The organism is Citrobacter sp. MNAZ 1397, from assembly GCF_023613995.1.
Lineage (GTDB): Bacteria > Pseudomonadota > Gammaproteobacteria > Enterobacterales > Enterobacteriaceae > Phytobacter > Phytobacter ursingii.
The window spans coordinates 1-57,671 of record NZ_JAKIVH010000009.1 but is presented as its reverse complement, the minus strand read 5'-3'; the positions used below and the strand labels follow the sequence as shown (position 1 = coordinate 57,671).

Genomic DNA, 57,671 nt, shown 5'->3' with positions numbered 1-57,671 from the left:
ATCAATTTCCAGCTCATGCTCTGTTTCGTAAATGCGCTCTCTTTTGGGATGTCCGGGAGGACACGCACAAACATATCCCAGATAAAACTGGCAGGAAGCGGAAAGTCGATATTGGCGGCAATGCCAAACTTTTGCGCCAGCGTCATTTGTAGCCATTGCGCCATACCCGTGCTCTGAACCAGCACCACTTCGGGTTCAAAAGGATCGCTGAGGTGATCGCGCTCAACGATAAACTCCATCAATGCTTCCAGCACATCCAAATGATTGGAGTGATAAACCCTTAGCATATGTGCTCCTGACTACAGGCTGTTCGGGCAAAATGTTCGCGTCATTTGCCCTTTTCTGCCCACTGGCGAAATGATAATTACCCTGATGCTGACACATCCCCGGTCGCTTGTCTGCTCCTTCTGTACCTGCCACCCTGCTGGCAGCGGCGGCGGATACATTTGTGCCTGTTGCCAGGCGTGGCGCCACAAAAGCCGGTACTGACTCCATGTGTGAAAACCGGCGGCGAGCGCACGATGATAGCCTCCCAGCGCCGTGACCACCATCACCAGTAAAACCATAGCCAGCAGCACTTCCGGCAGGCTCAATCCGCGTTGTTTTGTGGGATCTGACACAGCTCCGTTTCCTTATGTGGGCAAAAATCACTCCAGCCGTGCGCGGAAAACACGACATTGTTACGCGCAATGCGTCCGCCTCGCCATAAACGTTGTTTGCCACTTCCGACGGTTAATAACACAGTCTGGTCGCTGAGCACGCGCAGGCATGCCTGCCAGGGCTCACTGGGGTGTCGCAGACATTGCAACGCGGGTTCCCTGAGCCATGTGAGCCTTTGCGCCCACATCATCGCCGACTGCACTTGCGCATACTGGCGAAGGTGTTCGCTCTCGGTGCTCACCCGGCGAATATGCGTATTCAATTGCTGGCTTAGCCCATTAAGCATCAGGCTACCGAGTATCAGAATAAGCAGCACCAGCGCCAGTGACGAGATCCCTCGCTGACGGTTCATAAGTTAAAACCACTCACACTAAAGGCAGCAGAAACGTTCTGTGTTTCCCGGCCTTTAATTTGCCCCGCCAGACTTATGATAAAAACCGGGACAAAACCCGTGGTTTGCTGCCGGGTAAGAGAAAAATGGGAGATATTCACTGTATTGGGATCCGTCATTTTGTCCCAGCCTTTTCCCTCGCAGGACGTCGCGCCGCGCAGGGTTTCCAGTACGCCATTTTGCAGACGAAACCCCGTCTGGTCGGCATCACTGGCAGGCGATGTCTCCCATCGTCCATTGCTGTTAGCATCCCATTGCACCACCACGCAACTCCCATCACGCCCGATCGACAGGGGTTGTCCTGCACATTCACCATTGCAATACCCGGCACGCTGAATGTGTCTGGCAATCGTATACAGGCGCTGCCAGAGCTCATCCTCAAGCGTCTGATGAAGGGTCTGTTGCAACACGGCAAACTGTAACGCAGGAAGAAAGCGTGCCGCCGCCAGCAGGATGACGCTCCCTATCGCCATCGCCAGTAAGGTTTCAAGCAAGGAAAACCCCTGCTGTCGGGCTAACATGACTCATCCGCCATATACTGACACATCCGTATCCTCCCCCAGCCAGACACCACGATTCGCCACTCACCTGCGCTGCTTCCGACCCGGATATGCCCTCCCCATGCCGTATTACGCAGACCATAAAAACCTAATGAAGGTGTAATTTCCACGAGGTTAACCTCGGGCCACACCGGGCGCATAAGATACGGGGAATCGACAGAGCATCCTGTTTGTAGCCCCTGGGTATGCAGGCACCAGACATCTCCAGAACGGGATGCCAGAATCAGCCGCTCCTGGTTATGCCAGTTGGCATCATCACGCAGCATCTCCAGGAAATGCCTGACCTGCAGCGCGGTTTGCCATAAGCGCTGCTGGGCCTGCCAGTTACGCCAGCCGGTAAGCCCGATGCCGCTCAGAATCACAATCAGAGCCACCGCAACCATCGTCTCAATCAGGGTAAATCCATGTTCGTTTTTCATGACGGCAGTCTGGCGCGACGCAGCAGTCATGGCGAGCGGAAGGTGGCCGTTTTACGAGACGTCACGGAACAAACAGGCGGAGTTGCAGCGGGTTACAAGCGCTATGGAAGATATGCCGAAGAATGCGTATGAGGATAAAAAAACCGGCGCTCTGTGGCGCCGGTTATGCGATGCTGCAGGTCAGATAGCGACCGGGGCTTTAATCGCCGGATGCGGATCGTAACCTTCGATTTCAAAATCATCGAAGCAATAATCAAACAGCGATGCGGGCTTACGTTTGATTTTTAGCGTTGGCAGTGCGCGCGGTTCGCGGCTCAGTTGCAGGCGCGTTTGCTCCAGATGGTTGCTGTACAGATGGGTATCGCCACCGGTCCAGACAAAATCCCCCGGCGCCAGATCACACTGTTGCGCCATCATATGCACCAGTAATGCGTAGCTGGCGATATTGAAAGGCAGGCCAAGGAAGATATCGCACGAGCGCTGGTAGAGCTGGCAGGAGAGCTTGCCGTCCGCGACATAGAACTGGAAAAAAGCATGGCACGGCGCCAGAGCCATTTTATCCAGTTCGCCCACGTTCCAGGCTGACACGATGATACGGCGCGAGTCCGGATCCGTTTTCAGCTGGTTCACTACGGTCGAGATCTGGTCAATATGACGGCCATCCGGCGTTGGCCAGGCACGCCACTGTTTGCCATAAACCGGCCCGAGGTTGCCCTGCTCATCGGCCCATTCATCCCAGATAGAGACATTATTCTCTTTCAGGTATGCGATGTTGGTGTCGCCCTGCAGGAACCACAGCAGCTCATGAATAATTGAGCGCAGATGGCAACGCTTGGTGGTCACCAGCGGAAAACCGTCCTGCAGATTAAAGCGCATCTGATGGCCAAAAATAGAGAGCGTGCCTGTCCCTGTACGATCGTTTTTCGGGGTGCCCTCATTGAGCACCTTTTGCATCAGTTCTAAATACTGTTTCATGGTTCCTCAGGAAACGTGTTGCGGCGCACGACGACGATACGCCCAAACCATCATGATAATACCCGCAACAATCATCGGGATGGAGAGGATCTGCCCCATGCTGATGTATTGCACCCACGTACCGGTAAACTGTGCATCAGGCTGACGGAAGAACTCAACGATGATACGGAACGCACCATAGCCAATCAGGAACAGGCCGGACACCGCTCCCATCGGACGAGGTTTACGGATATAGAGATTCAGAATAATGAATAACACGATACCTTCCAGCACCAGTTCATACAGTTGGGAAGGATGACGCGGCAGCACGCCGTAGGTATCAAAAATGGATTGCCACTGCGGATGAGACGGCAGCAATGCGGCGTCTTCCGCGCGCGAACCCGGGAAAAGCATTGCCAGCGGGAAGCTCGGATCGACACGACCCCACAACTCGCCGTTAATAAAGTTGCCCAGACGCCCGGCCCCAAGGCCAAAAGGAATCAGCGGCGCAATAAAATCAGCAACCTGGAAGAAGTTACGTTTAGTACGTTTGGCAAAGACGATCATCACGACAATAACGCCGATCAAGCCACCGTGGAAAGACATGCCGCCGTCCCAGACGCGGAACAGATACAGCGGGTCATTGAGGAAGATCGGAAAGTTGTAAAACAGAACGTAGCCAATACGCCCGCCCAGGAACACCCCAAGAAACCCTGCGTAGAGCAGATTTTCAACTTCATTTTTCGTCCAGCCACTGCCGGGACGGCCGGCACGACGGGTTGCGAGCCACATAGCAAACACAAACCCGACGAGGTACATCAACCCGTACCAGTGGAGGGAAACCGGCCCAATTGAAAAAATTACCGGATCAAATTCAGGAAAACGCAGATAGCCACTATTCATCTGTCACCACAACAAGTTGTTATTCCGCCGAAAGTGGACAGCGGTATAGATGCGCGCCCGTTCTGGCGGGCGCTCCAAAGGCGCGAATAATAGCATAGTGCGGGCAGGCTTGATGCGGCGAAGTTGTAAAAGATATGTATACCCGTCATCCTTTGCGCCGCAGGTGCGTTGGCCTCTCCAGCGCGCCCCGGTCACAGAGTCATCTATGCTCCCGGGAGCTTGTGTCTATAACCCACCGCGAATCAGGCCACCCAGGCCACGACGCTCCATAAAAGCAGCGACCTGATGCCTTACTTCGGTAGCCAGTTGCGCATCAAGTGTACGGTTTGCCAGCGTTTGCGCCTCGGCGAAATCAATACGCCGCAGTAGATATTTAATACGCGCCACCGATTTACCATTCATTGACAGATGGCTAAAGCCAAGGCCAATAAGCACCGCCACACACATGGGATCTCCCGCCATTTCACCGCACAACCGCAGATCGATGCCCGCCCGCTCAGCTTCTCTGGCAATCATCGCCAGCGCGCGCAACACGGCAGGATGAAGGCTGTCATACATACTGGCCACGCGCGTATTGTTACGATCTACCGCCAGAATGTACTGGGTAAGGTCGTTGGTGCCAATAGAGATAAAATCGACCCGATTAGCCAGATGCGAGATCATAAACACCATTGATGGCACTTCAATCATCACGCCAATACGCGGTTTCGGTATGGCGTAACCAATCATCTCTTCGACTTCACGCCCGGCACGTTCAATCAGCCGTTTTGCTTCATCCACCTCATCAATACTGGTGATCATTGGCAACAGGATGCTGAGATTACCGGTGGCAGCATTTGCACGCAGCATTGCGCGCACCTGCACCAGGAAGATTTCTGGCTGATCGAGCGTAATACGGATGCCACGCCAGCCCAGGCATGGGTTCTCTTCGCTTATCGGCATATATGGCAACTGTTTATCCGCGCCGATATCCAGCGTACGCAGGGTCACGGATTTATCGTTAAACAATTGCAGCATGCCCTGATATTGCGCGACCTGCTCTTCCTCCGACGGGAAACCACTTTGCAGCATAAAGGGAATTTCGGTGCGATAAAGCCCGATGCCGTCGATTCGGCTGCCGAGCTTCTCTTCATGCTCTGGACTTAGCCCCGCATTGAGCATCACCCTAATGCGCTCGCCGCTTTTAAGCTGCGCGGCGAGGTTCACATCATCTTCCGCAAGGCGGGTTAATTCATTCTCTTCGGTGATAAGCCGCTGGTATTCCTGCAACAATACCGGCTCAGGATCAACCAGCACCTCACCACGATAGCCGTCCACCACCAGCGTGCGACGATGCAGCACTGAAGGCTGAATATCCGCCCCCATGACCGTTGGGATCCCGAGCGCACGTACCATGATCGCCGCATGGGAGTTGGATGCACCATCGCGCACCACGACGCCCGCGAGCCTGTCATGCGGCAGCTCAGCCAGCGTCGTCGCAGATAATTCATCGGCAACAAGAATAAAGCGTTCCGGCCAGGTATTGGGACCCTGAATATTATCATCCAGATGAAACAGTAAACGCTGGCCGAGCGTGCGCAAATCGCCAGAGCGCTCTTTCAGATAACCGTCACTCAATGCCGCAAACTGCTCGGCGAAACGCTCAATGACCGTTTTGACTGCCCATTCAGCGACCAGACCTTTATCCACCTCGGCAAACAGCTCACGGCGCAGACGCGCATCCGAAAGCAGGTGTGAGTAAAGATCAAAAATCGCCGCCGTCTCTTTTTGCGCCCCCGCAGAAAAGCGCTTGCTGTAACGGCGAAACTCTCCGGCCGCCGCTTCCAGCGCGCTGGTCAGCCTTTCACGTTCGAGGGTTGTGTTAAGGGTCGAGGCTTCATAGACCTGTTCCATCAACGGCAGGGTTTCATCCATCCAGCCTTCGGCGATCGCCACGCCGGATGATGCCGGGAGCGCGCGAATACGCGTCTGGCGATACTGACCAAACAACGCGGTTAATTGCGACTGGGAGAGAATAGCCGCCATTTGGGTGGCCAGCGTTACCAGAAAGGACTCTTCACTTTCATCGTACTGGCGCAGTTCGCGTTGCTGAACAACCAGAACACCAAGAAGCTGACGACGCTGAATAATCGGCACACCAAGGAAAGCGCGGAAACGCTCTTCTTTTACGGCAGGGATGTATTTAAAACTGGGGTGTTTTTGCGCATCAGCAAGGTTAATAGGTTCCGCCAGCCTGCCTACCAGGCCGACGATACCTTGATCAAATGCGAGAGTGACCGTACGCCCGCGCGGCTTTTTTAAACCGCGAGTCGCCATTAAGTAATAACAACGCCGGTCATGGTCTGCGAGGTAGACGGAGCAAACTTCCGTCTCCATCGCCTCGCAAATATCTGTGACCAGTATTTCCAGCGCTTCGTTCAGTCGCGGCGCGCTGGCAACTTTTTCAACGATTTCTCGCAAGCGGGTGAGCATAATGTGCGTGGCTTAACCTCTTTTACGTCGCCAGGCAGGTGCGCTTTGCGGCTTAGGCGGAATCTCCTGAAGCGCCATCACGGCCCCTGCAAACTCTTTCATCACCCGTCGATAGACGTCGCGTTTGAACGACACTACCTGACGAACAGGATACCAGTAGCTCACCCAGCGCCAGCCATCAAACTCGGGGGTACTACTGGTTTGCATATTGACATCAGCATCACTGCTGACCAATTGCAGAAGAAACCATTTTTGTTTCTGGCCGATACAGACCGGCTTTGTATCCCAACGCACCAAACGTTTCGGTAACTTGTAACGCAACCAGTTACGGGTAGAAGCAAGGATTCGAACATCTTTACGATTTAAGCCTACTTCTTCGAACAGTTCCCTGTACATCGCCTGCTCCGGAGACTCGCCTGGGTTGATTCCCCCCTGGGGAAACTGCCAGGAGTGCTGCCCGAAGCGTCTGGCCCACATGACCTGGCCCTGTCGATTACAGATTACGATACCCACATTTGGGCGGTAGCCATCGTCATCAATCACCGGACTACCTCAAAATAAACCTGAATTAATCGATTGTTTCACACTCGTGGAAAACGGTAAACCACTCAATTGCGACGGAACAAACGGATAACATTTGAATAACTCACAATTATCGGCAAAGTTATAAACAGACATCCCCTCGCATGTCGGGTTTTATTCACCTTTTCTGTGGATAGACTTGTGAAGAACCGGAGATTTAACATTGGAAAACCCGGAGTAGTCTGAATATACTAGCAATCAGCTCAATGAATAAATATCTTAAATTCATTTAGTTAAGATGTTTATTTCTCTGTTTACATCCCATAATGTGATGATCGTCACTATAGCGATCCTTGTACTGATGAAAGATCGAACAACGTCGTTTTTATCCACAGATTATGCCAATAAGTTAGGCACATTTTGTGCAGAAATTCGATTTTCGTCGCACGTCAAGGCTGTAAATCGAAACAGTAGTGCCACTTTTACCCAGTTATCCCATTTTTCTGTGGATAACATGGTGTAAGATCCTGTTTATTGTCAGTGACCAGATTTGAACAACCGCGTATTGTGTTGCGCAACGCCGCCTTTTTTACGGAAAATTATCTTAAGAATCAGTGCATTCATCAGGACGGGTGGAAAAAAATCGCAGTCATCGATAGTGTGCATAATTGCAGTTCATTTTTTAATCAAGGCTTTAGCATGTCCGCCATACAACCTTTAACATCGTCTCCCGAGTCCGAAATCCAGTTGCTTACCCAGGCACAATCGCTCGCAGGCTATACCCTGGGCGAGCTCGCTCTGCTTGCCGGGCTGCCCATTCCCCGCGATCTCAAACGCGATAAAGGCTGGACGGGGATCCTGCTGGAACAGTGGCTCGGTGCCAGCGCCGGCAGTAAACCGGAGCAGGATTTCGCGGCGCTGGGCGTAGAGCTAAAAACGATCCCCATCGACAGCGCGGGTCGCCCGCTGGAAACGACTTTTGTCTGCGTCGCCCCGCTAACGGGTAATACAGGGGTGGTCTGGGAAACCAGCCATGTACGTCATAAATTGCGCCGTGTGTTATGGATTCCCATAGAAGGTTCGCGCGACATTCCCCTTGCCGAACGACGCGTGGGCTCACCGCTGCTGTGGAGCCCAAATGAAGAGGAAGAGAACCAGTTGCGTATGGACTGGGAGGAGTTAATGGATCTGATTGTACTGGGCCAGGTTGAGCGTATTACAGCGCGGCACGGTGAGGTATTGCAGTTGCGTCCGAAAGCGGCAAACAGCAAAGCGTTGACTGAGGCCGTCGGCACGCATGGCGAGCCTATTCTGACGCTGCCGCGCGGTTTCTATCTGAAAAAGAACTTCACCGGAGCCTTGCTCGCCAGACATTTCCTGGTGCCCGGGGATTAATTTTTACCTCCGCGCGGCTGGCGCTTATAATCAGCCTTTCTTTTTTGGCAGGACTTTATAGATGTTATTTGCATGGATTACCGATCCCAACGCCTGGCTTGCCCTTGGCACGCTAACGCTGTTGGAAATTGTGCTTGGAATCGACAACATTATTTTCCTCTCACTGGTGGTAGCGAAGTTGCCCACCGCACAGCGTAACCACGCCAGAAGGCTCGGTCTGGCTGCCGCGATGGTGATGCGATTACTGCTGCTGGCCTCAATCGCCTGGGTAACAAAACTGACCACGCCGCTCTTTACCGCATTCGAACATGCGGTATCTGCGCGCGATCTGATCCTGTTTTGTGGTGGTGTGTTCCTTATATGGAAGGCGAGTAAAGAAATTCACGAGACGATCGAAGGTGGTGAAGAGGATCTGAAAACCAATGTCCACTCCTTCTTTGGCGCAATCGTACAGATTATGCTGCTGGACATTATTTTCAGTCTCGATTCCGTCATTACCGCGGTTGGCCTGTCCGATCATCTGTTTATTATGATGGCGGCGGTAGTGATTTCAGTGGGCGTAATGATGTTTGCCGCACGCCCTATCGGCGAGTTTGTAAACCGTCACCCCTCGGTCAAAATGCTGGCGCTCTCCTTCCTGATTCTGGTGGGATTCACCCTGATTCTGGAAAGCGTCTCGATTCATGTACCGAAAGGGTATATCTACTTTGCGATGTTTTTCTCTATCGCAGTGGAGACTCTCAACTTAATGCGCGGCAAGAAAAACCCCCTGTAATACAACGCTTCCCCGTAAGGGGAAGCCGTTCTTCCCCTCCCTTTCCGTCCGCCGCCACACTTTAAGATTTTCTCCCTTTTTTCTCCCGGTACATCACGTTATTACTAGAATGATGTGAGACACGGGCCAAATGAGGACAGAACGATGAAAAAATGGGCAGTGATTATCTCTGCAGTTGGATTGGCATTTGCGGTTTCAGGTTGCAGTAGTGATTACGTCATGGCAACGAAAGATGGCAGGATGATCCTGACTGACGGCAAGCCAGAAATTGACGATGAAACCGGCCTGGTCAGTTATCACGACCAGCAAGGCAATAAAATGCAGATCAATCGTGATGACGTTTCCCAGATCCTCGAGCGCTAACAATCTTTAAAAAGGTCAGTGACCTGCTGACCTTTTTTGGCCTCCCCTCTTTCCCTTTGTTCTGCCCTCTGCCATGTTTATATTCCTTTGTCAGGACAACTGACGCAGTACAGTAAGTAAAGGAAGCCGGCTATGCATTATCACCGTATCCCCCACAGTTCACTTGAAATAAGCACCCTGGGGCTGGGCACAATGACGTTTGGTGAACAGAACAGCGAAGCCGACGCCCATGCACAGCTTGATTACGCCATCAGCCAGGGGATCAACCTGATTGATGTCGCAGAAATGTATCCCGTCCCCCCGCGCCCAGAAACGCAAGGACTGACCGAGACCTACGTCGGTAACTGGCTGGCGAAGCGCGGCAATCGTGAGAAACTCGTCCTGGCCTCGAAGGTCAGCGGCCCCTCGCGCAATAATGACAGCGGTATTCGACCAAACCAGGCGCTGGATCGGAAAAATATCCGCCTCGCGCTTGAAGCCAGCCTCAAGCGCCTGCAAACCGATCATCTTGATCTTTACCAGGTGCACTGGCCACAGCGCCCAACCAACTGTTTTGGTACGCTGGGCTATAAATGGACGGAATCCTCCCCTGTCGTCACGCTGCTGGAAACGCTGGAGGCGCTAACTGAGTTTCAGCGTGCGGGTAAAATCCGCTATATCGGCGTCTCGAATGAAACGGCCTTTGGCGTGATGCGCTATCTGCAACTGGCGGAAAAACATGAATTACCGCGTATCGTCACTATTCAGAACCCCTACAGCCTGCTCAATCGTAGCTACGAAGTCGGTCTGGCTGAGGTGACGCAATATGAAGGGGTTGAGCTGCTGGCCTACTCCTGCCTGGCGTTCGGCACCTTAACCGGTAAGTACATGAACGGGGCGAAACCTGCCGGTGCGCGCAATACGCTGTTCAGCCGTTTTACCCGCTACAGCGGCGAACAGGCGCAAAAAGCGGTTGCCGCCTACGTGGATATCGCTAAACGCCACAATCTGGACCCGGCGCAGATGGCGCTGGCCTTTGTGCGTCGTCAGCCGTTCGTTGCCAGCACCCTGCTGGGCGCAACGACCTTAGAACAGCTGAAAACGAATGTGGAAAGTCTGCATCTGACCCTCAGCGAAGAGGTGCTGGCAGAAATTGAAGCGGTGCATCAGGTCTATACCTACCCGGCACCGTAATCTGAATCAGGCCGGGTTACCCGGCCTGCATCTTAGCGGCGGCGTTGCCAGATCCACAGTGCCGCGATTGCCAGCGCAAACAGTACGCCGAACCCGACACCTACGCCGACCACCGGTATCCCCACTTTGACCGCCAGGGAGTAGAGGCCCAGCATCAGCAGCATGGCGGTGTTCTCACCGAGATTTTGAACCGCAATGGCGTTACCGGCGCCCACAGAACGCTTGCCGCGCTCCTGCAACAGCGCATTAAGCGGCACCACGAAAAAGCCGCCCAGCATGCCAATAAGCAGCAGAATACCGTATGCCGGTAACACAGCATGTTGTAACGAAAAGAAGGTCACCGCCACACCAATCAGGATCCCGGCAGGCATACAACGCGCCACCGTCTCAAGCGTGACCAGTCGGGCAGCAAGCCCGGCCCCCGCCACAATCCCCACCGCCACCATGGCATTGAGATAGGTCGGCGTGGCGTTATCCGTAATGCCCAGAGCCACCGGTACCCACAACACCAGCAGGAAACGCAGCGTCACGCCCGCCCCCCAAAACAAGCTGGTGCCGACCAGTGAAAAACGCGTCTCGCCATTGCGCCACAGCACAGAACAGGCAGAGAAAAAACTGCGTGTCATCGGGGTGAAACGCCAGGATTGCCCCGGACGCGCGGCTGCCAGTTTTGGGATCATCAGGTTTGCTGCCACCGCGCCCGCATAGACCAGCGCACAAACGCCCAGCGAGGCCAGCACGTGCCAGTCAGCCAGAATACCGCCCGCCACTGAGCCCAACAGGATCGCGGCAATCGTCGAGGATTCCATCAATCCGTTTGCTTTAACCAGTTTGTCGCCGGTTGTCAGTTCGCCGAGGATGCCATACTTCGCCGGCGAATAAGCCGCCGCGCCGATGCCCACCAGCGTATAGCCGATGAAAGGATTAATCCCGACGCAAATACTGGCCGCCCCCAGCAGCTTAAGGCCGTTGGCAACCATCATCACGCGCCCTTTAGGAAAGCTGTCGGCGATCTGCCCGACAAACGGGGCGAAGACGATGTAAGCGCCCACAAACACCATCTGCAGGATCGGTTGACTCCAGTCGGGGTAAAACTCCGCTTTCAACAGCGCCAGGGTGGCGAAGAGCAGCGCATTATCGCCAAAAGCCGACAGGAACTGGGCGGCAATGACCGCTTTCATCCCCTTCGACCACAGTGAAGTGTTAGTGGGTACTGACTCATGCATTTTGGGTTTCCGCCTCTTCAACCATGCCTTTTAACGTCACAAAGTCAGGCTTCCCGCTGCCCAGTAACGGCAACTGTTTGAGGAAGCGAATATCACGCGGAACCGCCAGTTCCGGCACGCCTTGCGCACGCGCCTGCTGCTGGAGTTTCTCGCGCGTCAGTTGCTCATCGGTCGTGAACAGGACCAGCGCCTCGCCTTTACTGGCATCAGATTTGATCGCCGTGGCGTGCATCTTCTCGGGCGATACCGCCAGCGCCAGTTGCTCGACCATCTCCAGAGAAATCATCTCACCCGCAATCTTGGCGAAACGTTTGGCGCGCCCCTGAATTTGCACATAGCCTTGTTCATCAAAGCGCACGATGTCGCCTGTGTCGTACCAGCCGTTTTCCAGCTCACCCTGGGCATTTTCCGCCGCAGGGGCTTCCAGCACACCGGGTTTCTCCACGCGCAGATAGCCATTCATGATGTTCGGCCCTTTCAACTGCAGGCGCCCACCGTCATCAATCCCCGGCACTTCGAGCAAGCGCGCGTCCATTCCGGGCAGAATACGCCCAACCGTACCGGGCTTCGCCGCCATCGGCACGTTGATCGACACCACCGGCGCGCACTCGGTTACCCCGTAACCCTCCAGAATGCGCAGACCAAATTTGTCCTGCCAAAGTTGACGCGTGCTGTCCTGCAACTTCTCTGCCCCTGCCACCACATAACGCAGGCGGAAAAAGTCATACGGATTGGCGAAGCGGGCGTAGTTACCAAGGAACGTCGAAGTACCGAACAGCACGGTGCAGTTCCGGTCGTACACCAGCTCCGGCACAATGCGGTAGTGCAGCGGGCTTGGGTAGAGGAAGACTTCTGCCCCGGTCAGCAACGGCGTAAACAGCCCCACCGTCAGACCAAAAGAGTGGAACAGCGGCAGCGCCGACATAAAGCGGTCATTGGCGGTGAAATCCGCAATGGTGCGGATTTGCTCGACGTTTGCCAGAATACTTTTATGGCTGTGGACCACCCCTTTCGGGTTCCCCTCAGAGCCGGAAGTAAAGAGAATGATCGCCGCATCTTCGGGTTTTTGCGGCACCTGCGCCAGATGCGGCATCAGCACGCGGCTAAAGATCCACAGTTTATCTTCCAGCGTGATGCTGCCTTTTAAATCCTCCAGATAGACCCAGCGCACCTGGGTTAACTGTTCCGGCAGATGCCAGAGCTTCCCTTTGTCCATAAAGGTCCGCGACGTGAATACCGTTTTAATTTCCGCGGCGGTGATGGCGCTGGTCAGCCCTTTCACCCCGGCTGTGTAATTCATCATCGCCGGAATACGCCCGCGGGCGATGGCACCAAAAATTACCGCAGCGCTGATACCGGCATTCGGCAACATCAGGCCGATTTTCTCGCCCTGAGCAGTGTATTTATCGAGAATACGGGCGACAAACAGCGTTTTGGTCAGCAGCTTACGGTAGCTGTCAGGGGTGAAATTGATATCTTCAACACAGTGCTTTCCCGCGCCATAACGATATTGTGCGGCGAGGAAGGCGTCGAATAAGGTTTCACGCGGACGCACCGCCATGCGGGCTTCCATCATAATCTGATGCAGCATCTCACCGGCAATTTTACGGCGATCGCGGGCACGCGGCGCTTCCGGCATCGGCAGTTGCGTTGGTGGCAGAACATGCAGATGAATACGCGGGAAAAAGCGCTGTTTAACCAGTCCTTTCAGGCGGCTGAAAAAGGTCAATTCCGCCCCTTCAATACGGACCGGCACGACCGTTGCCGCCGACTTAGCCGCCACAAATCCCGCACCGTCGTAAATTTTCATCAGCGATCCAGAGACTGAAATGCGCCCTTCCGGGAAAATCACTACCGGCCGCCCTTCGCCAATCAAACGAACCAGATGTTTGATGGACATTGGCTTCGTCGGATCCAGCGGCACAAAGTCGATGATCGGCTTAAGCCAGCGCATGTACCACTGCTGGCTGATGGAGGTATAAACCGCAAAGACCGGACGAACAGGAAGAAAGAGCGCCAGCAAAATTCCATCAATAAAGGAGACATGGTTGGGGACAATCAGCACGCGCTCGCCATGCAGCGCCTGTGTATTACCCGTGAGCTGCACGCGGAACAGGACGCGAAAGAGGCCACGAAAAAAGCCAAATAACATTTCAACTCCTTTTGTTAGTCAATTCGACAGGTTATGCATAAATTGTGGCAGATTACACGAGAAGTGGGGGGTGGCAAAACGCGGGCGAAAAAAAACCTGCGCATCCGCGCAGGTTGGTGCAAGAAATTAAGTACGAAATGCGTACCGAAATAATCACCAATCAATACCTCTGGGATCTTGATTGTGGCTGGCAGCGCGTTAGCTCGCCAGTGGTAAAAAGCAAGCGAATGAGCCTAAGTGCAACGAGGTGTTTCTAATCATTCTGCTTGTTACACATTGACTTAATGGCAAAAAAAAACCTGCACATCTGCGCAGGTTGGTGTAATTCAAGTGTTCAACCCTCAGGTTGACTTCACCTATCAATACCTCTGGGAGAACTACTGTAGCAATCTGGCCAATTACTTCTCCAGCAGACAATAGAAACAGCCTTTCGCAAAGTGTAACTAAAGGTTCGAACTGTATATTTGCGGATATATTTTCCATGTAACGTTTTCACGTCATTTCGCCGCGCCAGCTCACGTTTGTGGAAAGTGCGCTGGCGACAACCTTGATTAGCCAGCGCATTCCCGTAACATAAGTGGGTGTGTAAACGCTTACCCCTAAATGAAGGTGCTCAATGGCGACAATAAAAGATGTAGCCCGGCTTGCAGGTGTCTCTGTCGCTACGGTCTCGCGCGTAATTAACGACTCACCTAAAGCCAGCGAAGCGTCAAGACTGGCGGTCCAGACCGCAATGGAGAGTCTGAACTATCACCCCAACGCTAACGCCCGCGCGCTGGCGCAACAATCGACGGAAACGGTCGGTCTGGTGGTGGGTGATGTTTCTGACCCTTTTTTTGGCGCGATGGTTAAGGCCGTTGAGCAGGTCGCCTCCAGCACCGGTAATTTTCTGCTTATTGGTAATGGTTACCATAATGAGCAAAAAGAACGTAACGCGATTGAGCAACTGATTCGCCACCGCTGCGCGGCACTGGTTGTCCACGCCAAAATGGTGCCGGATGCCGAACTCATCGCGTTAATGAAACAGATCCCCGGAATGGTATTGATTAACCGCATTCTGCCGGGATTCGAACAGCGCTGTGTGTCGCTTGATGACCGCTACGGCGCCTGGCTGGCGACGCGCCACCTCATACAACAGGGCCATACCCGGATAGGCTATTTGTGTTCCAACCACGCGATTTCTGACGCGGAAGACCGTCTGCAGGGCTATTACGACGCCCTCAAAGAAAACGGCCTGCCATGTAATGAGCGTCTGGTCACCTTCGGTGAACCGGACGAGAGCGGCGGGGAACAGGCGATGACCGAACTGCTCGGGCGCGGCAAGAATTTTACGGCTATCGCCTGTTATAACGATTCGATGGCGGCGGGAGCAATGGGAGTACTCAACGATAATGGCATTACTGTGCCAGACGAGATCTCTCTGATTGGCTTTGACGATGTGCTGGTGTCACGCTATGTCCGCCCGCGTCTGACCACGGTGCGCTATCCCATCGTGACGATGGCGACACAGGCGGCGGAACTGGCGCTGGCGCTGGCAGAAAACCGTCCGGTTCCGGATGTCACACATGTCTTTAACCCGACGCTGGTAAGGCGCCACTCGGTCGTGACGCCACAGGAAAACTAAAGGGTAAAGCGATAGAGGTGGACGGTCGTGTCCGGGTAATCAAGGCCGTCGCCGATATACTGCCAGCCAAAGCGCTCATAAAAATCACGGCAGGCCGAGTAAAGATGAAGCTCGCTAAACCCCATCTCCCGCGCAGACGCAATCACATGCTGCTGTAATGTGCGCGCCAGCCCCTGCCCGCGCGCAGATTCAGCCACATAGAGCGCCGCCAGCCACGGGAACAGATCCTGGCGGCTTATCAAATCGCAACGCCACAGCCCGACGGTGCCAAGCAGCGTTTCGCCATCCACCAGCACAAAGGTCAGCGGCAGGCTACCCGGCGTCTGGCTGTGTTGAATGATGCTTTCGAAGAACGCGCGCGGCAGTGAGTCGCCAAACTCGCGCCAGAGCCACTCGATCACCTGTTCGGCATGCTGCGGCGCGTCGTATAACGGAATCACTTTCACATTAATTTCCCCTGAAAAATCGGAACTGATTCAAACAGATAGCCGTCAAAATCCGGGGCATCTTCGTCCGAGAGCTCCAGCAAACTCTTTTTTACGTTTTCAAGATGCTGCCACATAGCCTGCCAGGCGCCCATCACATCGCGACGGCGCAGCGCCGCGAGCAACGTCTGCCTGTCGCCCAGCCATTTCAGGCGATAAGGTCGACTGGTAATGTGCACATTGAACTGCTGCCATAGCGGGCTGCTATCCATGTGGTGCCAGACGCTTTCTACCGTTGCCAGCAGCATCTGATTTTGCGAGGCACCTGCCAGCACCAAATGAAACATTTTGCTGTTGTCCTGGCTGGTGTCATTCAGGGCAATCGCACGCTGTTCCTGTTCCAGTATGCGGCGCAGGTTATCGATATCCGCCCGCGTCGCCATTTTGGCGGCAAAGGCGGCGATGTTGCTTTCGAGCAACTGACGCGCCTGTAATATTTCAAACGGGCCGACATCACTGCTAAGAAAGCGCTCTTCTTCGTTTTCATGCTCCTGAGGAATACGCATCACATAGACGCCAGACCCCTGACGAATGTCGACGGTTCCCTGCAGTTCAAGCATTAAGAGCGCTTCGCGGACTATCGTGCGGCTGACACCATACTTTTCGGCAATATTGCGCTCAGGCGGAAGGCGGGATCCCACGGGGTAATGCCCCTGGATTATTTGCGCGCGTAAATCTTCGCCAATCTCCTGGTACTGTTTTTTTTCCGGCGGGATAACAGCTTTTTCCACAATATCACCTGTTGCTTATACCCATCATATTGCGCGTTGAAGGTGCGTTGGCTTCCTGCAACCCAAACTATTCAGGGTATATAAATATGGATTAACGCTCAGGCCGGAGATCCCCCGGCCTTTCGGCGCGCTATCTTACCAAATTTAGTGCCTGATCGAGAACTTTCGCGCCATTTAAGGTGCCATAGGCAACCGGATCGATCACATCGATAGGGATAGCGTATTGGTCGGTAAGTTTCTTATTTTCCGCAAGCTTAAAGCGCACCTGCGGTCCCAACAGAACAGCGATGATCTCGCCGCTGTGGCTGTCTAATTCATCGCGCAGCGCCTGCTCAGCAATGGCATATATTTTCAGATCCAGACCGCGCTCGGCGGCGTTTTTTTCCATTTTGGTGACTACCAGTGATGTAGACATCCCGGCAGAACAACACAGGACAATACGTTTCATCACAGCTCCTTATTTCCATTCATCATCAAAAGAGACCGTAAGCTGGCGTTCGTCGCTTAACCGGCGATACCAGGAGAGCGATTTTTTCGCCCGTCTGTCGCGGTTGTGTTGCAAATCGATCTCCACCAGCCCGTAGCGATTTTTAAAAGCGTTCATTGGCGATACGTTGTCAGTAAATGCCCAGAGCATATAACCGTGGCAGTTGGCGCCATCCTCCCGCGCGCGTAGCGTCTGGTACAGGTGCTCAGCAATAAACGCAATACGGTAATCGTCTTCAATCACCCCGTCGGCATTGCGGAACTGCCCTTCGTTCTCCACCCCCATCCCGCTTTCCGCCACAAACCACGGGATGTTGCCGTATTCGTTTTTAATCCGCATGGCCATGTCATAAATGATAAACGGCCCGATTTCCCAGCCGCGCGACTTATTCATGCGCCTGCCCGGCAGCTCAAAAGGTTCGTAGTAATAAGCAGGATGGAAAGGCGTCTCCGGATGCCAGGCGCGGGAAGGCGCTTTGACCCGGTGCGGGTAATAGAGGTTGATCCCGAGCTCATCGACAGTGTTGTCGCGAATGATCGCCAGTTCTTCTTCGGTGTAGTCCCAGCTCACCTGATGCTTCTCCAGCACCGCAAACAGTTCCGGCGGATACGCGCCTTTCACCATCGGGTCGAGGAACACGCGGTTATAGAACAGATCGTACATCTCGGCCGCATGCAGGTCGTGCGGCGCACGGGAGCGGGGATAGGTGACTTCCGGGTTCAGAATGCAGCCCACGGTTCCCACGTAACCCTTCTCGCGAAATAGCTTCACCACTTTCGCTGTGGCAAGATTTTTATGGTGATTCCACTGCATCCAGGTGCTGGTGTTCTGCTCATATGGCCAGCGCAACGCATCCAGATAGACCCTGGTTTGCACCACAATGGGCTCGTTAAAGGTGAACCAGCGTGTCACCTTCTGGTGAAAGCGTTCAAAAACCTTTTCGACGTAGAGCAGATACAGTTCAACGACTTTTTTCGACGCCCAGCCGCCGTAGGTTTCCAGCAGATAACCGGGCAATTCGTAATGTTCAAGGCAAATCATCGGCACAATGCGGTTACGCGCCATCTCGTCAAAGAGCTGGTCGTAATACGCCGCATACTCTTCATCCACGACACCTTTTTCATAGTCGGTCAGAAAGCGTGACCAGTTGATAGAGGTGCGATAGTGCGTCAGCCCGGCCTGCTTCATCAGCTGCACATCTTCACGAAAACGGTGGTAAAAGTCAGTCGCCACCGCCGGGCCGTAGCCCTCATGCCAGACCTGTCTGTCGTTTTTGTACCAAAGATCGGGCCATGAATCCTGCCCGTCTTTTTTGCCGCTCCAGCCCTCGGTTTGCCAGGCTGACGCCGCCGCACCAAGGATAAACGTCGGCGGGATGGTGAGTGTTTTCGTGCTCACGTCAGGCTCCTTTACGCATTTTTCGCCATTTCAGTGGATTCGGCCTGCAACTGCGCTTGCTCCGCACGGCGGGAGGCAATCTTCACAAAAGGCAGATAAATAAGGATCGAAGCCAGGATGCAGACCAGTTGCGTCACCACCGCGCCCATCGAACCGGCGGTGGACAGCCAGGCGTTAATCAGCGGCGGCGTGGTCCAGGGCACCATCACCACGGCTTTGCCGGCGAAACCGGTAACCGTGGCAAAGTAGCCGATTGAGCCGGTCACCAGCGGCGTGATGATAAAGGGGATCGCGAGGATCGGATTGAGCATGATCGGCATGCCGAATATTACCGGCTCGTTGATATTGAAAATGCCTGGGCCGATGGAGAGCTTGGCGATCTCTTTCATCTCTTTGCGTTTGGTAGCAATCATCACTGCGATCAGCAGGCCAATGGTCAGACCGGAACCGCCAATACTCATATACACATCCCAGAAAGGCATGGTGATGATATTGGGTACTTCTTTGCCCTGCTCAAATGCACTCATGTTGACCGTGATCGCGCCAAGCAGCAGGGGTTCGCGGATCGGCTTGATCATCTGGTTGCCATGAATGCCGATCACCCAAAACAGCTGGGCGACAAACATCAATAGCAGGATGCCGGGCAGGCTTTGCACCACGCGTTCCAGCGGCTGTTGCACCACCTGATAAACCGCATCATAGAGGTACATGCCAGTGAGCTGATGAAAGACAAAACCCAATGTCGCGATAACCGTGGTAGTAATAATGGCCGGGATCAACGCAGAGAACGACGCCGAGACGTTAGGCGGTACCGTATCCGGCATTTTGATTTTCAGCCCTTCACGGTTTTCCAGCCAGCAGTAAATCTCAACGGAGAGAATCGCGATAAACATGCCGAGGAACAGGCTACGGGTATCCGAGAACTGGCGCAGCAGCACATCTTTCACCACATGCATTTGGCCATCCACCAGCATTTCCACCGTCGTCGGCGTCACGCAGATAAAGCAGATAACCGCCAGCAAACCGGGGAACAGGGTTTTGATCCCGTTAATACGCCCAAGCTCAATACCAATCAGGAATACCGCACCGATATTCAAAAAGTTGAGCGTGGCGTAGTTGATGGCGCTGGTAATCGGCTTAAGCGCTGCCAGAAACGACAGCGCATCAAAGCTGGCGAGGCCGTTTTTCGGATCCAGCACCATATTGGAGATAAGCACGGAGAAGGCGCCGACGATAATGACCGGCATCAGGGTAATAAACGAAGCCTTGATCGCCATGATATAGCGATAGCTGTTGAATTTGGTCGCGAAGCTACCCAGAGAATCGATTAACTTTTCCTGTAGAGCCATCAGAGGTACCTCAGTAAAAGGGCTTTTATCGTGTCAGGTATACAGCTCAATACCTTTTGGCATACCAAAAATAGCTATCGATAGAAAATAGTTCTGTGATTGAGGTCGCAACACGGCATCTGGCATTCCAGATTTGCCATTTTCAGCAAATTTGGCATACCACCATAGAGAAATCAGGGATTTCTTCGGGTTGCATGAAAAGCGTGATCGATCCGGTTATTGTCTCTCCCCCGTCCCGCTGCGCTTTGATGAATGTGATAAAATAGCGACCTTCATGTGATACAGGATCAGGTCATGGCGACAATGCTGGATGTCTCACTGCGCGCGGGTGTCTCCAAGGCTACGGTATCGCGCGTGTTGAACGATACAGGTCAGGTAAAAGAGAGCACCCGTAAACGGGTTTATCAGGCGATGGAAGAACTGGGTTATCGGCCTAATTTTCTGGCCCAGTCGCTGGCAACACGCACCAGTAATAACATTGGCCTGGTGGTTTCCACTTTTAACGGTTTCTATTTTGGTCGCCTTTTACAACAGGCATCACGCCAGGCGGAAGCCTATGGTAAACAGCTGATTGTGACCGACGGGCACGATGCCCCGGAACGTGAAGAACTGGCCGTACAGATGCTGGCCGACAGACGCTGCGACGCCATCATTCTTTACACCCGCTTTATGAGCGAGAAGGAGATTATTCGTCTAATTGATACGACCCCGATGCCGCTTATCGTGATCAACCGCGAGGTGTTTCAGGCTCACGATAAATGCGTTTTTTTTGAACAGCAGGACGCGGCGTTTCAGGCGGTGGATTATCTGGTGAACCAGGGTCATCACGATATTGCTTGTATCACCGCCCCCATCCACACGCCAACCGGCAAAGCCCGTCTGATGGGATATCGCAAAGCGCTGGAAAAACACGGTATTTGTTGGGATCCGGCCAAAGTGAAATACGGCGACTCATCCATGTCACGCGGTTATGAACTGTGCCAGGAGATCTTACACGAGGGCATTAAGGTCAGCGCGCTGTTTGCCTGTAACGACGATATGGCACTGGGGGCTTCAAAGGCGCTGCATCAGGCGGGGCTACGTATTCCGCAGGACATTTCTCTGTTTGGTTTCGATGACGCACCCAGCGCCCGTTGGCTGGAGCCGGGGCTGTCGACGGTTTATCTACCGATTGAGAGCATGATCACCACGGCCATCGATCAAGCTGTCCGGCTGGTCAACAAAGAGGCGATCGAAGCGATCCCTCCTTTTACCGGCACCCTGGTACTGCGTGATTCCGTCGCCCCCGGGCCATTTTTCCCGGATAAAGCTGACGCCTGATCCGGGCTAGCGAACATATCAACCGTAGCCCCGGTAAGCGTTAGTGCCACCGGGGAATTAACGGATGCGGCTGCACCTTCTTTTGAGAATCACTGATATCCTCGCTCCTCAGGAGAGAGTACCAGGCCTTATACCTGTTCCAGCGCCAGCAGCTCTTCAATTGTCTGACGGCGGCGAATGAGACGCGCCACGCCGTTATCAAACAGCACTTCCGGCAGCAGCGGGCGGCTGTTGTAATTAGATGACATGGACGCACCATAAGCGCCTGTATCGTGCAGCACAAGATAATCCCCCGGCCTCACGGCAGGCAGCGCGCGGGTTTCCACTTTGCCGCCTTCCTGCTGGGTAAACACATCGCCAGACTCACACAGCGGTCCGGCCACCACGGTATCGATACGCGGCGCGGTGGTTAAATCGCGCCCGTCAGCCGCCAGCGCGGTGATGTGGTGATAGCTACCGTACATGGACGGGCGCATCAGATCGTTAAATCCTGCATCGATCAGCACAAAGTGGCGGCTTCCCATCTCTTTCACGCTGCGTACCTGAGCGACCAGTACGCCGGATTCCGCCACCAGGAAGCGTCCCGGTTCGATCTCCAGTTTTACCGGGTGGCCCAGATGTTTCGCCACCTGTTCACGCGCGGCATTCCACAGGCTGTAATAGTGATCCGTGTCCACGCCCTCTTCCCCTTCATGATAAGGAATAGAGAGACCGCCACCGGCGGAAATAGCCTGTAAATCCTGACCGAATTCAATCACCTGGCGCACCATCGCGCCGCATACCTGCTCAAGGTGGCCATAATCGACCCCGGAACCGATATGCATATGGATGCCCACCAGTTGCAGGTTGTAACGCTGCATCACTTCCAGCGCGGCCGGCAGGTCGCTATACCAGATGCCGTGTTTGCTGTTTTCGCCGCCGGTGTTGGTTTTCTGGCTGTGACCGTGACCGAAACCGGGGTTAACGCGCAGCCAGACCGGGTGACCGGGCGAAACCTGCCCCAGTTGTTCCAGCATATCCACTGACCCGGCGTTAACCGGGATACCCAGCTCGCTCACGCGGGCGAGCGTCGCCTCATCAATCACATCCGCCGTAAAGACAATATCGTCCGGATGGTTTTTCGGGTCGTACCCTGCCGCCAGCGCACGCTCAATTTCCCCTAAAGACACCGAGTCCACCTTCACGCCCTGCTCACGCATCAGGCGCAGGATATGAATGTTCGAGCAGGCTTTCTGCGCGAAACGAATCACATCAAACTGCGCCAGGCGGGCAATCTGGTCGCGAATAATTTGCGCATCGTAAACCCACACCGGGCAGCCAAATTCAGCAGGCATCCGCAGCAGGTTAGCGGCATTAAGGTCAGTGGTGGTTTGTGTCAGTGGGCGTGGCATAAGAGACTCCGGAACGGTGTTTTTTATGATTACGCCACAGGCAAAGAGGAATAAAAAATATCGTTTTATCGTGAGTCTATGCAAAAATGATATGGATTCGCTTACCAGGATGCCGCCATGCCCGCCGTAAACCTGCGCCACATAGAAATTTTTCATGCCGTGATGACTACCGGTAACCTGACGGAAGCCGCTCAGTTACTGCATACCTCGCAGCCTACCGTTAGCCGTGAGCTGGCGCGCTTTGAAAAAGTGCTGGGGTTGAAATTGTTTGAACGCGCGCGCGGGCGCCTGCATCCCACGGTGCAGGGGTTGCGTCTGTTTGAAGAGGTACAGCGATCCTGGTACGGACTGGACAGAATTGTCAGCGCCGCCGAAAGCCTGCGTGAATTTCGTCAGGGCGAGCTGTCGGTCGCCTGCCTGCCGGTCTTTTCCCAGTCATTTTTACCGCTGCTGTTGCAGCCTTTTCTTGCCCGCTACCCGGACGTAAGCCTGAATATCGTGCCGCAAGAGTCGCCGCTACTGGAGGAGTGGCTCTCCGCCCAGCGTCATGATTTGGGCCTGACGGAAACCGTCAGCACGCCTGCCGGTACCGAGCGTACGCCGCTGCTGACCTTTAACGAAGTGTGTGTCCTGCCGCAAAACCACCGACTGGCCCATAAAACGCAGCTTACCCCTGCGGATTTTCAGGGTGAGAATTACATCAGCCTGTCGCGTACCGACAGCTATCGGCAATTACTGGATGCTTTGTTCAGTGAACATCAGGTAAAACGCCGTATGGTACTCGAAACGCACAGCGCGGCATCGGTCTGCGCGATGGTCCGCGCTGGCGTCGGCATTTCAGTAGTCAACCCACTGACCGCGCTCGATTACGCCGCCAGTGGCGTGGTGGTGCGTCGTTTCAGTATCGATGTGCCTTTCACGGTAAGCCTGATTCGCCCGCTGCATCGCCCTTCTTCCGCGCTGGTCGACGCATTTAGTCGCCATTTGCAGGAGGCGATGCCGCTGATTACCGGCCCACTGAACGCGGTACTCAATGCCGTTTAGGAGAGCATAAAGGTCACGGCATCGGCAGCGTGCAACGCGGCAGTATCAAAGACAGGGATTGGCGACTGATCTTGTGAAACCAGCAGGCCAATTTCGGTACAACCGAAAATCACCCCCTGCGCCCCCTGCTCTGCCAGTTGGGTAATCAGACTCACATAATAGGTGCGCGACGCATCGCTAAACGTCCCCAGGCACAGCTCGTCAAAAATAATCTGATTGACCCGCGCGCGATCTGACTCCCCCGGGATCAGCGTTTCGATGCCAAACGCTTCGGTCAGACGGCCACGGTAAAAATCCTGCTCCATGGTGTAGCGTGTGCCCAGCAGCGCCACTTTGGACTGTTTCTGCGCCACAATTGCTCGCCCGGTGGCATCGGCAATATGCAAAAACGGCACATCGATGCGCGCTTCAATCTGCCCGGCGATTTTATGCATGGTGTTCGTACAGAGCATGATGCCCTGCGCACCGGCGTTTTGCAGGCCAATAGCCGCATCCGCCAGAATATCCCCGGCCTTTTCCCATTCGCCGCTGCGCTGGCACTCTTCAATCTCGTGGAAATCCACACTGTGGAGCAACAGGCTGGCGGAGTGCAGGCCACCCAATTTCTCCTTCACCCTTTCATTAATCAGGCGGTAATACGGAATGGTGGATTCCCAGCTCATGCCGCCCAGCAGTCCAATCGTTTTCATTATGCCTCTCCCTCTGAGTAAGCACTCAGTCAAGCAAACTCAGGGGCGAGTTTCAAGGTATCTTGAGGGACGGATGCAAACCGTATATAGAGGTTAATTCACTTTATGAATTCTGATTTTTCAGCTTCTACCCTTATCCGCACTTAAGCTGGCACGATTATCGGTTAGCTTATTCACTGGCTGCAGCCGATCACCGGACAGTTATCATCATTAAGGAATAATGAAATGCCTGAAATTGACAACATTAGCCATGCCAATACTCGCCCGATGGATCCGAACGGGGCAGTGCATGTGCATCAGGTAAAAATCACTCAAACCAAAAGATATGATGTGATGATTGCGTACGGCGGACACGGCGGCGCGGAAATGCTGAAAGCCGCAGAGTTTAAAAGAAAACGACTTCTGGAGAAAGCCCCTGAGAGTGTGATTCCGACACCTAAAATATTCAGAAGCCAACAGGAATTTAAAGATATCTGGACAAGTATCTTTAATGACCTGCAATTACGTAACAAATCGGGAATGTACACCTATGAGCTGCATGAAATCCATATTTTTGCGCATAGCGACCCTGATCAAATAAGAATCCGGGATGGGGAGCATATTAATAAAACCGTTATCCAGTCTCTCGAAAAGCTGAGATGGAGCCCAGAACTAGGACACCTGGTCCTGCACAGCTGCCGCTCAGGGCGTTTTGAAAATGATAGATTAACAGAGAGGAACAGTGAAGAGTGCATTGCCCGTGACTTTTCCAGGTGCCAATCAGCTTATGTTATTGGTCAGATGGTTTATGCTTCCTTCAATTATGGTCCGCAGCCACAAGACTGGAAATACCGGGCCACAGTCAATGATAAAATCGCGATAGACGTGTTGGGAATGAACGAACTTGTGTTATGGGGATATAAATCAGGGGATGCCATAAAAGACCGTTTTTCTAATGACGTTGAATATAAAACACTATTTGGTGGTCAACTCTGGCCCTGCAGAAAATACAGAAATGGAGAGAAAATTGACAGAAAAGTGGCACAGGATCAGTTTAATGATGATGATCTTAATTTTATCTGAAAGGAGGCTCAGATAACACGATGAGTCATTGCCGGAAACGTTTTTTTTCCCTGCGGACAATTGTGTGGCTAACGGTTATTTTACTGCTCGCATTTTATTGCTATAAAAACCGCCCCAGGGATTATTCCGTTAAGACCGCCATGTTACCGCAAGAGGCTTTGTGGACGGTTAAACACTCTCAAAAGATAACAGCCAAAGCCATTACGCAAGAGCATCCCAGTATTGATGACGACGATGCAATGCTGGCATTAATCCGCCAGGCCTGGCAGTGGGATAAAAACGCCCTGATCAACTATGCGATGATTCAGTTTGAGCTCTTTGGTGACCCCATTGTGGAGGATTTTATCTGGGAAAACAGGCATAAAATCGTTGACCAGCATGGCAGGCCTCTCAGACGGCCGGATATACTGGATTTACACTACCGAGATCTTATTCTCAAACTGGCAGATATGGAGTATCCCCTGGCAGCAGTGTTTATTTTGGGACGATTCCTGTGGAGTGCCGGAGAAACAGGAGCAATTCATAATCCATTGACACCAGAAAACCGTGAAAAGTTAATACACTACACCCGCTATGCCATTAAAGGCGGATTCCGTTATCATTTATCACTTGCCAGTGCGATACTTTTTGCCAGCGGCTTTGACTATAAAGACAGTAATCACACACAGATTCATACCCTACAGGACAGGATCCCCAATTTATCGCCAAATGAGCTGGAGGACAGTTACCTTGCATATAAAAAGTGCGCCCTGCAAGGCTCACTTTATGCCCAGATTAAAATGGCCGAGTTCCACTACTATGGAATTAGCGTATCCCAGGACATTACGCAGGCCTGGGCCTGGTCATTAATCGCGAGAGACAACTTTCTGAATTTCATCAAAATAAGAAACGAAGATTATTATAAATATAACAGTGGACAAGCTCACCTGAATAACTATAACAAAACCGTTCTGCAACCGTTAATATTGTCCACTGCAACTGATGAGAAAATTAAGCTGGGTGAATCTCTCGCCGGGAGAATTAACCCTGGATTTTCCGACGTGGATTATCGCATCTGGGAAGAAGAAATGGAGGATGTGCCGCCGATGCCCTGAATTAAGGCTATTCTCGTTATATATAATGAAAAATCAACAACAGGCCGCAATCCATGACATCAACACGCTCATTATTCCTGGTGGTTATAACTCTACTTATTAACTCTGCACATGATGGTGCAATTGATATAGCTTGTTCTATAACACCATCACTCCTTCCCAGGTCTGAATTATGGACAGTGAAACATTCATGGATAATGCAACGAAACGCCATAACGCCAGAAACACATATAATTGAAAGTGATGAAAATTTGATAAACCTTATTATACATGCCTGGCAGGGTGATAAAAATGCGATGATTCAATATGCACGTATTCAGTTTCTCGTTAACGACAACGCTTTTCTGGAAGACTTCTACAAACAAAATGCACACCGTATCGTTAATCGCTATGGGCATCGTCTTAAACGCCCTGATATATTTAATATGGATTACAGCGAATTTATTACCACACTGGCTGAAAGGCGTTATCCCCTGGCTGCCAGACTAGCTACCGGAAGACTTAAATGGACAGCAGGTACAACCTACACAAAATTTAATCCATTAACGCATGAAAACCGCAATAAGCTTATCCGGTATATGCGATATGCTATTGAGGGAGGTTACCATGAACATTCATCATTAGCGGATAACATACTTTTTCCATCCGGATTCGCATTCAAAAACAGCTACTTTAGCGAACTAAATTCACTGCAAGACAGAGTTACTAACTTATCCCAGGAAGAACTGATGGAAAGTTTTTCTGCCTATAAAATGAGCGCGCTCCATGGCTCACAATATGCTCAGATAAGAATCAGTGAATTTTATCTTTATGGTGCTGGTATAGAACAGAATCTGGAACAGGCATATGCATGGTCTTTAATCGCTCAAATGAGCTATCGGAATTATCAACAAAAATACGCTGACTAATACCGTTCTGAATCAGAAAACGAAGAAATCTTCGACCATTTTAATAAAACTATACGTGTCAAACTCAAAGAAAAAGGGCTTAGCCCTGCACAAAAAGAAAAAGGTTTGAAGATTGCGCTACAGATTAAAGATAATATATCAGAAGGGGATTATTATACGTGGCGATCCGAGCATGATCCTATACTGCCGGAACCTTGAATTACTGATATCTGAGTGATAAGCAAAAAAAACAATGCTGAATATAATACATTATTTGGCGGTCAGCTCTGATCCAACAGAAAATACAGAAATGGTGGATGTGCCGCCGATGCCCTGAGCCGTATTTATGACACGGGAAACAAAATAAAAAGCCAGTCAGATTATCACTGACTGGTTTTTTTATTACCGTTCAAATAAGAACGGTATCGGGCAAATTAACGTGCCAGCCAGCCGCCGTCGACAGCAACGGTATAACCATTGATGTAGTCAGATGCGCTGGAGGACAGGAACACAATCGGCCCCATCAGGTCGCTCGGCAGCCCCCAGCGGCCCGCCGGGATACGCTCGAGGATAGCCGCGCTACGCTCTTCGTCAGCACGCAGCTGCTGGGTGTTGTTGGTGGCCATATAGCCCGGTGCGATGGCGTTGACGTTGATGTTGTGTTTCGCCCATTCGTTCGCCAGCAGACGGGTCACGCCCATTACGCCGCTTTTGGACGCGGTGTAAGACGGTACGCGGATGCCGCCCTGGAAGGAGAGCATGGAGGCGATGTTAATGATCTTGCCGCCATTGCCCTGAGCGATAAAGTGTTTCGCCGCCGCCTGGGACATAAAGAAGACGCTTTTGATGTTCAGGTTCATCACGTCATCCCAGTCCTGCTCGCTAAAATTGATCGCGTCTTCGCGACGAATCAGGCCTGCGTTGTTGACCAGAATGTCAATTTTGCCGAACTCGGCCACCGCGCGATCCAGCAGCGCCGGGATGCCGTCGATTTTACGCAGATCAGCCGTCAGGCTCAGGAAACGACGACCCAGCGCGGTGACGCGCTCAATAGTTTCGGTCGGTTCAACAATGTTGATGCCCACGATATCGCAGCCCGCTTCCGCCAGACCCAGCGCCATGCCCTGGCCCAGACCGGTATCACACCCGGAAACGACAGCCACTTTACCTTGAAGAGAGAATGCATCCAGAATCATGTTTGTTCCTTAATCTTTCAGCGCCTGCAGCCGCAGGCATATTTTCGTTATGCCTTCGGTGCTTAGCGCAGATCTTTAACCGCGACGTGGTCCATGTCATCAAAGACCTGGTTTTCACCGACCATACCCCAGATAAAGGTATACGCCTTCGTCCCCACGCCTGAGTGGATTGACCAGCTCGGCGAAATAACCGCTTGTTCGTTGTGCATCACGATATGGCGAGTCTCCTGCGGCTGCCCCATCATGTGGAACACGCACGCGTCTTCATCCATATTGAAATAGAAGTAAACTTCCATACGGCGTTCATGGGTATGGCACGGCATGGTGTTCCACAGATTACCCGGCGCCAGTTCAGTCAACCCCATGCTCAACTGGCAGGTTTCCAGTACGTCCGGTACGAAGTATTTGTTGATGGTGCGACGGTTGCTGGTGAGGTTGTCACCCAGCGTGACCGGAGACACATCCGCAGGCGTCACTTTTTTGGTCGGGTAAGTCGTATGTGCCGGGGCGCAGTTATAGTAGAACTTTGCGGGGGTTGCGGTATCGACGCTGGCGAAAACCACCTCTTTCGCCCCTTTGCCGATATACAGCGCATCGCGATGGCCGATTTCATAGCACTGCCCATCAACGGTGATGGTACCGGGGCCACCGATATTGATAACGCCCAGCTCACGGCGTTCAAGAAAATAGCTGACACCCAGTTGCTTGCCTACTTCGCCGCCGACAGAGACGGTTTTGGCTACCGGCTTAATGCCTCCGACGATGATACGGTCGATGTGGCTGTACACCATGGTGTATTCGTCATTAACAAATACCTTCTCAACCAGAAATTCATTGCGCAGTCCCTGGGTATCCAGCGTTTTCGCATGCGCACTGTGGATGCTTTGTCTTACGTCCACCTTTACCTCCGCAGTCAATATTTCATTCAAATCGCAGGTAACGGAGCGGATAAAAAACGTTCCGTTTTGCAGTATGCGCACATCTTATCCCGGCTAAAACACGTTTTCAATCTTATATAAAACAACGTTTCATTTTTTCCGTAATATATTTCTAAAACTGTAGTTGCGATCACGAACGCCTGACATTGGTGCGAATGAGGTGGGCGACTTCTGGGGTGAGCGAAAAGAATTTAATTATATCAAACAAACAGTTAATACCATCTTGACGTTTTAACAGCCTGTCGGCATTTTTACTGCGTGAAATCTAAGATCTTTTTTCATATCGCTACGCCATCATTTTTTTAGGGTGCTATGTGCTGCATTTTCTTTTAAACTGCGCAGGCTGTCACACAAAGTAAAACGATGTTTTGATAAATTAACACCGAATTTTTGAAATGTTGATGGCGTGTATAACAGCGTGAAAATGAATGCGTATACACCAGGGAAGTATCGACAAAGAAACAACAGGGTAGCGCAGCGCGTTGCCCGGGGACGTTTGAGTTAGTGTTTCTGTAACTGGCCTTGCCCTCCTTGACGGAGGGCTTTTTTTTAGGAGGAAAGGGACGTTATCGGCAAGAAAGACTCAGTCACGTTCTATCGCCAGCGCCACCCCCTGACCGCCACCGATACATAACGTCGCCAGCCCTTTACGGGCATTGCGTTTTTTCATTTCATGCACCAGAGAGACCAGAATACGGCAGCCGGATGCGCCGATAGGATGGCCGAGCGCAATCGCACCGCCGTTCACATTGACCCGCTTTTCATCCCACTCCAGCACTTTACCGACAGACAGCGCCTGTGCGGCGTAGGCTTCATTAGCCTCAATCAGGTCGACGTCATCCAGGTGCCAGCCCACGCGCTCAAGGCAACGTCGGGTGGCATACACCGGCGCAATACCCATCAGGGCGGGATCGACGCCCACGCTGGCAAAGGCACGGATACGCGCCATCACCGGCAAATTCAATTCCTGCGCTTTGGCTTCGCTCATCATCATCACGGCGGCGGCGCCGTCATTAATGGACGAGGCATTCCCCGCCGTGACAGACCCCGTCAATTCGAAAGCCGGGGAGAGTCTGGCCAGCCCTTCTGCGCTGGCGTCGGTACGCGGCTGCTCATCGGTATCGACCAAAAGTGGCCGCCCGTCGCTGGACACAGCTTTCACCGGCACGATTTCATCGCGAAAACGCCCGGAATCGATAGCAGCGCGCGCCTTTTGCTGGGAGCGGAGCGCCCAGTCGTCCTGGTGGGCACGGCTGATGCCATACTCCCGCGCCAGATTTTCTGCAGTTACGCCCATATGGTAATCGTTGAAGGCATCCCATAATCCATCGTGGACCAGGCTGTCGATAAGTTGGCTATTGCCCAGACGCGCCCCGGTTCGGCTGTCGGTCAGCACATGGGGAGCCCGGCTCATGTTCTCTTGTCCGCCTGCAATCACCACATCGGCTTCACCGCATTGAATCGCCTGCGACGCCAGATGCAGCGCTTTAAGCCCGGACCCACACACATCATTAATAGTGATAGCCGAGACAGTCATCGGCAGCCCGCCTTTAATCGCCGACTGGCGGGCAGGGTTTTGCCCGGCACCGGCGGTAAGCACCTGGCCTAAAATAACTTCATCAACGGTCTGGGGGTGAATCCCGCTGCGATCAAGAAGCGCCTGAACGACATAACTTCCCAGTTCAACGGCAGAATGGTGCGATAGCGCCCCCTGAAAACAGCCGATAGGCGTGCGAACCGCAGCCACGATAACGACATCTTTCATTTCTACCTCAGCGCAAATTGACCCAGGCAATAGTAGTACGTTGTTATCAAGTATTATCGCAATTGTTTAAAATTGGTGAGATTCATCACACAGGGGGGCAGGAACAGAGTCGAGGGAAGGCGGTGCGACGGGCAAGCCCGCCGCACCGAAACAGCAAGAATCAGTTGTTTACCGGAATAACAGCACCTTTGTATTTGGTGCGGATCCAGTCCTGAATCTCTTTAGAATGCAGAACGTTAACCAGCGCTACGATGTCTTTTTTCTTCTCATCGCCACGGTGTACGGTAATGATGTTGGCATACGGGTTGTTTTCACCGCTCTCTACGGCAATCGGGTCATGTACCGGATCCAGGCCAGCATCAATGGCGTAGTTGGCGTTGATAACGACCGCGTCACCTTCATCGTTGTTATACATCTGCGGCAGCAGCGCAGCTTCGACATTCGGCTGGAATTGCAGTTTTTTCGGGTTCTCAACGATATCGCTGATACGTGCAGACACTTTATCCACGCCCGGTTTCAGCTTGATAACGCCCTCTTTTTCGAAGATAGAGAGAATACGACCTTCCTCAGACACCGCATCACGCATGATGATTTTGCCGCCCTGCGGCAGATCTTTCAGCGATTTGTATTTTTTGGAGTAGATACCAATCGGCTCAATATGAATCGCACCTGCGCTGACGAAATCATACGTTTTATCACCCGCGTGGTCTTTCAGTACGCTGTTCAGGTACGGAATGTGCTGGAAATAGTTAGCGTCGATTTCACGGCCAGCCAGCGCGGTGTTCGGCAGAATGTAGTCCTGGAACGGTTTGATCTCCAGATCGATGCCTTGCTTCGCCAGGATCGGTTTCGCCTGCTCCAGAATTTCAGCGTGCGGCACGTTGGACGCGCCAACGGTCAGTTTGTCAGCCCAGGAGGAGAAGCTCATCGCACCCAAAGTCATGGCGGCAATCAGTGTCAGTGTTTTTTTCATGATGTTGGTTTCCATTATTGTTTTAACCTAAGTAATTCTGGTTGCAGGAAGTGGGCAAGAGCGTGCCCCCCTGGAGCTTACTGAGGTAAGTGACAGGGGTGAACAAACTTTGCCAGCGCACATGCAACCTGAAGTACGACGGGTAAATTAGCGTTTATCTAACAGAGAAGTTATTGCGTCGCCGCAGAACTGGATGATGAAGACAATGATCAAGATGGTCACTGTCGCCACCAGCGTGACGTCGCCGTGGTTGCGCTGGAATCCTTCCAGATAAGCCAGATTTCCTAAGCCACCCGCACCGATAACCCCGGCCATGGCGCTGTAGCTCACCAGAGCAATCAGCGTCACCGTGATACCGGAAACCAGTGCAGGCGATGATTCAGGCAGTAAAACCCGAAAAATCAGTGTACTAAGGCGTGCCCCCATCGAACGGGTCGCCTCGATAACCCCTTTATCCACCTCACGCAGGGCAATCTCCACCAGGCGAGCGTAAAACGGCGCGGCTCCGACAATCAGCGCGGGCAGCGCGGCGTTCGCCCCGAGAATGGTGCCGACAATCGTTTTGGTGAACGGAATCAACAGAACGATGAGGATGATGAACGGAATAGAGCGGAACACGTTCACCACAATCGAAATCACGCTATAGAGCGCGCGGTTTTGAAATAACCCGCCGCGGGCGGTTAAAAACAGCGCCAGCCCCAGAATGATCCCTAATACAAAGGTTGCCGCGCCAGAGAGTGCCGTCATGTACAGCGTCTCTTGCGTTGCCGCCCAAAGCTGGGCCAGTTTCAGATGCGGAAATACTGTCTCAAGCATGCGTGATCACCTCGCCTTCAATATCGCTATGGCGTAAATCCGCGAGGATATTGTTTACCTGTTCCTCTGTGGCGACGACATGCACCCACAGTTGCCCAAACACGCCATGCGCGGTTTGGGTCATTTTTCCATGCAAAATATTGAACGGCAGGCCGTAGCGCAGCGTCAGTTCACCCACCACCGGTTGATGCGTGTTGTGCCCGGTGAAAGTCAGCTTGATCACGGTACCGTCGAGATCCGCGTTCAGATCAGGATTAAACTCAGCTTCCTCATACTGGCTAATCTGGCGGACAAACTGACGGGTGATCGGCTGCTGCGGATGCGTGAAAACGCTAATCACATCCCCCTCTTCCACCACGCTACCGTTTTCCATCACCGCCACGCGGTCACAGATTTTGCGCACCACATGCATTTCATGGGTGATAAGCACAATCGTCAGCCTGAAACGACGGTTAATATCCAGAAGCAGATCGAGAATTTGATCGGTCGTCTGCGGATCCAGCGCTGAAGTCGCCTCATCGCAAAGCAGCACATCCGGATTGTTTGCCAGCGCACGGGCAATCCCCACACGCTGCTTTTGCCCACCGCTCAGTTGCGACGGGTAAGCATTTTCGCGTCCAGTCAGCCCCACCAGCTCGATCAGTTCCGCCACACGCGCCTTAATTTTCGCTTTTGGCGCACCGGCAATCTGCATAGAAAAGGCGATGTTTTCCGCCACCGTACGCGACCACAACAGGTTGAAATGCTGGAAGACCATACTGATTTTCAGCCGGGCCTGGCGCAACTGCTCACCTTTTGCCGCCGAGATGTCCTGGCCGTTTATCACTACGCTGCCGGAAGTCGGTTTTTCCAGACCATTCAGCAAACGAATCAGCGTACTTTTTCCGGCGCCGCTGTAGCCGATAATCCCGTAAATTTGCCCCTGCTCAACCGACAGATTGACGCTGTCCACGGCGGTAATCGACGCCTTTCCCTGGTCGAAAATCTTAGAAATATTCCTGAGAACGATCATTGCGTTACTTTTCCGTTTGGCGGTTTAGCAGTATGGAAGTCCAAACGATAATAATCAGTCATGAATATAATTCAAATAACTAAATGGACATTAGATATAACTTTTCACGCTAAGCGGCGGTGATTCTCACTCTTCTGTCTAATGATTAAATTCAGCAATGTTTATCTGCTAAACGCATAATCCACAGGAAGAACCGTGAAAAAGTGGCTAAAAACACAGCAAAAATGGCTGGTTATGGCAATCGACACATCCGGACGGCTAACCACCTTTCCCTCCTGATGTCTAAATAGCACTTCATATTTCTTTTCGTTCTAATCGCCGGATAAACGTTCTTTAAACAGGCAAAATGACAGACCTATCATCCGCTCATCGCGTTTATCTGTGGGTGATTAACCATGCCAGTATTGCATTCGATTAGTGAACTTATCGGCCAGACCCCGCTTCTCCAGCTCCATAAGCTGGAGACTGGCCCCTGCAGCCTGTTTCTGAAACTGGAAAATCAGAACCCAGGCGGCTCGATCAAAGACCGCGTTGCGCTGTCGATGATTAACGAAGCCGAACGGCTGGGCCATTTACAGCCCGGCGGAACGATCATAGAGGCAACGGCGGGTAATACTGGCCTTGGGCTGGCGCTGATTGCCGCGCAAAAAGGGTATTCATTGATTCTGGTGGTGCCGGACAAAATGAGCCGGGAGAAGATCTTCCACCTGCGGGCGCTGGGGGCGAAAGTGGTATTAACGCGCTCTGACGTCAACAAAGGTCACCCGGCCTATTATCAGGATTATGCCCGCCGCCTGGCGCAGGAGACGCCGGGGGCGTTTTACATCGACCAGTTCAATAACGAAGCCAATCCGCTGGCGCACTTTAGTACCACCGCGCCGGAAATTTATGCCCAGCTTGACGGTGATATCGATGCCATTGTCGTTGGCGTCGGTTCTGGCGGGACGCTGGGAGGATTGCAGGCATGGTTTGCCGAACACTCGCCAAAAACCGAATTTGTCCTCGCCGACCCGGCCGGTTCGATCCTCGCCGATCAGGTCGAAACCGGACAGTACGGTGAGCCGGGCTCCTGGCTGGTCGAAGGGATCGGTGAGGATTTTATCCCACCGTTGGCCCATATCGAGGGTGTCCATACGGCTTACCGTGTGACCGATGCCGAAGCGTTCGCCGCCGCGCGCGCCCTGCTACAAACCGAAGGGGTGCTGGCCGGCTCCTCCACCGGCACACTGCTCAGTGCCGCACTGCGTTATTGCCGGGCGCAGACTACCGCCAAACGCGTGGTGACGCTCGCCTGTGACAGCGGCAACAAATACCTCTCAAAAATGTTTAACGATGACTGGATGCGCCAGCAGGGATTATTAAGCCGCCCAACGCGCGGTGATTTAACCGATTTCATTGCCCTGCGCCATGACGAAGGCGCCACCGTCACCGCCGCGCCGGATGACACCCTGGCCGCCGTACTGGCACGGATGCGGCTGTATGACTTCTCGCAACTGCCTGTACTGGAAAACGGCCGTGTCGTTGGCATCGTCGATGAATGGGACCTGATAAGCCACGTCCAGGGTGACAGCGCGCGTTTTTCATCACCGGTGAAAGAGGCAATGACCCGCAACGTAGAAACCCTCGACAAGCACGCGCCGGAAAGTGCGCTGAAAGCCATTTTTGACCGGGGCCTGGTGGCAGTGATTGCCGACAATGACCGCTTTCTCGGCCTGATTACCCGCAGCGATGTCCTGACCACCTGGCGTAACCGCCTGGAACAATAAAGGAGTACAGATGAAAACGTTGAATACTTTGAGCGTGCACAGCGGCACATTCACCGACCAGCATGGCGCGGTGATGCCGCCGATTTATGCCACGTCAACTTTTGCGCAGCCTGCGCCTGGTCAGCATACCGGCTATGAATATTCCCGCAGCGGCAACCCGACTCGTCACGCGCTGGAAACTGCGATCGCAGAACTCGAAGGCGGTACGCGAGGTTATGCCTTTGCTTCCGGGCTGGCGGCCATCTCCACGGTACTGGAGTTACTGGATAAAGATAGCCATATTGTCGCGGTGGATGATGTTTACGGCGGAACGTACCGCCTGATTGAAAATGTACGCAAGCGCAGCACCGGCCTGCGAGTGAGCTGGGTGAAGCCCGACGATCTGGCGGGGCTGGAAGCCGCCATCCGCCCGGACACGCGGATGATCTGGGTTGAAACCCCGACCAACCCGCTGCTTAAACTGGCAGATCTGGAAGCGATCGCAACGATCGCGCAACGGCATAAGATCCTCAGCGTGGCGGACAACACCTTTGCCTCGCCGGTTATCCACCGCCCGATAGAGCTCGGTTTCGACATTGTGGTTCACTCCGCCACCAAATACCTGAACGGGCACTCTGACGTGGTGGCCGGACTGGCGGTCGTAGGCGATAACCCGGCGCTGGCAGAAAAACTGGGCTATTTGCAAAACGCCACAGGCAGCGTGCTTGACCCGTTCAGCAGTTTCCTGACGCTACGCGGTATCCGCACGCTGTCACTGCGTATTGAGCGCCACAGCAGCAACGCACTGGCGCTGGCGCAGTGGCTGGAGCAGCAGCCGCAGGTCGAAAAAGTGTGGTTCCCGTGGCTACCGTCACACCCACATCATGCACTGGCGCGTAAGCAGATGGCGCTGCCCGGTGGCATGATTTCGGTAGTGGTAAAAGGCGATGACCACTATGCCACTCAGATAATCAGTAAACTAAAACTGTTTACCCTCGCCGAAAGTCTGGGGGGCGTAGAAAGCCTGGTGAGCCAGCCTTACAGCATGACGCACGCCTCGATTCCGCTGGAGCAACGGCTGGCTAACGGCATTACGCCGCAGTTGATTCGTTTATCCGTGGGAATCGAAGGGGTAGACGATTTGATTGCCGACTGGCAGCAGGCGCTGGCGTAACGGCATTGACCTTCCCCGGTGGCGCTGCGCTTTCCGGGGCTACTGACAGTCATAACCGTAAGCACGCTGCGGTCTGCCCCTCTCCCTCAGGCAGAGGGAGAAAAACTGGCTCGATCGGTCCCCTCTCCCTGGAGGGAGAGGGTTAGGGTGAGGGGGAAATGCGGCTTAACGCTTATCGATGCCGTTGAGGATCTCCAGCACATCGGCGGGCAGGGTCAGCTGCGCGCTGGCCAGGTTTTCCTGTAGATGCGCCGGCGACGAGGTGCCCGGGATCAGCAGAATATTGGGCGAACGTTGCAGCAGCCATGCCAGCGCAACCTGCATCGGCGTGGCATTTAAACGTTGCGCTACTGCGTTCAGTTCTCCGGATTGCAGCGGCGTAAATCCACCCAACGGGAAGAACGGCACATAGGCAATGCCCTGTGCGTTCAGCACATCAATCAGCGCATCATCTTCACGGTTAGCCACGTTATACATATTCTGTACGCAGGCAATCGGCGTCATCGACTGCGCATCAGCAACCTGCTTCGCCGTCACATTACTCAGCCCGATATGACGGATCAGCCCGCGCTCTTTTAAGGCGATCAACGTTTCCAGTTCAGCTTCCAGCGCCCCTTCCGCTGGTCCGTGCAAACCGTGCATGCTGCGCAAGTTGACCACTTCTATAGTGTCGAGGCCAAGATTACGCAGGTTATCTTCTACCGCGCGCGTCAGTTCTTCGGCGCTAAACGCAGGCAGCCAGTTGGCTTTGTCATCACGACGTGCTCCCACTTTAGTCACGATGCACAGATCTGCCGGATACGGGTGCAGCGCTTTTTTGATTATCTGGTTAGTGATATGCGGACCATAGAAGTCGCTGGTGTCGATATGGTTAACACCGGCCGACACGGCGTCACGAAGCACCTGAATCGCCTTCGCTTCGTCAGCTGGCGGCCCAAAAACGCCCGGACCGGCCAGTTGCATTGCGCCATAGCCAAGACGACCGACTTCGCGGTCGCCAAGACGATAAGTAAGCGTGGGTTGAGACATGGGATACCTCCTGGGTGATAAGTGAACACATTGTAGGACGGCACAGGCAGAGGCAACAGCGTAATCTGTGCCGTCCTGCATGAGGAGGAGATTTCTCATACAACGTAAAGGTGAGCGATGAGTCGCTACCTAAATAAAAAACCTCTGATATAGTAAATCTATAGCTAATGAGGCCTCACTATGAAATTTCCTGAAATACCAGAAAACGAAACCGAGCGTCTTAAATCCCTTTATATGATGGACCTGCTCGATAAAAAGGATGACGAGCGCTTAGATCGCCTGACTCGTCTGGCAAAAACGGCTTTTGACGTTCCAATAGGCATAATCAGCCTGTTAGATCGTGACCGACAATGGCTGGTTTCGTGCAGCGGAGAAGTAAAAGTCCGCGAGACATCTCGCAATATATCTTTCTGTGCGCATGCGATCCTGGCACAGGGAATTTTTATTGTGAAAGATACCAGCGTGGATGAGCGTTTTCACGATAACCCGTTCGTTATTGGCGAACCATATATACGTTTTTATGCAGGGTGCCCGGTGCGCCTCCCTGATGGCTCGATCGCCGGAACGATATGTATTATTGATGACAAACCGCGCGATTTCACCCCGGAAAATATCAACGCATTGCTCGATCTGGGTGCCATTGTTGAGGACGAATTTCATATCATCAGCATGGCGATGACGGATACACTGACCGAGTTGCCCAATAAGCGTGGTTTTTACAAACTGGGCGAGAAACGCTTCTCATGGTTAACTGATAATAAACGATCGTTTAGCCTCATTTACTTAGATGTGGAAAACATCACCGCTATTAATGAATTCTTTGGTCATAATGAAGGTGACAACACGCTCAAAAAATTTGCCTCAGCGCTCCTGCGTTGCATGAAAAAGAATGATGTTGCCGCACGCCTGGAAGGGGGCAAGTTCGTCCTTCTGCTTGGCCATGACGACGACCGCGATGTGGATACGTTCCTGTTCAGCCTGCAGTCAAAAATTGATGATCTCAATGAAAAATCAATGAAAAAATTCCGCCTGCACTATTCTTACGGCATCGTGGAGTATGACCCGGACAGGCACAGCAACCTGCTGGAGATGATGAACAACAGCGAGCATGTGATGTATCTGGAAAGAAAAAAACCACCGCTAAACCCGACGCAGGCACATAAATCCAGCGAAAACTCATAGCTCCTGAGTTATGGCTCGCACCCCGAGGGTAAATGAATATTTACCCTCGCATTTTTTTAAAATAATAACACCGCAGATTCAGCTATTACTTTACTGTCCCTCGTGTTCAGCCCTTCATTTATTTATACAATGCCACCTATCATTTAATTAACCATAGATACTGTCTATTTATATAAATAAATTTAAAGCAACTCGTTTTTTCTCATGAATTACCCAGACTTATCGGTTATCATCCAGTTTAGGTTTAGTCAACAATCTGTATTTTTCCAATGAATATTTAAACGGAAATTTTTTATTGATTAACCCACCCTGTATCAACGGCGGATTTACATGCCGCTGCGTCCTTTTGGCGCACCGCAAGCCCTTGCGGTGATTACGATTAATTAGCGATAACCTGAAAGTAAGGCTCTAATGCGTATCGAGAATAGTCAAAGTAAAACCACCAGCACGAATCCTGTATATCGTTCGGGGCGTCATATGTCCTGGGGAGTACTGGGGTTTTGCTTGCTATTACTGATACTGAAATATATCAGCTGACATACTGTTTAGTAACGGCACAAAAATATAAACCACCGGATGATATATCCTGGTGGCTTATATTCACAGGCAAAACTGGCTGAGCGCAAATGCTAAGCTTTTACTCAAGCACAATTTCGCTACGCGGACGATTTTTCACCCATCCTGCTAACGCCGAGGCATTTAACGCCCGCGAATAGAGATACCCCTGGGCAATATCACACTGCAATTCCCGCAATTCATTACGCTGCTGTTCCGTTTCGACGCCTTCAGCCACAACAGTTTGATGCAGGCTCTGGCCAATCCTCACCACCGTTGTGGCAATGGCTTTCATCTTGCTACCTTCACGCAGGTCGCGCATAAAGCTTTGATCGATTTTCAACTCGGTCATTGGCAAATGCGCCAGCCGGGACAAGCAGGAGAACCCGGTACCAAAATCATCCATCGACAGCCCCACACCCAACTCACGCACCGCACAAATAACGTCCATGGTTTCCGGGCGCTTATCCATCATGACGCCTTCGGTAATCTCAATGGTCAGGCAGTGTGCGGGGATGCGGTATTGCCGTAGCAAATAAGAAATATATTGCGGCAAACTGCTGTTATAAAAGTTAATCGGTGAGAGATTTACCGATACCACGGGCACATGAATGTCGTTACTACGCCATTCAGCCATCTGGCGGCAAGCTTCATGTAGCGTCCAGCGACCAATGCCTTCGATTTCACCGGTCTCCTCAGCAAGTGCGATAAATTTACCTGGGGGAATATCGCCCAATACCGGGTCGGACCAGCGCGCCAGTGCCTCAACCCCATAAAGCTCGCCATTTTTGAGCCAAATCTGCGGCTGGTAGTGCAGGTGTAAATGGTTACTGGCAATAGCGAGTTTCAGCGCCGCCGCCAGCTTTAACCGTTCCTGATCCACCTGATTCATTTCACGACTAAAAAAAAGATAGCCACCCGACGCCGCCCCTTTTGCCAGATGCGAGGCGTGGTTTGCCTGTTTCAGCAATACATCGCGCGACCTCCCATGATCGGGATAGAGGCTGATCCCCGTGCTTACCGTTACGTTGAGTGCGAGATCTGCCACATTAAACGGCAGACGGAATAACGCCTGAATACGCTGCGCAATTGTGGTTGCCTTCGCGGCATCGCAATCCGGGAAGACCATAACAAAGGTGTCGCTGTCAGGATGGCTGACAAACGCCTGGCGGGAAAACTCCGCCGTCAGCCGCTGGGCAATGGCGGCCAGCACGCTGTCTCCGGCGGCATAGCCCAGAGCATCGTTAACATCTTTAAAATGGTCGAGGTCAAGGAAAAAGAGCGCGGCACACGCATGGACGCCATGCTGAAAAAGCGCATCAATGTGGCGATGCAGGGCGCTACGCTTTGGCAGACCGGTCAGCAGATTAAAGGTCGACAGTTGCGTAATCTTTTGCTGATCGATATGCACGACCACCATGCAGGGGGCCCCCGCACGCGCTACCCCGTCATAGCGCACTGTTGCAGAAAGCGTGGTTTCTTCCCCGGTTGCCGACACAATGGAGAGCGACGTTTCTTCGCCAGGCGCCTCCGGGGAGGTGAACAGGGGAATCTCCGCCGCTTTTCTGCCCAGCACCTGACTTCGCGAATAACGCCATAGCGTCTCCGCCGCTTTATTAAAGAAAAAAACATTTTCCGCGCCGTCGATAAGGACAACAGCATCATGAACATATTCCAGCGCGGCAAGCATTGACTGCGAGCCGAAAATATCATTGTCAAAAGGCATGATAATTTTTCTATACCAGGGAGGTCGGGGCAATAGTAATAGAAAGCGGTCACCGGTTCAATATCACCCAATAATGATATTGGCAGCAAACGGCATTTATAGAGAAATTAAATAAGTTGGCAATTATTTATTGATAAAGTTTTAGCGCTAAATGCCGATGTGGTGAATAATAAAAAAATGAATCAATTATGAAAAAATTGAGGAGATTGAGATTCACCACAATTATTATTGAAAACTATCGTCTACGCTAAATACATCATTATTTCATCTTGCCACCACGCAGGCCTGATGGCACGCGCCTTCTCGCCATACAAGTCAATGAATAAAAGAGAGATTAATAGACATTTTAAATAAGTGAATTTCAATTTATTGATAGCGTCACTTGACCTGCCACACTGCCCACCTCAGTATATAAGGAAATTCTCAATTAAAGCGGCCATCAACAATAAATGGTGTTCCACTTAACGTATTCAATGACTGATGGTAATACGTTCCGCAGCAATAAGGAGCCAGCGGTAATAGAGAAAGAGGCAGATAACATTGCTTAAATTTAGTGCGTGTTTAACACATCGAGGACAGGCAAATACTATGTATGACGATTTAAGTTCTTTGACTGCAAAACTGAAGATGTCCGGTGTCTCTTTCCAGAAAATAAACGATGAAGATGGTGCAACGATGCAAACAGCAGTAACAGTCACAACGCCCGATGTTAATGGTGATGTTAAAGAAGCCATTGTTGAAACCGTGTCTGCGGATATTTGCCAGGAAAGCCCTCAACCGGCATCCAACGTCAATACCCTCTCCTGGCCGAAAGCAAAGCCAGCACTGGTACAAAATGTGTTTTCCTCTCCGACCGGCGGCATTCTGGAAAGTGTCGCAGCCTTGTCCCGTCAGGCGTCCGAACCGGAAATTCGTGAACGCAACCCGGTACGTCTGGACGTGTTATTTACCGTCATTGGCAGATAGCCCCGCCCAATTGCCGGGCTGGCGCCCAGGTTTTTCTAATAAGCGTGTCCTGACTCCAGGTGAGGGAATGCGCCGCTCGTCGTGGTTTTCGGCGGGGGCTGTTCAGTCTGACAAGTCATGATTTTTAACAGGGTTACCGGAACGGAAAACAGACCGGTATACCTTACTGTTTTCCGTACAGATTATTAAACATGCAAAAAATCATCGGAATTATTCTCACGCTGACGCTGCTTTTATTGTCGTTGTTGGTGATAGTCACCCCAATGAGCAGCGATAAACAATACCTTTTCGGCCTGTCAGTGATTGTGGCCGTTTTTATTCTTGGTCGATTCAAAAGCAAAAAATCGGTCCTCGCTATGTTGGTGTTTTCGCTGCTGATGTCCACACGTTATATCTGGTGGCGAGCAACGACGACGCTGCATTTCGACTCCACGCTGGAGATGGTACTCGGCGGCCTGCTTTTTGCGGCTGAAATCTATTCCTGGACTATCCTGGTGCTCGGCTATGTCCAAATGGCCTGGCCGCTGGAGCGACCCATTGCCCCGATGCCTAAAGATCACAACACCTGGCCGACCGTTGATATCTATGTGCCGTCGTATAATGAAAGCCTCGACGTGGTTCGCGATACGGTGCTGGCGGCACAGTGCATCGAATATCCGCAGGATAAAATGAAAGTCTATATTCTGGACGACGGCAAGCGGGATGAGTTCCGCGATTTCGCCGCAGAAGCAGGTGTAGGCTACCTGACTCGCCCGGATAACAGCCATGCGAAAGCCGGTAACCTCAACCACGCGATGACCCTCACCGAAGGTGAGCTTATCTGCGTATTCGACTGCGACCACGTGGCAACCCGCGTGTTTCTTCAGGCGACCGTCGGTGAATTCTTCCGTGATGACAAACTGGCGTTGATTCAGACACCACACCACTTCTATTCACCGGATCCGTTTGAACGTAACCTGACGGCAGCGAAGAAAGTGCCTCATGAAGGCGCACTCTTCTACGGCCCGGTGCAACAGGGTAATGACAACTGGAACGCGACCTTCTTCTGCGGTTCCTGTGCCGTTATTCGGCGCTCTGCGCTGGAAGAAGTGGGCGGCTTTGCGGTCGAAACGGTCACCGAAGATGCCCATACCGCGCTGAAATTGCAGCGTCGCGGCTGGAACACGGCGTTTCTCGATATTCCTCTGGCGGCAGGGCTGGCGACAGAACGTCTGGCGCTGCATGTTAACCAGCGTATTCGCTGGGCACGCGGCATGACGCAGATTTTCCGTATCGATAATCCACTGCTCGGGCGCGGCCTCAGGCTGACACAGCGTTTGTGCTATCTCAATGCGATGCTGCACTTCCAGTATGGGTTGCCGCGGGTGGTGTTCCTCACTTCACCGCTGGTCTTTATGCTGTTTAACCTGAACATTATTTCTTCCTCCGCGACGCTGATTTTTTCCTATGTGTTGCCGCACCTGGTGCTTTCTACCCTCGTAAACTCGCGCATCACGGGCAGGTATCGCTATGCGTTCTGGGGGGAAATCTATGAGACGGTGATGGCCTTCCACCTGATTCTCCCGACGCTACTCAGCCTTATCTCACCGCGCCTTGGGAAATTTAACGTGACGGATAAAGGCGATCTGACCGATCGCGATTACTTCGACGCCTACACCGTGCGTCCGCTGATCATCACCGTGCTGCTGATGGTCGGCAGTATGATGTGGGTCGGCGTGCGTTATTACATGAATGGCTACGCCGGCATCGACCCCCGCGTCATCCTGTTTAACATCGCCTGGGGTTGCTTTAGCACCATCATTTTATTGGCCTCTATTGCCGTGGCGAAAGAAAGTAAGCAGATCCGTAAAACGATCCGCATCTACGCCAGTCTGCCGACTAAAGTGCTCTTTTCTGATGGTTCACACATGCTCACCCGCACCGTTGATATCTCCATGGGCGGCGCGCGCGTGGCGCTACAGAAAGGAGAAGACCTCCGCTACAAAGTTCCGGTTCAGATTGAACTGGGGCTGGGGAATGAAATTGCCCATGTGCCGCTGCGTGCCGCTGGCGTGGGAAACAACGATATTCGTGTAGAGTTCGACAACCTGCCGCTCAACGAACGCCGCAAACTGGTGCGTGTAGTGCTCTCCCGCGCCGATGCCTGGTACAAACCGCCACATGCCCCGGACCGCCCGCTGGCGTCTTTCGCAGACATTTTACAATGCGTCTGGGAATTGTTCTTTGGCCGTAAAAAAAGCAGTGCAACGGTGAAATGCAACATGGCCACCGTGGTGAAAAAGCAGGAAGAGGTTAAACATGCGCTGTAATCCTCTGCTGTTAGTCACGGCCTTGTTGTGGGGTACCAGCGGTATCACCAGGGCGGCGCAGTCGACCAATGATGCCTTGCCGGAACTGCCGCCGCTGCAAGGCGCAAAGAGCGCTCAGGCAGTACCCGTGGCGGCTGTCGCCGCCGCGCCAAATGCCAGCAATCAGAACATCACCAGCTCGTTGAGCTTTGGCGATATGGGGGCTGCAGGCGGCCTGACGCTTTCCGGCCAGCAGTTGCAGAATGGCGTGAGTTTTACGCTGCCAGGTGATCTGGTGATTACCGATGCGCATATCAGTCTGAATGTGGAAGTGAACCGCACGGATGTGCCCGGCGAAAACCTGCAACTGATGCTTAACGGGCAACCGCTGGGCGCCATTCCGCTCGATCAGGTCCAGCAGGAGAAAGGCTTCTGGAACCTGGATGTTCCGGCATCAATGATTTCCTCGGGTAATAACCTGAGTTTCCAGTTAAAAACCAGCGACGACATTATCAATAATGTCTGGAGCTGTCAGCGCACACTACCGGAAGATTACCGCGTGACGTTGACGCCGACATCGACGCTCAATTACCAGGGGCTGTGGCTGAACGTGCGTAAAACGCTCAGCACCTTCCCACGTCCGTTCTTTGATACGAAACAGACCAAAGATCAGGCGCTGAGCATTGCCTTTTCCGCCAGCCCCGATGCGGATGTCCTTACCGCAGCCGCCATTGTCGCCTCACACTTTGGCGTGATCAGTGCAGATAAACCCAGCCGTTTTGACGTGCAGTACAATAATCTGCCTGCGGGTAACGGTATTTTATTCGGCAAACCTGGCGACCATATCGGTGATGTGACCCTTGGCGAAAACCCAGGGTCGGCGTTGCAGGTGATAGATAACCCGATGAACCCGGCTTACAAACTGCTGGTGATTAGCGGCCACAACGAGACAGAACTGCGCCAGGCGGCCTGGCGTCTTATCCAGCCAGCCCTGCCAGACAGCGACACCCTGCAAGTTACGGCGGTAAAAATGACGCAACGTGGCGAATACGATGCCCCGCGCTGGGTCAACACCAGCCATCCGGTTACGCTTCGTAGCTTACAGGCTGACGATGGTAGCCTGGTGGCGCACGGCGTCTGGCACGGGGAAAACCAGCTCCCCTTCGCCACTGCCCCGGACCTCTTTATGTGGGATGGCAGCGCCGTACCGCTGCGTCTTACTTACAGCTTCGCGCAGAAAACCTGGATCGATGACAGCGGCTCGTTCCTCAATGTCAGCCTGAATGGTGAGTTCCTCAAGCGCCTGCCGGTGAGCAAAGACGGCATTTTCGCGCCGGTCATGAATATGCTCGGGCTGACTCAGCGCCAGCAAAGCGCGGTGGTAAATATCGACCCGCGCGCCATCCTCGGCAGCAACCAACTGGGCTTTTGGTTCGGTATCAAACCGCAGAAAAATGCCCCCTGCAATGCGTTGGGCGATGACAACGTTCAGAGCCGTATTGACGGCAACTCAACGCTGGATTTATCCCATTCGTGGCACTTTGGGCAGTTGCCAAACCTGAACTGGTTCAGCAATGCCATGTTCCCCTTCACTCGTAATGCCGACCTGGCGAACACCAGTGTTCTGATGTCTGCGCACCCGAACCAGGAAGAGACCGCTGTGCTACTAAACCTGATGGCGAAATCCGGCCGCGACACGGGTGTTAGCGCCAATTACCTGCACCTCTTCACCGGAATGCCACAACAGGAGTACGGGCAGCAGCAGTTAGCCAGCAACGACGTGCTCGCCATTGGCAGCCTGCGTAATGGTGAACTGCTTAAACCGCTGTTACAGGGCAGCGCCTTCTCACTGAATGAAAATACGCTTGAAGTGAGTACCGCCGACTTCGCCAGCCGCCTGACATCGCTGTTCAGCGGCGAGCAGGCACGAACAGATATCGATGCCGCAAGTTATCTCAGCGACACCAGCCAGTGGCGTGGCCTGTTGAGCGTTCGTTCGCCCTGGAACACCGGACGGGTGGTGGTGATTGCCACCGGCACCGACGATCACCAGTTGCAGCAACTGCCGGGGGATATGACGACACCTGCATTTAAAAGCAATGCGAACGGCGATTTTGTGGCGTCAGGGGGCGCTGGCGATGTGCGTAGCTGGCGCGTTGGCGAGCAGTTTACCCGGGGCGATCTGCCGGGTTATCTGATGATTTTGTGGTTCGCCAGCCAACATATTTTCTGGCTGTCATTTCTCGCATGCCTCATTGCCGCGATTGCCAGCCCCATGTTGTACCGCACGTTGAAGCGACACGCTCAGCAACGCCTGCAGGATAAGACCGATCATGAATAAGCGTATTATTGGCAAACGACTGACGCACGCCTTTTACCTGCTGTGTCTGATTGGCTCAAGCCACCCGGCAACCGCCGCCGACGCGCCGGATGCCAGCCAGGGCGCCAATGATGCGGCGGTCAAAAAACTGCTGACCCAGGCAAGCTACTGGCACAGCAAAGCCCATGACGATATGGCGCTCGAAGCGCTGCAAAAAGTGCTCGCGGTGGATGAACACAACATCGACGCGATGTACCTGACGGCGCTCTATCAGCTCCAGCGTGGTAACACCCAGCAGGCAGAAATCTGGCGCAAGAAAATGGCTGAGATAGCTCCGCAGGACCCGCGCCTGTCGGCGCTGAACAGTGCCAACTTAATGCAGTCCATTTCCCCCTCTCAGCTCAATGCGGCGCGCACTCTGGCACAGCGCGGGCAAACTAAAGAGGCGGTTGCGGCCTATCGCGCGTTGTTTAAAGGCAACCCGCCCGACGATCTCGCGCTGGAGTATTACCAGACGATGGCGGGCGACAGCGCAACATGGTCAGAAGGGGTAGCAGGCCTTCGTCAGCGTGTGAAAATGATGCCGGATGATAACGCCAGCAAACAGGCGCTGGCGATGGCGCTGACCTGGCAGCAAGACACACGTCGCGAAGGGATCGCACAACTCTCAGCGCTCGCGGCAGATGACAAAAGCGCCGACAAAGCGCTACAACAGGCGCTGCTGTGGCTGGAACCCAAAGCATCGGATCTGCCTGTCTATACCAGCTATGCTCAGCGTCACCCGGAAGATAACGCCCCGATGGACCACTATCGCAAAAGCGTGGAAGGGGATGCGACCAAATCCGGTTTTGATGCGTTGAACAGCGGCGATCTCGATTCGGCGAAGGACAAATTCTCCCAGGCCTTACAAGGGCAGGCCAGCAACGGCAACGCGCTGGCCGGGATGGGCTATGTGGCGCTGCGCCAGAGCCGCTTTGCCGATGCGGAAAAGTATCTGCGTCGCGCCTCGCAGGAAGATACTCACAATGAGAACAGCCTGCAGTGGGCAAAAGATGCCGACAACGCACGCTTCTACGCCTCCCTGAACCAGGCCCGCAGCCTGACGCAGAAAGGACGCTACGCCGACGCGCTCGCCAGCCTGGATTCCAGCACCAGCAGCGATTCTCGACAGCGTCAGGCAGCGGATATGCTGCGCGCTGACATTTTGCGCCGTCAGGGCAAACCGGCGGAATCGGAGCAGGTCTATCGCCAGTTGCTGGCAGATAACCCGCAAAATACCGATGTTCGCACCGGCCTGATGTGGGTACTGCGCCAGCAAAACAAACAGACCGAAGCGGATCAGATCCTGCGCACGCTGCCCGCCAATCTGCGTACCCGCTACGCCACTTTTGGCGATAACGGTGATAATGAGCGTAAAGCCGCGCAGTCTGCGTTGCAGTCGGGCAATGCATCGAGAGCCATGCAGATCCTGCAGGCGGCATCCAGCAAATACCCGCAAAACGTCTGGCTACAGCTGGACTATGCCCATCAGTTACGTAAAGCCGGGCAGAAACAGCAGGCCGCGACGCTAATGGCAGGCGTGGCGCAGCGCACCGACAAGCGTAACGAAGCGCTGTACGCCGCCGCCGTGTATGCAGCCGAGGATAACGACTGGTCAAAAAGCCAGAGCCTGCTTTCGCAGGTCCCACGCACGACATTCAGCGCTGACATGACTGCGCTCAACAGCCGTGTACAGAGCAACCTGCAGATGGATATCGCCCAGAACTATCTGCGACAGGGGAATACACAGGCCGCCCGCAACTCCCTGCGTTCGCTGGAACGTACGCCGCCGCAAACGCCCGTCGATCTTGGCCGTTACGCCCAGTTGATGATGCAGGCCGGAGACTCGCCTCTCGCCCTGCAACTGGTTCGTGAAAACCAGGCCCAGGGGCTACATGGCACCCTTGCGGATTATGCCGGGCAAATCCGCGTGCTGAACCAGGCCGGGCGCTTCGCCGAAGCGGAAAGTGTGCTCAACTCGCCAGTGCTGCAAAACAGCGCCAGCCAGCAAGAGATCGACAATATCCGTATCGCCAGCGTCATTGCCCGCGCCGACCAGTTGCGTGAAAAAGGCAAATCGGATGCCGCCTGGAACCTGGTGATGCCCGCTCTGCGCGCCAACCCGGCCAATACCGATTTGTTACTGGCAATGGCGCGTGTCTATCAGTCCGATCATATGGACGATAAAGCCGATGAGATTTACACATTCGTGTTACGCAAATCACCACGCGATAAGCAGGCATTGACGGGGATCGTCAACCTGGCGCTGGCACGTAATGACCACGATGCCGCCCGCCGTGCGTTTAGCGCGCTGGAGCCATCGCAGGATGCGGATTACATGATGCTGGCCGCACGCGTAGCGGCTGCCAACGGCGAAAGCCAGCGGGCAATGTCGCTGTTGCGTACCGCACAGTGGCGTCTGCAACAGGGTACCGAGGAAGATGAGGGCGACGTGATAAGCGACGTGGTCTCCCTCCCCTCGCCCACGCAGCAGGCACAGCAGACCGCCCTCACCAGCATCAACAACATGATGCAGGATTTGCAGGACAAGACCGCGACCTGGACCGGTGGCGGAGTGTCGCTGCGAAGCCGTAACGGTGAGTCTGGCCTTGGCGCCCTGGATGAGGTGAAAGCGCCGCTGACGATTTCCGGCACCATTACCGACAGCGCGCGTCTGAGTCTGAACGTTTCGCCGGTCTCACTGAACGCCGGAGAGATGTCCAGCAATTCGGCAAATCGCTTTGGTTCGGGCCAGCTTACCCATGCCACCAGACTGGCTGCCGCCGCAGCAAGTACCACCACGACTACCACGTCAACCAATGCGGATGCCCAGAGCGGCCAGCAGGCGAACGGCGTGGAGGCCAACCTGAGCCTGACCGGCGATAGCTACAAACTGGATATCGGCAATACGCCGACCGGTGGTCAGTTCACCCGTCTGGTCGGTGGCGTCGAGTGGATGCCGAAACTGTCGCGCAACAGCTCACTCGATTTGAAAGCCGAACGCCGCGCGGTCACCGATAGCCTGCTCTCGTATGTCGGGGCGAAAGATAAAACCACCGGCGAAAGCTGGGGGGCGGTCACACGTAACGGCGTTTCGGCCCAGTACGCGTGGGATAACGATCTTGTGGGCTTGTATGCCCGTCTGGGCTTCGATACCTGGATTGGTGAAAACGTGCCAACCAACCACTCGGTAAACGCGCTGGCGGGCAGCTATTTGCGCCTGTTCCGCACCACAGAAAGCGAACTCAAGATGGGCGTCAACGTCAACTACATGGACTTTGATCGCAACCTGAGTAACTACACCCTCGGTCAGGGCGGCTATTTCAGTCCGCAGAACTATATGGCGGTCTCGCTGCCCGTCACCCTGACACGGAAGGTGGATAAATGGGACCTGACGCTAAATGGCGCGGTGGGGTATCAGTCCTGGCGACAGGATCAGAGCGACTACTTCCCGGGCCACAGCAGTTTGCAGTCACAGCTGAATAGCCTGGCCAGTACCGTCGACAACGTGGATGCAGTGTACAAAGCCTCCGCGAAAAACGGTGTGGGCTATACGTTGGGCGTCGACGCACGCTATCGCCTGAACGACAACGTGGCGCTCGGCGCCAACCTGGGATATGACACTTTCGGCAGTTATAACGAAGGTAAGGCATTGTTTTATTTTAAATATTTTGTCGACCAAAACAAATAACCCGTGGGATGAATGATGTTTAGTAACCAAGACACCTATTTGCAACGTAACTATCAGGCAGGCTGGCATGACCTGGTGTATCTGTTTTTCAACGAGTTTTCAGACGGGCAGTCGGACAAAGACCCCGAAGCGCTGAGACGTATCGGCCAGATGATGGCCCAGTGGTACCCCATCGATCGCGCCACTACGGTGAGCGAACTGGAGAGCAGCATCAACCGCGTACTGGAACTGTTTAACTGGGGGTTCGTCAAAATGGCCCCGGCACAGCGTGAACTCATTCTGATGCATTGCGCCTGGCCACACGCGCCGGAGCATCGCGATGAAGCGGGCTGGCGACGCGCCAGTGCTACCGTGCTCGAAGGGGCCTATTCGCAGTGGCTGGTTTCTCAGGGGGCGGGTAACCATGTTCCGGTTCGCTGGAAAGACAACGCCACCGAAGATGTATTGATTTTCCGTTACGCCATCAGCGAATAACGCCGCAAAGGCATTTCCATCCTGAACAGAGACAGTCAGGTGACCATTATGTTGAATGAAATTATTGTTGCTGGAAGAAAACTCGAGCTCGAGGATGTTCACTTTATGGAGGATAATGCCTTTGTTTCACTGGTCTTTGATACCGCCGGGCGTATTATTTTTGCCAATAGCTATTTCTGCCAGTTAAGCGGATTTGGCAGCGAAGAGATTGCTGGCAAAGTATTATTTCGTGCCACTGATGAAGCATTATGCTCGTCGGTACTTTCGGCGATAAATATTATCTTGCTTACTGGTGAAACCTGGCACGGTGAAATTTATCAGCCCAAAAAGAATGGCGAACAACTGTGGCTTGACGCCCGATTAACGCCGCGCAAAGACGAACACGGCGAAGTGTTCGCCTTCGTGATGCTGGGCTTTGATATTACACGGCATATGACCATACGCGAGAAGTTACACTATCGCGCACACAATGACGCCTTAACCAGGACATTGAATCGACAAGGCTATTTCATCCGTAGCCGCAAAAAAATCCGTGCCGCCAGAGCGCATGGCGCCCATACCTTCGTGGCGATTCTGGATCTGGATAATTTCAAAAATATCAATGATGACCTGGGGCATGCTGCCGGCGATGAGGTGCTGCGCTGTTTTATTAGCCGGGTGAAAAACTGCATTTCGCAGGACACTCTGTTAGGTCGCCTTGGCGGGGATGAATTTGCCCTGACCTTTATCGAAGGTATTGATGAACCCGACGGTCGACAATTATTACAGCACATCGTCGAAGAGACTCGTCAGCCCATGACCATCACCTCTCAGCCTCGGCCGGTGGGGTTATCCGTCAGTATTGGCGTAGCCAGATATCCTGAACACGGACCGAATTTTTCGTCAGTATTAAAAGCCGCCGACACCGCACTTTATAAAGTTAAAGCACAAGGTGGTGACGATTTTATTAATTATCAGGTGATCGCAGTAACCGAGCCTGGCGGAATTATCAGCACCACAAGTGCCGATATTTGAGTACACACAAAAATCAGAAATTGTCTCCAGAGGAAATAAGAATGTTAAAGGCTGTCATTCCAGTCGCAGGCCTCGGTACGCGTATGCTGCCCGCCACCAAAGCTATCCCCAAAGAGATGTTACCCGTAGTGGATAAGCCACTGATCCAATATATCGTGCAAGAATGCTATGCCAGCGGCATCCGGGAAATTGTACTGGTGACCCACTCTTCAAAGAATGCTATCGAAAACCATTTCGATACCTCCTTTGAGCTGGAGTCTCTGCTGGAATCACGTGTGAAAAACCAACTGCTGGAAGAAGTACGAACCATTTGCCCGGCAGGTATGAAGATTATGCACGTCCGTCAGGGGCATTCGAAAGGGCTGGGCCACGCCGTACTGTGTGCTGAATCGCTGATAGGCGACAACGATTTTATCGTAGTCCTGCCGGATGTCCTCATTGACGACAGCCGTTGCAACATTGCACATGACAATCTTGCCGCGATGATCAACCGCTTCACCAGCACCGGCGCAAGCCAACTGATGATTGAGCGCGTGGCCCATGAAGATGTCTCCCGTTATGGCGTGGTCGACTGTGGTGGTCACAACCTGCCAGAAGGCGGTTTTGGCCTTGTGCGTGGCATGGTGGAAAAACCGAAAATGGCGGATGCGCCATCGGATATGGCGGTTGTGGGACGCTATGTGCTGTCGAAAGCGATTTGGCCACTGTTGCACAAAACCCCTGTGGGAGCTGGCGGTGAAATTCAGTTAACCGATGCGATTGCCATGCTGCTTGAGCAATCCCCGGTAGAAGCTTATTGCCTTACCGGTAAATCCCATGACTGTGGCGATAAAATTGGCTACATGAAAGCGTTTGTTGAGTACGGTTTGCGACATGGCGCGACTGGCGAAACTTTCCGCCATTGGCTGCGTGATGAGCTTGTGCTGGCCCCCGCTGAGGCCGAAGCCGCACTGTAATTCGTTCCACAACCGGTAACGCCGTAGATCTTTTCTTTCACGGATTGCCTCATTCAACGACAGGAAATCTCATGTTAAGAACTGCCTGGTTAATGACCTGTTTATCCCTTTCATTAGCCATTATGTCATTTTCAACACAGGCGCAGGATAATAACTGGACGCTGTTTAAGCATAATTATCTGAATGAAGATGGCCGCATTGTTGATCACGAGAATGGGGATATCAGCCACTCTGAAGGGCAGGGTTATGGCATGTTACTGGCGGTGATGAATAACGACCCGGCGACGTTCGAACAAATGTGGCACTGGACGCGCAACACACTGCTTCGACCGTCGCTTTGGCTTTTCGCCTGGCGTTATGACCCTATCGAAAAGAGAGTGACCGATGAAAATAACGCCAGCGATGGCGATACATTAATCGCCTGGGCATTATTACTGGCCGGAAAAAAATGGCACGATCAAAGCTATATCGCCGCCTCGGAGAATATTCAGGATGCGCTGATCAATTGCCTGATTATTGAGCAGGATAACCAGACATTACTTTTGCCTGGCTTATCGGGGTTTACCCGCGATGACGGTTACGTGATTAATCCATCCTATTTTATCTTTCCGGCGTGGGAAAGTTTCTGGCAGCAACGACACAACGATATTTGGTTGAAACTCAGTAAATCGAGCGTTGCATTACTCGACAAAGCCCGCTTTGGAAAAACGCAGTTACCCAGCGACTGGATTTTTGTCAAAAATGGTGGTGAAGTCGAGCCTGCTGATAGCTGGCCCGCCCGATTCAGTTATGATGCTATCCGTATCCCGCTTTATTTAAGCTTGAGCGAGATGCATCAGTACTCAATGGACAACTTTCGGCATTTCTGGGCGAATTACAGCCGCAACGCGACTCCCGCCTGGGTGGATGTTTCTGGTGACGGGCAGGCGAATTATGACATGTCCGGTGGTATTCTGGCGGTGCGTGATTTAACGATGGGCGATTATCAGCGAATGGATAAATCCCTGCATCCGGGAGAAGGCTATTATTTATCCGCTCTGCATATGCTTTCGTTATTCGCCGCGTCATTAAAAGGGTATTGAACTTGTTTTGGCAATTTGCCGCACACTCCCTCGCGACAGGCACGAGGGCAGCATGACATTCTGGCAGGACGCCTTGAAGAATAAACACTTATCGACCAGAAAAGCGCCTGTGCTGGTCGATGCATTGTGTGGCGATCCGGGTGGCAAGATGAAGGCCAACCGCTAATGAATAATAAAAATAATCACATCTCATGTGCAGGCATGAGGGAGAGACTTAATGGCAAAGTTGAAAATAATAAGATGTCATATGCAAATCACAGGGGTGTTTGTGCGTCCCCAACAGAGTGGGATTCTGCGGGCCGGGGAAATCAATGAACATCCGTAACCTTGAATATCTTGTCGCGCTGGCAAAATACCGCCATTTTCAACGCGCAGCGGAAGCGTGTAATGTCAGCCAACCGACGTTGAGTGCCCAATTGCGTAAGCTGGAGAACGAGCTGGGCCTGCAATTGCTGGAGCGCACTACCCGGAAAATCCGCTTCACACAGACGGGATTACGCCTTGTCGAACAGACCCAAGTTGTTCTGCGGGAAATTGAAGCGCTAAAAAATATGGCCAGCAGCAGCTATCAGCAGAGTCTGTCACAAACACTGGATGTCGGCATTATTCCGACCCTGGCACCCTACATGTTTTCCCACATGAACGCAGTGTGCCACGAGAGTTTCCCGGAGATCGAACTGGAAATTCATGAGGCGCAAACCAACCAATTGCTGAATATGCTGGAGTCAGACGCCATAAAATGCGCCATCATGACGTCCAATAAAGACACCAGCAAATACGTGGAACTGCCCTTATTTGATGAACCTTTGATGTTAGGTGTCAGCCACCAGCACCCCTGGGCGCGTCTTAATGATATTAATATGGGGCATCTGAAAAACAGCAAAATTCTGATGATTGATGACGGCAACTGCCTGCACAGCCAGGTGCTGCGTTATTGCTATCAATTTGAGCTGGAACCCGATACGCGCTTCGTGGCAATGCATCTGGAGACATTACGTCGCAGTGTGGCATTCAACCGCGGCGTCTCCTTCTTCCCGCTGCTGTCCACCCAGCACGGCAATAACGAGAACATTAAATATATTCGCTGTATCTCACCGGAACCAAAACGCAAGGTGGTGATGATTTTTCATCGCAGCGATCCGATGCGTAAGAAATACGAAATACTACGCAACGCGATTGCACGTTACATGGAACGCTACTTTATCGATTTCAATGTAATTGCGTAGCCAGGACAGTTTCAGCATTATTGGTGCTGACACATATCGCCGTGTTCCCGATTCTCTTCCCGACAATCATGCGCCCGCATGGTTGTCGTTTTTTCCATTAACCCCTGCATAATCTGCTCCGGTAATACCACTCCACGATGGTACAACTCTTCAATATCTAACCAGACCGTCACCAGCAGAATGGTGTAATCCGCCATCGCTAAGGGTGCCTGTTGCGGCGCGATAAACGGCAGACGCGCGCTAAGCCGGGCAAAATATTCAGTGCTTACCCCATCCTGGTAATAAGGCCGTGATAAAAGTTGATAGAGCTCGCTCTCATCGCCAGCGGCGACCCAGGACAGCCGCACCGCAATGGTTTTCACAAATGGCGGAACCAGGACATTTTTGTCAGATAGCGGATCCAGATGTAAAGGGTGGCCTTGATTTTGCGATTCAGCTTTCATCGTTTCCTCGATACCGGGTGCAATTATCCGTGGTCATTCTTATATTCATCGACCTTCCCGGGAATTTCTTTAGTGTTTTATATAAAATAGATAATAATTGCGTAATAATCCATGGCGCTTTTCCTAAATCCATAAAAAACACCAATAAAAGCAAAAGGTTAAATACCGATCAATTATTGATAAAATCGATCTAATTTTCCTCTATTTATATATGGCGTTTATTAAAATGGCGCTTATTCCGTTTTTAATAGGCAAACAAGGGTGATTGAAGGACTTATTTTAAAAAGGTGGCGTAAGAAAATTCCCATGCCAGGAATAATGACAAGTTGTACAGGTGGTCGAACAAACGTGGGATACTTTTTAAGCAGCCCCGGTTCAAAAAAGATAATGTGTATGTTGCTGCACAGTAAACGCTTCGACTGAATCTTTTTCTCGTGTGCCTGTCTATTGATAAACAGGGACACTGCCACAATACGGCATTTATGCACGACAATACGCGATCGCCGATGTGCGTTTTCCCCTCCTTTACCACCCGTTCCGTTCGGGCAACCAGCCTCCCAAAACGAAAAATTCGTGACTCCTTTCGCATTTGTTTTCCAAAATGGCAGCTTTTAGAAGCCGTGCTATTACCACCATGTACACGACGGAAAAGCCGTGCTTTCAGACTCTCATCAAGAAGATAACCCAAACTCATCAATGAGCATTTGTGAAGATCTGAGGGGCTCGCCAGCGCCTGTTTTAACGCAAATGTTACTTCGGCGTTGTTTTTCGTGAATACCGTCGTACCTCACTGGGCAAATGACAGAAAAACAATTCTATTCCAGCGGGAAAAACAGGCAAAAGCACAGCGAAAAAACGCATAAAAATACCTATAATTTGGTTAATTTGCCGATGTTTTGCGGCAAATTTCCTCCCCTATACTACGTTCATTTTCAGTTCTTCGCCTGCCTGTACATAATCATGTTTTAATGACACCACACAGTGTGCAAAAAAAATGTAACCCTTTAATAATTATCACATTACCTCATTTTTATTCATTCAATTATTGAATCAAATGAGCGCTCAGTAAGTCTATTTTTGTTGAAATGAAAGTCATAGAATCCTGGCAACACGCAATTCAGCGCCACGTTTTATATCGATGGCAGATAACCGTGTATGACGTCTGTATTCGGTTACCATCTATCCGCAGGAGGAATTATGTCAGGCCAGTCTTCAACTCCAGTCGTAACATCCGTAAAAGTCATCCCGGTTGCCGGGCATGACAGCATGTTGATGAACCTGAGCGGCGCGCATGCGCCGTTCTTCACCCGTAACATCGTCATCATCACCGACAATGCCGGTAATACCGGCGTCGGCGAAGTCCCCGGCGGCGAAAAAATCCGCCAGACCCTGGAAGACGCCGCCCCGCTGATTGTCGGCAAAACCCTCGGCGCCTACAAAAACGTCCTCAACGGGGTGCGCAGCGCCTTTGCTGACCGCGACGCCGCGGGCCGTGGCCTGCAGACCTTTGACCTGCGCACCACCATCCACGTGGT

Annotated in this window: 49 protein-coding genes and 2 pseudogenes (1 of these 51 running past the window's edge); 24 read left to right on the top strand and 27 right to left on the bottom strand. The window is 52.8% G+C overall.

The features are described 5' to 3' along the window. The 9 genes from recC to rppH all read right to left on the bottom strand — a co-directional run. Positions 1-287, bottom strand: the beginning of a protein-coding gene (gene recC, locus L2097_RS24245; RefSeq protein ID WP_250353826.1) for an exodeoxyribonuclease V subunit gamma. 3,085 nt of this gene lie to the left of the window's left edge; only the first 287 of its 3,372 coding nucleotides appear in the window; it begins with the start codon at positions 285-287; its stop codon lies beyond the left edge, outside the window. Positions 288-299: 12 nt separating this feature from the next. Continuing rightward, positions 300-620, bottom strand: coding sequence for a prepilin-type N-terminal cleavage/methylation domain-containing protein (locus L2097_RS24240; RefSeq protein ID WP_071845826.1), 321 nt, complete (start codon positions 618-620; stop codon positions 300-302). After that, positions 590-1,012: a DUF2509 family protein gene (locus L2097_RS24235; RefSeq protein WP_047369037.1), complete on the bottom strand. Its 423-nt coding sequence runs from the start codon at positions 1,010-1,012 to the stop codon at positions 590-592. The genes L2097_RS24240 and L2097_RS24235 overlap by 31 nt, the downstream gene beginning before the upstream one ends. Further along, positions 1,009-1,572 (bottom strand): prepilin peptidase-dependent protein, encoded by a 564-nt coding sequence (locus tag L2097_RS24230; protein WP_250353825.1) that lies wholly within the window; start codon positions 1,570-1,572, stop codon positions 1,009-1,011. The genes L2097_RS24235 and L2097_RS24230 overlap by 4 nt, the downstream gene beginning before the upstream one ends. Next, entirely contained in the window at positions 1,566-2,030 is a 465-nt protein-coding gene (locus tag L2097_RS24225; RefSeq protein WP_047369036.1) for a prepilin peptidase-dependent protein, read from the bottom strand. Before L2097_RS24225 ends, L2097_RS24230 begins: the two co-directional genes overlap by 7 nt. Before the next feature lie 180 nt (positions 2,031-2,210). Then, positions 2,211-3,005, bottom strand: a complete 795-nt coding sequence (thyA, locus tag L2097_RS24220; protein WP_250353824.1) for a thymidylate synthase — start codon at positions 3,003-3,005, stop codon at positions 2,211-2,213. 6 nt (positions 3,006-3,011) lie between these two features. Then, complete coding sequence (gene lgt, locus L2097_RS24215; protein WP_039077108.1) at positions 3,012-3,887, bottom strand: prolipoprotein diacylglyceryl transferase; 876 nt, start codon at positions 3,885-3,887, stop codon at positions 3,012-3,014. 225 nt (positions 3,888-4,112) lie between these two features. Further along, entirely contained in the window at positions 4,113-6,359 is a 2,247-nt protein-coding gene (gene ptsP / locus L2097_RS24210; protein ID WP_047369034.1) for a phosphoenolpyruvate--protein phosphotransferase, read from the bottom strand. Between the two features lie 12 nt (positions 6,360-6,371). Continuing rightward, positions 6,372-6,902 (bottom strand): RNA pyrophosphohydrolase, encoded by a 531-nt coding sequence (gene rppH, locus L2097_RS24205; protein ID WP_047369033.1) that lies wholly within the window; start codon positions 6,900-6,902, stop codon positions 6,372-6,374. Positions 6,903-7,354: 452 nt separating this feature from the next. On the opposite strand from rppH, the pseudogene L2097_RS24200 reads away from it, so the two are divergent. The 5 genes and pseudogenes from L2097_RS24200 to L2097_RS24180 form a co-directional block, all read left to right on the top strand. Beyond that, positions 7,355-7,429, top strand: a pseudogene (locus L2097_RS24200) (hypothetical protein); the annotation flags it as partial. 151 nt (positions 7,430-7,580) lie between these two features. After that, the gene (gene mutH, locus L2097_RS24195; RefSeq protein WP_047373176.1) at positions 7,581-8,276 is read left to right on the top strand and encodes a DNA mismatch repair endonuclease MutH; all 696 of its coding nucleotides are present in this window, start codon (positions 7,581-7,583) and stop codon (positions 8,274-8,276) included. Positions 8,277-8,337: 61 nt separating this feature from the next. Further along, positions 8,338-9,051, top strand: coding sequence for a TerC family protein (locus L2097_RS24190; RefSeq protein ID WP_047369032.1), 714 nt, complete (start codon positions 8,338-8,340; stop codon positions 9,049-9,051). Positions 9,052-9,195: 144 nt separating this feature from the next. Next, positions 9,196-9,414 carry a lipoprotein YgdR gene (gene ygdR / locus L2097_RS24185; RefSeq protein ID WP_039077112.1) on the top strand — a complete coding sequence of 73 codons (219 nt, stop codon included), beginning with the start codon at positions 9,196-9,198 and terminating at the stop codon, positions 9,412-9,414. Positions 9,415-9,546: 132 nt separating this feature from the next. Beyond that, complete coding sequence (locus tag L2097_RS24180) at positions 9,547-10,587, top strand: NADP(H)-dependent aldo-keto reductase (protein ID WP_250353823.1); 1,041 nt, start codon at positions 9,547-9,549, stop codon at positions 10,585-10,587. Positions 10,588-10,619: 32 nt separating this feature from the next. Here L2097_RS24180 and lplT read toward each other — a convergent pair whose 3' ends face one another. Both lplT and aas read right to left on the bottom strand, forming a co-directional pair. Further along, positions 10,620-11,813, bottom strand: a complete 1,194-nt coding sequence (lplT, locus tag L2097_RS24175; RefSeq protein WP_250353822.1) for a lysophospholipid transporter LplT — start codon at positions 11,811-11,813, stop codon at positions 10,620-10,622. After that, entirely contained in the window at positions 11,806-13,965 is a 2,160-nt protein-coding gene (gene aas, locus L2097_RS24170) for a bifunctional acyl-ACP--phospholipid O-acyltransferase/long-chain-fatty-acid--ACP ligase (protein ID WP_250353821.1), read from the bottom strand. Before aas ends, lplT begins: the two co-directional genes overlap by 8 nt. Before the next feature lie 616 nt (positions 13,966-14,581). Here aas and galR point away from each other — a divergent pair. Then, positions 14,582-15,589, top strand: coding sequence for an HTH-type transcriptional regulator GalR (gene galR / locus L2097_RS24165; RefSeq protein WP_047369028.1), 1,008 nt, complete (start codon positions 14,582-14,584; stop codon positions 15,587-15,589). Here the strand turns inward: galR and L2097_RS24160 are convergent. The 5 genes from L2097_RS24160 to L2097_RS24140 all read right to left on the bottom strand — a co-directional run bounded on the left by L2097_RS24160 (position 15,586) and on the right by L2097_RS24140 (position 20,039). Further along, positions 15,586-16,035: a GNAT family N-acetyltransferase gene (locus L2097_RS24160; protein ID WP_047369027.1), complete on the bottom strand. Its 450-nt coding sequence runs from the start codon at positions 16,033-16,035 to the stop codon at positions 15,586-15,588. The genes galR and L2097_RS24160 overlap by 4 nt on opposite strands. Beyond that, positions 16,032-16,805, bottom strand: a complete 774-nt coding sequence (locus L2097_RS24155) for a GntR family transcriptional regulator (RefSeq protein ID WP_039077118.1) — start codon at positions 16,803-16,805, stop codon at positions 16,032-16,034. Before L2097_RS24155 ends, L2097_RS24160 begins: the two co-directional genes overlap by 4 nt. Before the next feature lie 130 nt (positions 16,806-16,935). After that, positions 16,936-17,253, bottom strand: a complete 318-nt coding sequence (locus L2097_RS24150; RefSeq protein WP_047369026.1) for a PTS sugar transporter subunit IIB — start codon at positions 17,251-17,253, stop codon at positions 16,936-16,938. Between the two features lie 9 nt (positions 17,254-17,262). Next, positions 17,263-18,690 carry a glycoside hydrolase family 1 protein gene (locus tag L2097_RS24145; RefSeq protein WP_085006744.1) on the bottom strand — a complete coding sequence of 476 codons (1,428 nt, stop codon included), beginning with the start codon at positions 18,688-18,690 and terminating at the stop codon, positions 17,263-17,265. Between the two features lie 11 nt (positions 18,691-18,701). Next, positions 18,702-20,039: a PTS sugar transporter subunit IIC gene (locus tag L2097_RS24140; RefSeq protein ID WP_047369024.1), complete on the bottom strand. Its 1,338-nt coding sequence runs from the start codon at positions 20,037-20,039 to the stop codon at positions 18,702-18,704. Positions 20,040-20,333: 294 nt separating this feature from the next. On the opposite strand from L2097_RS24140, the gene L2097_RS24135 reads away from it, so the two are divergent. Further along, positions 20,334-21,359, top strand: coding sequence for a LacI family DNA-binding transcriptional regulator (locus tag L2097_RS24135; RefSeq protein ID WP_250353820.1), 1,026 nt, complete (start codon positions 20,334-20,336; stop codon positions 21,357-21,359). A 128-nt stretch (positions 21,360-21,487) separates the two neighbouring features. Here the strand turns inward: L2097_RS24135 and lysA are convergent, their stop codons facing one another. Continuing rightward, positions 21,488-22,750 (bottom strand): diaminopimelate decarboxylase, encoded by a 1,263-nt coding sequence (gene lysA / locus L2097_RS24130; protein WP_250353819.1) that lies wholly within the window; start codon positions 22,748-22,750, stop codon positions 21,488-21,490. 117 nt (positions 22,751-22,867) lie between these two features. Here lysA and L2097_RS24125 point away from each other — a divergent pair, with 117 nt between their 5' ends. After that, positions 22,868-23,794 carry a LysR family transcriptional regulator gene (locus L2097_RS24125; protein WP_142517637.1) on the top strand — a complete coding sequence of 309 codons (927 nt, stop codon included), beginning with the start codon at positions 22,868-22,870 and terminating at the stop codon, positions 23,792-23,794. On the opposite strand, the gene L2097_RS24120 is transcribed toward L2097_RS24125, so the two are convergent. Next, positions 23,791-24,483, bottom strand: coding sequence for an aspartate/glutamate racemase (locus tag L2097_RS24120; RefSeq protein ID WP_250353818.1), 693 nt, complete (start codon positions 24,481-24,483; stop codon positions 23,791-23,793). The genes L2097_RS24125 and L2097_RS24120 overlap by 4 nt on opposite strands. Positions 24,484-24,708: 225 nt before the next feature. Here L2097_RS24120 and L2097_RS24115 point away from each other — a divergent pair, with 225 nt between their 5' ends. From L2097_RS24115 to L2097_RS24105, 3 genes are read left to right on the top strand one after another with little or no spacing between them, the layout of a single operon-like run. Further along, positions 24,709-25,545, top strand: coding sequence for a hypothetical protein (locus L2097_RS24115; RefSeq protein ID WP_250353817.1), 837 nt, complete (start codon positions 24,709-24,711; stop codon positions 25,543-25,545). 20 nt (positions 25,546-25,565) lie between these two features. Next, the gene (locus L2097_RS24110; protein ID WP_250353816.1) at positions 25,566-26,639 is read left to right on the top strand and encodes a hypothetical protein; all 1,074 of its coding nucleotides are present in this window, start codon (positions 25,566-25,568) and stop codon (positions 26,637-26,639) included. Positions 26,640-26,692: 53 nt separating this feature from the next. Further along, positions 26,693-27,547 (top strand): SEL1-like repeat protein, encoded by an 855-nt coding sequence (locus L2097_RS24105; RefSeq protein WP_250353815.1) that lies wholly within the window; start codon positions 26,693-26,695, stop codon positions 27,545-27,547. A 413-nt stretch (positions 27,548-27,960) separates the two neighbouring features. On the opposite strand, the gene kduD is transcribed toward L2097_RS24105, so the two are convergent. The 6 genes from kduD to L2097_RS24075 form a co-directional block, all read right to left on the bottom strand. Further along, on the bottom strand, positions 27,961-28,722 hold the full coding sequence (gene kduD / locus L2097_RS24100; protein WP_047369017.1) for a 2-dehydro-3-deoxy-D-gluconate 5-dehydrogenase KduD: 762 nt from the start codon (positions 28,720-28,722) through the stop codon (positions 27,961-27,963). 62 nt (positions 28,723-28,784) lie between these two features. After that, entirely contained in the window at positions 28,785-29,621 is an 837-nt protein-coding gene (gene kduI / locus L2097_RS24095) for a 5-dehydro-4-deoxy-D-glucuronate isomerase (protein ID WP_250353814.1), read from the bottom strand. Between the two features lie 622 nt (positions 29,622-30,243). After that, positions 30,244-31,425: an acetyl-CoA C-acetyltransferase gene (locus L2097_RS24090; RefSeq protein WP_085006739.1), complete on the bottom strand. Its 1,182-nt coding sequence runs from the start codon at positions 31,423-31,425 to the stop codon at positions 30,244-30,246. A gap of 160 nt (positions 31,426-31,585) precedes the next feature. Further along, positions 31,586-32,398 carry a MetQ/NlpA family ABC transporter substrate-binding protein gene (locus L2097_RS24085; RefSeq protein ID WP_039077131.1) on the bottom strand — a complete coding sequence of 271 codons (813 nt, stop codon included), beginning with the start codon at positions 32,396-32,398 and terminating at the stop codon, positions 31,586-31,588. Between the two features lie 147 nt (positions 32,399-32,545). Next, complete coding sequence (locus L2097_RS24080) at positions 32,546-33,214, bottom strand: methionine ABC transporter permease (RefSeq protein ID WP_047369015.1); 669 nt, start codon at positions 33,212-33,214, stop codon at positions 32,546-32,548. Next, on the bottom strand, positions 33,207-34,226 hold the full coding sequence (locus L2097_RS24075) for a methionine ABC transporter ATP-binding protein (protein WP_250353813.1): 1,020 nt from the start codon (positions 34,224-34,226) through the stop codon (positions 33,207-33,209). The genes L2097_RS24080 and L2097_RS24075 overlap by 8 nt, the downstream gene beginning before the upstream one ends. A 395-nt stretch (positions 34,227-34,621) precedes the next feature. On the opposite strand from L2097_RS24075, the gene L2097_RS24070 reads away from it, so the two are divergent. Both L2097_RS24070 and L2097_RS24065 read left to right on the top strand, forming a co-directional pair. After that, entirely contained in the window at positions 34,622-35,992 is a 1,371-nt protein-coding gene (locus L2097_RS24070) for a pyridoxal-phosphate dependent enzyme (RefSeq protein ID WP_250353812.1), read from the top strand. Positions 35,993-36,002: 10 nt separating this feature from the next. Beyond that, a complete protein-coding gene (locus tag L2097_RS24065) occupies positions 36,003-37,145 on the top strand; it encodes a trans-sulfuration enzyme family protein (RefSeq protein ID WP_250353811.1) in 1,143 nt (380 codons plus the stop codon). A gap of 165 nt (positions 37,146-37,310) precedes the next feature. Here L2097_RS24065 and L2097_RS24060 read toward each other — a convergent pair whose 3' ends face one another. After that, the gene (locus L2097_RS24060; RefSeq protein WP_250353810.1) at positions 37,311-38,174 is read right to left on the bottom strand and encodes an aldo/keto reductase family oxidoreductase; all 864 of its coding nucleotides are present in this window, start codon (positions 38,172-38,174) and stop codon (positions 37,311-37,313) included. A 180-nt stretch (positions 38,175-38,354) separates the two neighbouring features. Here L2097_RS24060 and L2097_RS24055 point away from each other — a divergent pair, with 180 nt between their 5' ends. After that, complete coding sequence (locus tag L2097_RS24055; protein ID WP_047369010.1) at positions 38,355-39,356, top strand: sensor domain-containing diguanylate cyclase; 1,002 nt, start codon at positions 38,355-38,357, stop codon at positions 39,354-39,356. Positions 39,357-39,993: 637 nt separating this feature from the next. Here the strand turns inward: L2097_RS24055 and L2097_RS24050 are convergent. Continuing rightward, positions 39,994-41,637 carry an EAL domain-containing protein gene (locus tag L2097_RS24050; protein ID WP_250353809.1) on the bottom strand — a complete coding sequence of 548 codons (1,644 nt, stop codon included), beginning with the start codon at positions 41,635-41,637 and terminating at the stop codon, positions 39,994-39,996. Between the two features lie 675 nt (positions 41,638-42,312). Here L2097_RS24050 and L2097_RS24045 point away from each other — a divergent pair. The 9 genes from L2097_RS24045 to oxyR all read left to right on the top strand — a co-directional run bounded on the left by L2097_RS24045 (position 42,313) and on the right by oxyR (position 55,693). Continuing rightward, positions 42,313-42,603, top strand: a complete 291-nt coding sequence (locus L2097_RS24045; protein ID WP_250353808.1) for a hypothetical protein — start codon at positions 42,313-42,315, stop codon at positions 42,601-42,603. Between the two features lie 191 nt (positions 42,604-42,794). After that, positions 42,795-44,912: a UDP-forming cellulose synthase catalytic subunit gene (gene bcsA, locus L2097_RS24040; protein ID WP_250353807.1), complete on the top strand. Its 2,118-nt coding sequence runs from the start codon at positions 42,795-42,797 to the stop codon at positions 44,910-44,912. Next, positions 44,902-47,232: a cellulose biosynthesis cyclic di-GMP-binding regulatory protein BcsB gene (locus tag L2097_RS24035; protein WP_250353806.1), complete on the top strand. Its 2,331-nt coding sequence runs from the start codon at positions 44,902-44,904 to the stop codon at positions 47,230-47,232. Before bcsA ends, L2097_RS24035 begins: the two co-directional genes overlap by 11 nt. Then, positions 47,225-50,941 (top strand): cellulose biosynthesis protein BcsC, encoded by a 3,717-nt coding sequence (locus L2097_RS24030; protein ID WP_250353805.1) that lies wholly within the window; start codon positions 47,225-47,227, stop codon positions 50,939-50,941. Before L2097_RS24035 ends, L2097_RS24030 begins: the two co-directional genes overlap by 8 nt. 12 nt (positions 50,942-50,953) lie before the next feature. Next, positions 50,954-51,415, top strand: a complete 462-nt coding sequence (gene bcsD, locus L2097_RS24025) for a cellulose biosynthesis protein BcsD (RefSeq protein WP_039077141.1) — start codon at positions 50,954-50,956, stop codon at positions 51,413-51,415. Between the two features lie 48 nt (positions 51,416-51,463). After that, positions 51,464-52,429, top strand: a complete 966-nt coding sequence (locus tag L2097_RS24020; protein ID WP_250353804.1) for a GGDEF domain-containing protein — start codon at positions 51,464-51,466, stop codon at positions 52,427-52,429. 35 nt (positions 52,430-52,464) lie between these two features. Next, complete coding sequence (gene galU / locus L2097_RS24015; RefSeq protein ID WP_172399069.1) at positions 52,465-53,385, top strand: UTP--glucose-1-phosphate uridylyltransferase GalU; 921 nt, start codon at positions 52,465-52,467, stop codon at positions 53,383-53,385. Between the two features lie 71 nt (positions 53,386-53,456). Further along, positions 53,457-54,467: a family 8 glycosyl hydrolase gene (locus L2097_RS24010; protein WP_085006730.1), complete on the top strand. Its 1,011-nt coding sequence runs from the start codon at positions 53,457-53,459 to the stop codon at positions 54,465-54,467. Between the two features lie 311 nt (positions 54,468-54,778). Then, positions 54,779-55,693: a DNA-binding transcriptional regulator OxyR gene (gene oxyR / locus L2097_RS24005; RefSeq protein WP_250353803.1), complete on the top strand. Its 915-nt coding sequence runs from the start codon at positions 54,779-54,781 to the stop codon at positions 55,691-55,693. Between the two features lie 17 nt (positions 55,694-55,710). Here the strand turns inward: oxyR and L2097_RS24000 are convergent, their stop codons facing one another. Then, on the bottom strand, positions 55,711-56,136 hold the full coding sequence (locus L2097_RS24000; RefSeq protein ID WP_047369002.1) for a hypothetical protein: 426 nt from the start codon (positions 56,134-56,136) through the stop codon (positions 55,711-55,713). A 1,197-nt stretch (positions 56,137-57,333) separates the two neighbouring features. On the opposite strand from L2097_RS24000, the pseudogene gudD reads away from it, so the two are divergent. Beyond that, positions 57,334-57,671: pseudogene (gudD, locus tag L2097_RS23995) on the top strand (glucarate dehydratase); the annotation flags it as partial.

Excerpts from the sequence above, each read along its gene's own strand:
- L2097_RS24235 (WP_047369037.1), bottom strand. The coding sequence starts at position 1,012 with ATGAACCGTCAGCGAGGGATCTCGTCACTGGCGCTGGTGCTGCTTATT.
- L2097_RS24230 (WP_250353825.1), bottom strand. The coding sequence starts at position 1,572 with ATGTTAGCCCGACAGCAGGGGTTTTCCTTGCTTGAAACCTTACTGGCG.
- L2097_RS24225 (WP_047369036.1), bottom strand. The coding sequence starts at position 2,030 with ATGAAAAACGAACATGGATTTACCCTGATTGAGACGATGGTTGCGGTG.
- thyA (WP_250353824.1), bottom strand. The coding sequence starts at position 3,005 with ATGAAACAGTATTTAGAACTGATGCAAAAGGTGCTCAATGAGGGCACC.
- lgt (WP_039077108.1), bottom strand. The coding sequence starts at position 3,887 with ATGAATAGTGGCTATCTGCGTTTTCCTGAATTTGATCCGGTAATTTTT.
- ptsP (WP_047369034.1), bottom strand. The coding sequence starts at position 6,359 with ATGCTCACCCGCTTGCGAGAAATCGTTGAAAAAGTTGCCAGCGCGCCG.
- mutH (WP_047373176.1), top strand. The coding sequence starts at position 7,581 with ATGTCCGCCATACAACCTTTAACATCGTCTCCCGAGTCCGAAATCCAG.
- L2097_RS24190 (WP_047369032.1), top strand. The coding sequence starts at position 8,338 with ATGTTATTTGCATGGATTACCGATCCCAACGCCTGGCTTGCCCTTGGC.
- ygdR (WP_039077112.1), top strand. The coding sequence starts at position 9,196 with ATGAAAAAATGGGCAGTGATTATCTCTGCAGTTGGATTGGCATTTGCG.
- L2097_RS24180 (WP_250353823.1), top strand. The coding sequence starts at position 9,547 with ATGCATTATCACCGTATCCCCCACAGTTCACTTGAAATAAGCACCCTG.
- lplT (WP_250353822.1), bottom strand. The coding sequence starts at position 11,813 with ATGCATGAGTCAGTACCCACTAACACTTCACTGTGGTCGAAGGGGATG.
- aas (WP_250353821.1), bottom strand. The coding sequence starts at position 13,965 with ATGTTATTTGGCTTTTTTCGTGGCCTCTTTCGCGTCCTGTTCCGCGTG.
- galR (WP_047369028.1), top strand. The coding sequence starts at position 14,582 with ATGGCGACAATAAAAGATGTAGCCCGGCTTGCAGGTGTCTCTGTCGCT.
- L2097_RS24150 (WP_047369026.1), bottom strand. The coding sequence starts at position 17,253 with ATGAAACGTATTGTCCTGTGTTGTTCTGCCGGGATGTCTACATCACTG.
- L2097_RS24140 (WP_047369024.1), bottom strand. The coding sequence starts at position 20,039 with ATGGCTCTACAGGAAAAGTTAATCGATTCTCTGGGTAGCTTCGCGACC.
- L2097_RS24135 (WP_250353820.1), top strand. The coding sequence starts at position 20,334 with ATGGCGACAATGCTGGATGTCTCACTGCGCGCGGGTGTCTCCAAGGCT.
- lysA (WP_250353819.1), bottom strand. The coding sequence starts at position 22,750 with ATGCCACGCCCACTGACACAAACCACCACTGACCTTAATGCCGCTAAC.
- L2097_RS24125 (WP_142517637.1), top strand. The coding sequence starts at position 22,868 with ATGCCCGCCGTAAACCTGCGCCACATAGAAATTTTTCATGCCGTGATG.
- L2097_RS24120 (WP_250353818.1), bottom strand. The coding sequence starts at position 24,483 with ATGAAAACGATTGGACTGCTGGGCGGCATGAGCTGGGAATCCACCATT.
- L2097_RS24115 (WP_250353817.1), top strand. The coding sequence starts at position 24,709 with ATGCCTGAAATTGACAACATTAGCCATGCCAATACTCGCCCGATGGAT.
- L2097_RS24110 (WP_250353816.1), top strand. The coding sequence starts at position 25,566 with ATGAGTCATTGCCGGAAACGTTTTTTTTCCCTGCGGACAATTGTGTGG.
- L2097_RS24105 (WP_250353815.1), top strand. The coding sequence starts at position 26,693 with ATGACATCAACACGCTCATTATTCCTGGTGGTTATAACTCTACTTATT.
- kduD (WP_047369017.1), bottom strand. The coding sequence starts at position 28,722 with ATGATTCTGGATGCATTCTCTCTTCAAGGTAAAGTGGCTGTCGTTTCC.
- L2097_RS24090 (WP_085006739.1), bottom strand. The coding sequence starts at position 31,425 with ATGAAAGATGTCGTTATCGTGGCTGCGGTTCGCACGCCTATCGGCTGT.
- L2097_RS24085 (WP_039077131.1), bottom strand. The coding sequence starts at position 32,398 with ATGAAAAAAACACTGACACTGATTGCCGCCATGACTTTGGGTGCGATG.
- L2097_RS24080 (WP_047369015.1), bottom strand. The coding sequence starts at position 33,214 with ATGCTTGAGACAGTATTTCCGCATCTGAAACTGGCCCAGCTTTGGGCG.
- L2097_RS24075 (WP_250353813.1), bottom strand. The coding sequence starts at position 34,226 with ATGATCGTTCTCAGGAATATTTCTAAGATTTTCGACCAGGGAAAGGCG.
- L2097_RS24070 (WP_250353812.1), top strand. The coding sequence starts at position 34,622 with ATGCCAGTATTGCATTCGATTAGTGAACTTATCGGCCAGACCCCGCTT.
- L2097_RS24065 (WP_250353811.1), top strand. The coding sequence starts at position 36,003 with ATGAAAACGTTGAATACTTTGAGCGTGCACAGCGGCACATTCACCGAC.
- L2097_RS24060 (WP_250353810.1), bottom strand. The coding sequence starts at position 38,174 with ATGTCTCAACCCACGCTTACTTATCGTCTTGGCGACCGCGAAGTCGGT.
- L2097_RS24055 (WP_047369010.1), top strand. The coding sequence starts at position 38,355 with ATGAAATTTCCTGAAATACCAGAAAACGAAACCGAGCGTCTTAAATCC.
- L2097_RS24050 (WP_250353809.1), bottom strand. The coding sequence starts at position 41,637 with ATGCCTTTTGACAATGATATTTTCGGCTCGCAGTCAATGCTTGCCGCG.
- L2097_RS24045 (WP_250353808.1), top strand. The coding sequence starts at position 42,313 with ATGCAAACAGCAGTAACAGTCACAACGCCCGATGTTAATGGTGATGTT.
- bcsA (WP_250353807.1), top strand. The coding sequence starts at position 42,795 with ATGCAAAAAATCATCGGAATTATTCTCACGCTGACGCTGCTTTTATTG.
- L2097_RS24035 (WP_250353806.1), top strand. The coding sequence starts at position 44,902 with ATGCGCTGTAATCCTCTGCTGTTAGTCACGGCCTTGTTGTGGGGTACC.
- L2097_RS24030 (WP_250353805.1), top strand. The coding sequence starts at position 47,225 with ATGAATAAGCGTATTATTGGCAAACGACTGACGCACGCCTTTTACCTG.
- bcsD (WP_039077141.1), top strand. The coding sequence starts at position 50,954 with ATGATGTTTAGTAACCAAGACACCTATTTGCAACGTAACTATCAGGCA.
- L2097_RS24020 (WP_250353804.1), top strand. The coding sequence starts at position 51,464 with ATGTTGAATGAAATTATTGTTGCTGGAAGAAAACTCGAGCTCGAGGAT.
- L2097_RS24010 (WP_085006730.1), top strand. The coding sequence starts at position 53,457 with ATGTTAAGAACTGCCTGGTTAATGACCTGTTTATCCCTTTCATTAGCC.
- oxyR (WP_250353803.1), top strand. The coding sequence starts at position 54,779 with ATGAACATCCGTAACCTTGAATATCTTGTCGCGCTGGCAAAATACCGC.
- L2097_RS24000 (WP_047369002.1), bottom strand. The coding sequence starts at position 56,136 with ATGAAAGCTGAATCGCAAAATCAAGGCCACCCTTTACATCTGGATCCG.